The sequence below is a fragment of the Flammeovirga aprica JL-4 genome (assembly GCF_012844305.1).
GTDB classification, from domain to species: domain Bacteria; phylum Bacteroidota; class Bacteroidia; order Cytophagales; family Flammeovirgaceae; genus Flammeovirga; species Flammeovirga aprica.
In genome coordinates this window covers 115343-156115 of sequence record NZ_JABANE010000004.1, presented here as the reverse complement: position 1 = coordinate 156115, position 40773 = coordinate 115343, and the positions used below count along the sequence as shown (strand labels likewise).

At 33.9% G+C, this 40773-nt stretch carries 19 protein-coding genes (1 of these 19 running past the window's edge); 8 read left to right on the top strand and 11 right to left on the bottom strand.

The genetic code is table 11. The annotated features are described in order from the left end of the window. Positions 1 to 131 precede the first annotated feature (131 nt). Complete coding sequence (locus HHU12_RS02445) at positions 132 to 1220, bottom strand: hypothetical protein (RefSeq protein ID WP_169654657.1); 1089 nt, start codon at positions 1218 to 1220, stop codon at positions 132 to 134. Positions 1221 to 1632: 412 nt separating this feature from the next. Between HHU12_RS02445 and HHU12_RS02440 the strand changes: the two genes are divergently transcribed. Next, a complete protein-coding gene (locus tag HHU12_RS02440; protein WP_169654655.1) occupies positions 1633 to 4056 on the top strand; it encodes a TonB-dependent receptor in 2424 nt (807 codons plus the stop codon). A 159-nt stretch (positions 4057 to 4215) separates the two neighbouring features. Here the strand turns inward: HHU12_RS02440 and HHU12_RS02435 are convergent, their stop codons facing one another. Then, entirely contained in the window at positions 4216 to 5598 is a 1383-nt protein-coding gene (locus HHU12_RS02435) for a sulfatase family protein (RefSeq protein ID WP_169654653.1), read from the bottom strand. Positions 5599 to 5639: 41 nt separating this feature from the next. Further along, a complete protein-coding gene (locus HHU12_RS02430; protein WP_169654651.1) occupies positions 5640 to 6596 on the bottom strand; it encodes an ROK family protein in 957 nt (318 codons plus the stop codon). A 725-nt stretch (positions 6597 to 7321) separates the two neighbouring features. Here HHU12_RS02430 and HHU12_RS02425 point away from each other — a divergent pair. Beyond that, the gene (locus HHU12_RS02425; RefSeq protein ID WP_169654649.1) at positions 7322 to 8038 is read left to right on the top strand and encodes a LytR/AlgR family response regulator transcription factor; all 717 of its coding nucleotides are present in this window, start codon (positions 7322 to 7324) and stop codon (positions 8036 to 8038) included. Positions 8039 to 8166: 128 nt separating this feature from the next. Here the strand turns inward: HHU12_RS02425 and HHU12_RS02420 are convergent, their stop codons facing one another. The 6 genes from HHU12_RS02420 to HHU12_RS02395 form a co-directional block, all read right to left on the bottom strand. Further along, positions 8167 to 9837 (bottom strand): sulfatase family protein, encoded by a 1671-nt coding sequence (locus HHU12_RS02420; protein WP_169654647.1) that lies wholly within the window; start codon positions 9835 to 9837, stop codon positions 8167 to 8169. Positions 9838 to 9942: 105 nt separating this feature from the next. Further along, positions 9943 to 13374 carry a hypothetical protein gene (locus tag HHU12_RS02415; protein ID WP_169654645.1) on the bottom strand — a complete coding sequence of 1144 codons (3432 nt, stop codon included), beginning with the start codon at positions 13372 to 13374 and terminating at the stop codon, positions 9943 to 9945. A gap of 895 nt (positions 13375 to 14269) precedes the next feature. After that, positions 14270 to 16849, bottom strand: a complete 2580-nt coding sequence (locus HHU12_RS02410) for a hypothetical protein (RefSeq protein WP_169654643.1) — start codon at positions 16847 to 16849, stop codon at positions 14270 to 14272. A 13-nt stretch (positions 16850 to 16862) separates the two neighbouring features. Then, positions 16863 to 20138 (bottom strand): chondroitinase family polysaccharide lyase, encoded by a 3276-nt coding sequence (locus HHU12_RS02405; protein ID WP_169654640.1) that lies wholly within the window; start codon positions 20136 to 20138, stop codon positions 16863 to 16865. Between the two features lie 436 nt (positions 20139 to 20574). Continuing rightward, entirely contained in the window at positions 20575 to 21351 is a 777-nt protein-coding gene (nagB, locus tag HHU12_RS02400) for a glucosamine-6-phosphate deaminase (protein ID WP_169654638.1), read from the bottom strand. Positions 21352 to 21545: 194 nt separating this feature from the next. Then, a complete protein-coding gene (locus tag HHU12_RS02395) occupies positions 21546 to 22778 on the bottom strand; it encodes a glycoside hydrolase family 88 protein (protein ID WP_169654636.1) in 1233 nt (410 codons plus the stop codon). Positions 22779 to 23809: 1031 nt separating this feature from the next. Here HHU12_RS02395 and HHU12_RS02390 point away from each other — a divergent pair. Continuing rightward, entirely contained in the window at positions 23810 to 25333 is a 1524-nt protein-coding gene (locus HHU12_RS02390; protein ID WP_169654634.1) for a sulfatase family protein, read from the top strand. Between the two features lie 272 nt (positions 25334 to 25605). Here HHU12_RS02390 and HHU12_RS02385 read toward each other — a convergent pair whose 3' ends face one another. Continuing rightward, entirely contained in the window at positions 25606 to 28929 is a 3324-nt protein-coding gene (locus HHU12_RS02385) for a CBM96 family carbohydrate-binding protein (protein ID WP_169654632.1), read from the bottom strand. Positions 28930 to 29397: 468 nt separating this feature from the next. Beyond that, complete coding sequence (locus HHU12_RS02380) at positions 29398 to 32466, bottom strand: polysaccharide lyase family 8 super-sandwich domain-containing protein (protein ID WP_169654630.1); 3069 nt, start codon at positions 32464 to 32466, stop codon at positions 29398 to 29400. Positions 32467 to 33330: 864 nt separating this feature from the next. Here HHU12_RS02380 and HHU12_RS02375 point away from each other — a divergent pair. The 5 genes from HHU12_RS02375 to HHU12_RS02355 all read left to right on the top strand — a co-directional run. Continuing rightward, positions 33331 to 35319, top strand: coding sequence for a BspA family leucine-rich repeat surface protein (locus tag HHU12_RS02375; protein WP_169654628.1), 1989 nt, complete (start codon positions 33331 to 33333; stop codon positions 35317 to 35319). Between the two features lie 78 nt (positions 35320 to 35397). After that, entirely contained in the window at positions 35398 to 37194 is a 1797-nt protein-coding gene (locus HHU12_RS02370) for a BspA family leucine-rich repeat surface protein (protein ID WP_169654626.1), read from the top strand. Positions 37195 to 37784: 590 nt separating this feature from the next. Next, positions 37785 to 38621 carry a DUF6734 family protein gene (locus HHU12_RS02365; protein WP_169654624.1) on the top strand — a complete coding sequence of 279 codons (837 nt, stop codon included), beginning with the start codon at positions 37785 to 37787 and terminating at the stop codon, positions 38619 to 38621. Positions 38622 to 38715: 94 nt separating this feature from the next. Then, positions 38716 to 39666 (top strand): hypothetical protein, encoded by a 951-nt coding sequence (locus HHU12_RS02360; protein ID WP_169654622.1) that lies wholly within the window; start codon positions 38716 to 38718, stop codon positions 39664 to 39666. Between the two features lie 743 nt (positions 39667 to 40409). After that, positions 40410 to 40773 carry the start of a lanthionine synthetase LanC family protein gene (locus HHU12_RS02355; RefSeq protein WP_169654620.1) on the top strand. 1352 nt of this gene lie beyond the right edge of the window, so 364 of the gene's 1716 nt are visible here — the first part of the coding sequence; it begins with the start codon at positions 40410 to 40412; its stop codon lies off the right edge, out of view.

Here is a 40773-nt window from a genome sequence, read left to right as displayed (position 1 = left end):
AAGTACTTTTCCAGTTTTCAACATGTAATTTTAACTTTGAAAACGGTCAACCTATATCAGGGAATGACAGTATTGCAACGTCCTAGCGAACTACAACACAAACCACCTTAGCTCTTAACTCTTCCCCCTTCTTATTGTACGCTACTCAATTTGTCTTGCAATTTTGTAGCTTTATTAATTAAGTTCTCATCATGAGAAGTAACTTTAATTTCTGATAAGTAAAAGTGAACCTTTTTATAAACATCAGTCAAGCTTGTTTTTTCTTTTGCTCTGCTGATAAGATCTTCATCAATAGAAAGGTCTTCTTTTTTTAATGCATTTGAAATCACCGCCAAAGCAAAATAATCTGGAGCCAAATCAGGTGCTATATTCAGTTCACGATTGATTCTTTTAAGCGAGGCTTCCGTTTCTTCATAGTTTTGAATATACAGGTTATAGTAAATCCAGTAGTTATTCATTGCGATAAGATTATGCATTCTCTTTATCCCATCCTCACGAGGCATATCACCGAAAAACTCTCTGACATTTTGAAGTACACAGCTGATACCTCTTGATGGAGTACTCTGTGCTAAATATTCGCAGGCACTAAAAGTACCCATGTTTTTATTTCTGTAATTTTGTCTTAGGATGTTCATGATCACCATATTCACCTCAGTCAATAAATCATTGAGATTTACTTGATCACTTTTGATTACATTGATTACTTCTTGGTTTAGTTCAGGTGTGAATTGTACAAAATTATCACCCATAGCAGGACAGATACTTTGTACGGAAGCTTTGACCATTCCACCTACAAGATCTTCAATTTGCTTTTCTAAAGGAGTAGTTTCATCACTAATATTCATTTGCATGTACCTCGCTGCGTTTTCTACGATTACACTTTCAGAAAAGAAAGAACCATCAGCATAAATAGCTACTACATAAACGTCAAAACCCATTTTTTCAGGCATTCCACCTCTGTGTGCCATATCCCAGCTGACCATCATAAAACCTTTGCTAGAGGCAAACTGTTCCCTTTCCTCTCCATTGTATAGTTGAGTACAAAAATCTCCTTTTCTTTTTTCCAGTTCCTTGATCAGTAAAGCATTGATTTTCGTTTTTTCCTCATCTGTAAGAGGTTTTTCCTCACTTTTATCTACAATGTCTGTCACGAAAAAAGTTTGTGCATGAGTCGTTAGATTTATCGCCAGGAAGACAATAATTAATTGCAATAGTTTCATTTTAAAATTGTTTTTAATAGCTCACCATTACTGAGAAAGCAATTTTTTAGTTCGCTGTTTTATTTATTTAAAGCATTGATAAATGAGAACAATATTAGTTTTTTTTGGAAAATTATTTTTGAAGTTAATTCGTCAATAGTTGAAACATCATTATCAATACACTGTCACAAATATAGACGTATGAATCTAAAAATCAACCCTATTTGAATGATAACTGAAGAAATTTCATAGTTCAGAAGTAGATATGTTGAATTGAATTTTAAATCAAATAACACTGTATAGACTCCGTTTTGGAGTTTAAGTTGAGTAGGAGTGATATATATCACTAAAAGAGGTTGATTAACATTCCTTTAGTGGTTAATGTTATCTTATAATTTTGGCTCATTATTAAAAATAAGTCTAAATAAGAATAATGAAATCTTACTTCTCTACATACTTCTTTTCAACAATACTAACGCTATTCAGCTTGCCACTTTTTGCAGGAAATCCTATTAAAGTTAAAGGACATATTACCTGTGGCAAAGAGCATATTCCATACGTTACTATTTCAGTCAATGACGGTCAACTAGGTACTACAACAGATGAATCAGGGCATTTTATGCTGGAACTAGAAAAAGGGGAAACCTATCATCTAACTGTTTCAACGGTAGGATACAAAACAATAGAAATGGATTGGCAGGCGGATAACACGCATCAAGAATTACATATTGAAATACAAAAAGATCTTCTGGAATTAAATGAAGTGATTGTTTCTAGTAGCCGAAGAGCACAAAACAGAAATGAAACTTCATCTGTCGTCAACGTTATTGGCAAAGAGTTATTCCAAAGTGCCAATTTCAAAGTGGCAGGTGAAGGATTGAATTATATTTCTGGAGCGAGAGTGGAAACGACTTGTGGTAACTGTGGTTCTACTGAACTTCGATTGAACGGATTGGAAGGGCCATATACTCAGATTTTAATTGACAGCCGTCCTGTTTTTAATGGACTTGTAGGTGTTTATGGTTTAGAGCAGATTCCAGTCAATATGGTAGATCAGATTGAGATTGTGAGAGGTGGCGGTTCTGTTTTATTTGGAGCCAATGCCATTGGCGGTACGGTCAATATCTTGACAAAATCTCCTGAATTTAATGCTTATGAAGTGGGAAGTAACTTCTCGACAATTGATGGTGCTTCAAATGATTATAATGTGTATTTCAATACTTCTTTGATTTCCAAAAATGAAAAAACTTCTGGTTATGTTTTCGGTTCATACAGAAATAGAGATGCTTGGAATGCCAACCCTGATGATATCTATTATAAAATAGATGAAGATGGTAATCCTTTTGGTGATCCCATTAAAGATGATTTTTCAGAGGTAACAGCACTGGAAACTATCTCAGTTGGAACTAAAATTTATCATCAATTGAATACTCAAAACCAGTTTACTTTTGATGCTAAATACACACACGATACAAGAAGAGGAGGAAACAAATTGGATCTTCCCTATGAAGAAGCGGATCTAACAGAAGCAATCAAAATGCATATTGGAAGCGCAAGCCTTACACATGATTGGTTTAGTCAAGATAAAAAATGGCATTTGAATACTTATGCTATCGCTCAGTTTGTCAATAGAGACAGTTATTATGGAGCACATCAGGCTCCTGATGGTTTTGGATTAACAACAGGAAGTACCATCATTGCAGGTTCTCAAATGAATTATGATATTGGTAAAGTGGCAGGAGGAAAGACATTTTTGGTTGTGGGTGCTGAGTTTATCAATGACCGTATTAATGATAAAAAACTAGCCTACCATGACCCTGAAACTGGAAAGTGGACAAATGATGCTACAGTTTCAGATCAAAATTCAAATACTTACGCTTTATTTGCTCAGCAAGAATGGACAAACGCAAAATGGTCGTTGCTGACAGGAGTAAGAATGGATTATGTAAATATCACCGATTACCAAAATCACGAAAATGATAAGAGCGTTCCTGCCATCAACCCAAGAGTTAATCTAAAATATAAGATCTTAGACAACCTGCAGGTAAGAGGTGGTTTTGCTACGGGTTTTAGAGCTCCGCAAATGTTCTCTGAAGACCTTCATATAGAGGTGACAAGCGGACAGGGAGTGAGAACTGTGCTTGATCCCGATTTGAAATCAGAAACGTCGATTTCTTATAATTTAGCTTTAGACCTTGATCAAGAAATTGGTACTACACAGTTTTACTTCTTAGTAGAAGGTTTCCATACCACAATCAATGACCGTTTTGACAATCAATACCACTATCAAGACGATGGTACTTTGATTCTCTTTAAAAGAAACTCAACATCAAATGCTGTGGTGAAGGGATTGAACTTTGAAACGAAAATTGCTCCAAGTGAATCCTTTATGTTGCAAGCCAATTATACCCTTCAGTCTTCAATGTATGGAGAGGAAAATCAATGGGGTGATGAGGAATCAAGTACTTCAAAACATATTTTGAGAACGCCAAATCAGTACGGTTCATTGACGGCCAATTATAAAATCACAAATCAATGGGAAGCATCGCTGACGGGTGTTTATACTGGTAAAATGTTTGTTCCTTATTTGCCAGGAGGTTTTATCAATGGTGAAATGCCTGAAAATGAAGAGCTAATAGAAACTGAACAGTTTGTGGATATGGGGATTAAAGTCGCTTATACTACAAAGTTGTCTAAAAACTCAAATATTCAGATCGGTGCAGGGGTGAAGAATATTTTCAATCAAATGCAATCTAATTTTGCCAGCGGTATAGATAAGGATGCCGGTTTTGTTTATGGACCGTACACGCCAAGAACATTTTATATCGATGTTAGAATTGGGAATTTATTGAATTAAAACTTAATAGAAAGAAGGATCAGGTTTGACACTGATCCTTCAGGCTTATAGTAAAGTAGCACACAATAAAATTCATAAATTATCTTTCGACATTATCTTTGATAATTTCAGTTCTTCTGATTATTCTCTATTAACATATTTTGTTCTCATGTAATTTCTCTATTCTACAACATAAGCGTTACGCTTTGAGCTTCTTAATGCTTTTCCGAATTTTACAATTGCTTTTTGCATTTCTTTTACCTTTTCAGGATATTTTTCAGCAAGGTTATTTCTTTCTCCCACATCTTTTTCTAAATCAAAAAGTGCAAGGTCAATAAAATAATCATCATGATTTTGAATGCCTCTAAGACCATCATTACCCACCACTTCCACATGACGGTATTTATGAGGAATGTGTAATTTCCATTTCCCCATTCTTACTGCTTGCACTTCATTCCCAAGGGTATAGAAAAGAGCATCGTGAGGTGATTTCGCTCCTTTTTCATTCTTCAATAGAGGCAAAATACTCTTTCCATCCAGTGGTTGCATTGGCCCTTTAGTATTACTCATTTCCAATACCGTAGGCAAAATATCCAAAGCACTGATAATCTCTTCAGACTTATTTCCGGCAGGGATTGTACCAGGCATTCTAACAATAAATGGAGAACGCATACCACCTTCAAAAGTCGTCTTTTTACCCTCTCTGAAATTCATGGAGTTTCCTGCATGATTACCGTAGGCTAGCCATGGTCCGTTGTCTGTAAAATACATCACAATGGTATTCTCATCAATCTTATATTTCTTTAATGTCTCCAAGATTTTCCCTACCGAAGCATCGATTTCCATCACAGCATCTCCATAAGGTCCGTATTCTGATTTCCCTTTAAATTGATCTGAAGAACCCACCGGAACGTGAGGCATATTATACGCCACATACAAAAAGAAAGGTTGGTCTTTTTTTCTATCAATAAAGTCAATCGCTTTGTCTGTCACCATTTGCGTCAGCTGATTTACAGACGGATTGTAATCTACAATTTCTTGATTGTTGAAAATCGGCAGGGGAGGTTGAACCTTTTCCGCATCGGGATTAAAAGGCCACATATCATGAGAGTAAGGCGTACCATAATACTCTTTAAAACCGTGAGCATTCGGGCTATGTTCAGGATAGTTACCTTGATGCCATTTCCCAAACAATGCCGTCTCATAGCCATTCTGTTTTAATAAAGTCGCTATCGTTTGTTCTTTAGGATTCAGTCCTCTTTTGTCTTGAGGATGAATGTTGTCTTCCATGCCTATTCTAGAAGGGTGATTTCCTGTTAAGAAACCTGCTCTTGAAGGACCGCAAGAAGGTGCCGCTACATAAAAGTCGGTAAATAGAATACCTTCTGAAGCCATTTTGTCCAACTGTGGCGTTTTGATTTTTGTAGAACCATAACACCCTAAGTCTGAGTAGCCCATATCATCAGAAAGCAAAACAATAATATTTGGTTTTTGACTGTTTTGAGCTTGTAAGTTCAGACTAAAAAATAAAAGTATTACTGAAAAAAATATTTTGTTATTCATGTCATTGATCGTTAAAAAAATTAGCGTTTAAGTAAGAAAATTTAGACACTCACTACATCACTTTTTAAGTTTTTAAAAGCCGTATAACCAGCACCTAAACATCCCGCCGCGTTGCCTAAACTAGCTGTACACACTTCCACATTTTCAGCACAAATAGGATAAGTCAATTGTGCCACCTGCTCTTGAATTCCTTCCAGATAAAATGATCCCGCTTGAGAAATGCCACCACCAATAATGATTTTTTTAGGGTTCATAATATGAATAAGAGAAGCGATCCCCATCCCAATGTATTCAAAATGACGTTGTACAACAGCAATAGCATCTTCATCACCTGATAGGAAGTCTTCCGCTATTTTTTTACCATCAATTGATAAAGTCGGCTTTCTATTTTTCCTCAATAAATATTTATAATCATCTACCAAAGCAGAAGTAGAAGCAAAGTCTTCCCAATACCCTTTTATATTTTCATTGGAAGTAAACTTATTGGCATTCAAATACATCATACCCAGCTCACCACCAGCAAAAAAGGAGCCTCTTAACATTGTGTTCTGTACAATGATTGCTCCTCCAATTCCAGTTCCAATAGTAAGATAAACCGCATCTTTCACTTCCTTTCCAGCACCAAAACCGTGTTCCCCCCAAGCCATCATATTGGCATCATTATCCACAAAAACAGGAAGATTGAAAACCGCTTCTAAGTTATCTTTCAAAGGAATATTTTTCCAATTCTTTAAATTTTCAGCACCACCTAACACTATGCCTTTATCAGTATCTACAATACCCGGTGTACCTACACCAATTCCTATTACTTCATTTTCATCCTCTTTGGCAGAAGACAAACATACCTCTATTGCTTTTTGAATATTTGATAAGATCTGTTGTGCAGAAACATGCGCTTGAGAAGGTAAAAGTCCATTTTTAATGATTTCTCCCTCTTCATTAATCAATGCATATTTAATATGTGTACCTCCAAGATCAATACCTATTGTAGTTTTCATGTTGATTTTTTAAATGTTCGAAATAAAATTGGTAAGAGCATGTTGGGACGCTAAACTATATTCCAACATGCTCAATTACCTTTTTAAAATAGAGTTTGATAACTCCGTAATGAACCGATTTTAAGCTATTGATTTAATAAGTAGTCACTTTGAATTGAAAGTATTCAATTCTCTATTCAGCTCGATAGTCACAATCACTTTAACTTCATATTAAATATTCTGTGTCACCATTTTGTCCGTGTTAATTAAGTACTTGGAATAAAATATTCATTTCCTTTTTTCCTAGTACTTAATGTAAACATCAAGGTATTATCGGTAAAAAAGAAATTTGTAGGAAACACACCTATTACCACATGACAAACAGCAATTATTAGAGGGAAGAAAGGGGGGAGGTAAGAATGAAGAATTAAGAATGAAGGTGGTTCGTATGTGGTTTTTTGTAAACCACCCAAAAATATTTTTAAGAATCATAACAAAGTCCATCACTCTTCTTTCTTAACTCTTAATTCTTAACTCAAAAATTATTGTCTTTTGATGGTTAAAATTCAGATGAAAATTGTTATATTTCAGTATCTATTCAAAAAGGGAAATTGTTATTTTTTACTCCACTTATTTTTTAGAATAAGAGTGTTTTTTCCCTAGAAAATGAATTATTACTACATACTAGACCTTGGAAACAGAGGTTGGTGAATTAACAAATTCTTTTAAAGCAATTTTTTAGATCTATGATGAAAATACGTTGTTTAATAGTGGACGATGAGATATTAGCACAAAATATCTTAGAAGAATTTATTGGTAGAATTGATGACCTTGAACTTATTGGCAAATGCAATAATGGGATAGAGGCATTGAACTTTTTAAATCAAAATGAAGTTGATCTCGTTTTCTTGGATATTCAAATGCCATTGATGACAGGAACAGCACTTTTAGAAGCTTTGAAAAGTGCCCCGAAAACAATTTTCACCACTGCTTATAGTAACTTTGCTTTGGAAGGCTTTGAGCTGGATGCTATAGATTATCTATTAAAACCATTTGCTTTCGAACGTTTTGTAAAAGCAGTAGAAAAATTCAAAAGACTTCGTCAAGAACCGGTTGTTCAGCCTTCAACTTCCTCTCAAAATGACAAAGAAGATTTTCTTTATTTAAAGGAAAATAAAGTGATAATCAAAACTTTCTTGAAGGACATTATTTTTGTAGAAAGTGCGAAAAACTACGTTAAAGTGATCACAAAGGAACGTGAGATTGTAGTGTATACAACCATTACGGCAATGATGGAGAAACTCAACTTCAAAAATTTCAAACGTATTCACCGATCATTTATCATCAATACAGATTTTATTAAAACATTTACAGCCGCTTATATCGAATTGGATGAATATAAAATCCCGATAGGAAGAAACTACAAGCAGGAAGTAATGGATGAATTTGGTATTACTTTATAGATAGCTTAATAATTTAGGTAAAGAGAAAGTCCAAGTTTTCATCAAAACTTGGACTTTTTGCAATACAATTGGATTTATCACTTCATCATTAACCCACGACTTAAGTCGTAGGTTAATGATGGTGTTTACTAATGATGGTTGACTCCTGTAAAGTATTCTTTTTCCTTTTCCATAGGATCTTCATCCTGATACTGAGACTGTACATTATTTAAAGTAGTCACCAACTCCGCTAGTATAGCAGAATATTCAGGGTTTTGGGCTACATTTTGCATCTCATTTGGATCATTTTTCAAATCATATAATTCCCATTCGTCCACATCATTATAGAAGTGAATAAGTTTATAATCTTTAGTTCTGATGCCATAATGTCTCTTTACAGAATGCCAAGACGGATATTCATAATAATGGTAGTAAGTAGCAGTTCTCCAATCCGTAGGGATTTTTCCTTTATTGGACAAAACAGGAAGCAAAGATTCCCCTTGCATTTCATTGGGAACATTGACTCCACATAAATCTAAAATGGTAGGAGCAAAATCAAGGTTCATACTTAATGCATCTGTTTGACTTCCCTTTTCAATCATTTTAGGGTATCTGATCACCAAAGGCATTTTGTAAGAACTTTCATACATAAAACGCTTATCAAAATAGCCATTTTCACCTAAATGAAAACCTTGATCTGAAGTATATACAATGATGGTATTGTCCAATTCACCAATCTCTTCCAAATACTTCATCATTTTACCAATATTTTCATCCACAGCATTTACTGTTCTAAGGTAATCACGGATATAGTTTTGATATTTCCAGCTGATCAATGCTTTTCCTTCTAATTTTAATTCCTTAAACTCTTTCAGGCGTTTGTCATACGTTTTGTGCCAAGCGTCTTTTTGAGCATCATTCATACGGTTCCAAACCGCATAAAATTTAGCAAGGTCTTGATCTCTTTTATTCGCACCTGCTATATCAGATTGTTTGGCATTGTAATCTTTTTTAGAGGGTTTATTTTTAGCACCAAAAGCCTCCAATTCCTCACGACTTGCCAATTTGAAATCCCATGCATCCCACATGTGTTCACCAATCCTCATTTCCTGTTCCTTGGCTGCTGTACCTCTTCCTTCATAATTGTCAAAAAGTGTTTTTGGCTCTGGGAAAACTGTATCCTCATATAAGTTTAAAAAACGCTCAGCAGGCATCCAATTTCTGTGAGGGGCCTTGAACTGATAGATCAATGCAAAAGGTTTATCTTCTTCTCTTTGCCCGATCCATTCCATCGCTTTTCGAGTAATTACATCCGTCACGTATTCACCTTCATAAATCACATTACCTTCTTTTTCAATAAACTCAGGGCTGTAGTAATGCCCTTGTCCTGGTAAGACACTGTAATAATCAAAACCCTCAGGAGTAGATCCTAAATGCCATTTTCCAACCACAGCAGTTTGATAACCATTCGCTTTTAATACCTTAGGGTAAGTCAATTGAGTACTGTCAAAATCTTTTCCATTGTCAGTCACTCCATTGATATGAGAGAGCTTTCCTGTGAGTGCTACCGCTCTTGAAGGACCACAAATTGCGTTGGTAACATAACAGTGATTAAATCGCATTCCTTCCTCCATTAATTTATCGATGTTGGGGGTTGAACCCAATACGCCATCGTATCCAGAAATGGCTTGAGGCGTGTGGTCATCCGCCATCATAAAGATGATATTGGGACGTTTCTTAGTTACTTTTTTCTTTGGAGAATTACAGGAACAAACACTGATCGCTGTAGTAATAAGAAGAAGCTGAAGTAGTCGGTGCATAGATAATTTCATTCGTTTTCAATTGTAAGTAGGAGTAACTCATCATAAGGCCACGACTTAAGTTGTGGCCTTATGATGAGTTCTTCTTGTACTCAGGTTTAATTATTATTTTACGATGATCGTTAGAGAGTGCTTATGCGTGATATTTTTGCCATCTCCATCCAATAATCGTAAGTAAAGTTTATAAGTACCAGCAGGTAATGTGCTTGCATCAAAAGTATAAGCAGTACACTCTGCCAATGTGCCTGTGACATTACCGCCAGGAAGGTCGCCATCATAGAACCAATCTCTAAAGGCAGTCCAGTTAAATTCCGTTCCTTGCTTTTTAGTTAATCCTAAACCTTTCAATATTTTTCCTTGATCACTTGTAGGATTTAAAGCATCTTCCGCAGGAGCCTTGTCAATTTTAGTTTCCGCAAAAGTTTCACCATCAAGCGTGCCTTCATACGTGAAGTATCTTAGTTGGTAATTCACATGATTAGGCTCTCTTGGACCCCATTCTTTTGCCGCTTCAGTAGTTACAATTCCATCAGAAGCACTTACAACCAAAGGACTCGGTGTTTCAGCGTAGAAAATATTAAAACCATCTTCTACAACTACCGCGGTGTATTTAAAAGAAACCATAGCTGTTTCGTAACTTGCTTTTACATCAAAAATGTACGTTCCTTTTGCTACATTATTTTGAGTGAAAACACCTGAATTAGCATCAATAGAGAAGCCTGCGTCAATAGCATTTTGCGGTAAAGAGAAAGTTGCTTTTCCTACAAAATAATCATGGACAGTTGGAGCATCACTTGTGAAACTTCCATCACCTTCTGAAATGATTTTATATCCTTCTGCCGGTAAATTATAGCTCAATGTCAATTCAGGAGCTAGAACTTCTACTGAAAGCGATGCAGTAGTGTTACCTGCTGCGTTTTCTACCTTTATAGTAATGGTTTTTGTTTCACCAATTGCAAGCGTATGATTCTCTTTTAAAGTTACCGCTCCAGTAGTTTCATTGATTGTGAAATCACTTTCATTGTATTCTACTAATGTGTAAGTCAATGGAGCACTTCCGTCTGTAGTTGGAGCAGGAATTGTTAATCCTTTTCCTTCTGCCACTTGGAATGAAGTTTCAGCATAAGTCAATGTAGTTGGAGCAATTTGTACAACTTTTACAGTAAGATCCGTTGCAAACTCACCTGCTTCATTGCTTACTTTTACAGTAACTGTATGCACTTGATCCGCTTCAGTGATGGCTAAAGTATGTTCGTTTTTCAATGTTACAATACCTTCTTCAGAGATGCTGAAATTACCCTCCATATCATCGACAAGTCTATACATCAAAGTAGGGCTTCCATTGGCAGTTGGAGTAGAAGTTACAAAACCATCTTTACCGTATACCACTTCAAAAGCCTGTTTCTCATACGATAACTCAGTAGGGGCAATAATTGCATTTACTTTTACAGTGATATCCGTGGTGAATTCTCCCGCATCATTACTTACTTTTACAGTTATAGTATGTGGTTGATCTTCAGTTGTAACTGCTAAAGTATGTTGCTCTTTTAAAGTCACAATGCCTTCTTCAGAAATACCGAAATTCCCCTCCATATCATCCACCAATTCGAAGCTTAGCGGATCACTACCATTTGCTGTAGGAGCCGAAGTTGTAAATCCTTCTTTACCACTTGTTACTTCAAATGCTTGAACTTCATAAGAAAGTGCTGAAGGAGCGAGTTGATTTACTTTGATCGTAATATCAGTAGTAAATTCTCCTGCGTTGTTACTCACTTTTACTGTTAATATATGAGGCTGATCTTCAACGGTGATGTCTAAAGTATGTTCCTCTTTTAAGGTTACAATTCCTTCATCAGAAATACTAAAATTACCATCCATATCATCTACTAATTCAAAGCTTAAAGGATCAGTTCCGTTCGCTGTTGGAGCAGAAGTAGTAAATCCTTCTTTCCCGTAAGTGACTTCAAATGCTTGTACTTCATAAGAAAGTGCAGTCGGTGGAATTTGATTGACTTTGATAGTGATATCAGTAGTAAATTCACCAGCCTTGTTGCTTACTTTTACCGTTAAAATATGCGGTTGGTCTTCAGTTGTAACCGCTAAAGTATGTTCCTCTTTTAATGTTACCACACCTTGCTCCGTAATGCTGAAGTTCCCCTCCATATCATTCACTAATTCAAAACTTAAAGGAGCAGTTCCGTTGGCAGTTGGAGCCGAAGTAGTGAATCCTTCTTTCCCAAAAGTGACCTCAAACTCTTGTACTTCATAAGTAAGTGCAGTTGGTGGAACTTGATTTACTTTGATGCTGATCGTCGTCTTAAATTCACCAGCATCATTGCTCACTTTTACTGTCAAAGTATGCGGTTGATCCTCTTCAGTGATAGCTAAAGTATGTTCATTTTTTAGAGTAACAATCCCTTCTTCAGAAATACTGAAATTCCCATTTAGATCATCTACCAATTCAAATTTCAAAGGACCGCTTCCATCTGTGGTAGGTACAGAAGTGATGAATCCCTCTTTCCCACTTGTTACTTCAAATGCTTGAACTTCATAAGAAAGAGCAGTAGGAGCCACTTGTTTTACAGTAACGGTGATAGTCGTCGTAAATGTCCCTGCATTATTACTTACTTTTACCATCAGTGAATGTGATTGATCTTCAGCTGTCACTGCTAAAGTGTGTTGATCTTTTAGTGTAACTACACCTTGCTCAGAAATGCTGAAGTTTCCGTCCATATCATCCACCAATTCAAATTTTAAAGGATCGCTACCGTTAGTTGTAGGAGCCGAAGTAGTAAATCCTTCTTTCCCGCTAGTGACTTCAAATGCTTGTACTTCATACGAAAGTGAAGTCGGTGGAATTTGATTGACTTTGATGCTGATATCCGTTGTAAATTCACCCGCCTTATTACTTACTTTTACTGTAAGAATATGCGGTTTCTCTTCTTCTGTAACAGCAAGCGTATGCTCTTCTTTTAGTGTCACAATACCCTCTTCAGAAATAGAGAAATTACCGTCAAAATTATCCACTAATGCGTACATTAAAGTATCGCTTCCATTAGCAGTAGGTAACGAAGTCACAAACCCTTCTTGACCGACAGTGACTTCATATGCTTGAGTTTCATATGAAAATTCCGTTGGAGGAATAATAGGGATCTCCTTGATCTCCACTGTAATTGTATCTCTTAGAGAGCCAAACTCATTATAAGCTTCAATGATGACTTCTTGAGTAGATGCTTCATAGGAGTGCATTTCAATTAATGAAACCACACCAAGTTCATCTACAGAATAACCGTCTTCTTGATTGATAATTCTAAATTGTATTGGTGGGTCACCATCCACTTCTGGCTCATTGGTAGAGAAACCTTCCTCTTCAAAAATCGAAAATTGATTTGGTTCATAATTAAAAACCGAAGGGACCTTTTCGTCTAAAATATCCTTGACATCGTCTTTTTCGACGTCACATGAAAATATTAAACCGAATAGTGAAGTGAGTACTATAAGTTTACATATAGCAGAAGAATAATAATTCTTTTTCATGTTGCTTTATTTTTGATTCACTAAAATTCAGGGCGAAGTATAGGGTACTTTGCTCTTGTGTTTGTTTAAAAAATTTATCCTTGTGGGTAGTGTAAATGTGTTTATTGTTTCCGTTGTATAAGTGATATCAGGAACATCTACCCCCATTGTTTTAAAAAAAATCAATGCTTAAAAATTGATTTTCGATGAATAGATTTTTACACCTCAGATAATGTATATTCTTGATGGAATACAGGGTACGTTGAAATGGTAAATGCAGGACTGACGTCAGGTGTCCTATGGATGTAACCCTTTCAAAATCTGATCAAGCTGTTACACATTTAAAATCGGAAGTTTTGGATTTTATTTTTCAGCCTACTCTGCGTTAGAATATCATCACGTAGCTTTAGCTATGCTCTTTTATTCTGCCTTGATTAGACTAAAAAATAAGAATTCAACTTATCCCAATTTTAAATGTGTAACAGCTTAATCCAAATTTAAATAAAGTTTTGCCTACATTTTTTGGGTGAAATTCTATAAAGGACGAGAGGTAATTTTGAAGGGATAAAAAACGGTTTTTGGAGGTTGGAAAAATAGAGGGGAGTGGTGAGTTTATGGGATAAAATTTAGCTTTTGTATTCACAGATTTGATTTTTGCTTCAAGACAAAAGTAATTGAGTGTTTCGTGCACCATAGTTAAAACTATGGGCAGGTGATACAGGAACCTATCCAAGACTAAATCTTGAAGGTTGATAACGGAGGCAACACTTTAGTGTTGTCGGAGACAATATCAACAGCCCATGACTTCAGTCATGGTGCACGGTATTTGGGTTTCATTTCTATTAAACTTATATAAAAAAGCCCTGCACAGCATCTACCAACTGTACAGGGCATCCAATAAACCACTCAAAACTAACTACTCAATTATAATTGTAAGAGCATGTTTGTGAGTGATATTTTTACCATTGCTGTCCAACAAACGTAAGTAAAGTTTGTAAGTGCCAGCAGGTAAAGAACTTGCATCAAATGTATAAGAAGAACATTCAGCTAAAGTGCCTGTGACGTTGCCTCCAGGGAGATCGCCTTCATAGAACCAGTTTCTAAATGCGGTCCATTCAAATTCAGTTCCTTGTTTCTTTGTTAAACCTAACCCTGCTAATATTTTACCTTGATCTGTAGTTGGGTTTAAAGGATCTTCATTGGCTGGCGTTCTATCAATTTTTGTTTCAGCAAATGTTTCACCGTTCAGCGTTCCTTCATAAGTGAAATACCTCAATTGATAATTCACATGATCAGGTTCTCTATCTCCCCATTCTTTTGCAGATTCTGTGGTAATAATACCATCTGATGCACTTACTACCAATGGTGAGGCTGTTTCAGAATAGAAGATATTGAAACCATCTTCAACGATCACCGCAGTGTATTCGAAGGTAGCAGTAGCACTTTCATACGTTGCTGTTACGTCAAAGATATATGTGCCTTTGGTAACATCTGTTTGTGTGAATTCTCCAGTAGTTGCATTGATAGAGAATCCTGCATCTAGGGCATTTTGTGGTAAAGAGAAAGTGGCTTTTCCTTTATAATAATCGTCCATTGTTGGTGTTGCACTTGTAAAGCTTCCGTCACCTTCTGAGATGATTTGATACCCTTCTGCCGGAAGAGAGTAACTGATTTTTAACTCAGGAGATAACACTTCAACAGATAGCGTTGCTGTGGTGTTGCCTGCAGTGTTTTCTACTTTTACAGTGATGGATTGTGTAGTGCCAATACCGAGTGTGTGATTTTCTTTTAAAGTAATCGCACCTGTGGAGGTATTGATCGTAAAATCATCTCCAGTATAATCCATTAAAGAGTAAGTCAATGGAGCACTGCCGTCTGTAGTTGGAGCATCAATAACCAGACCTTCACCTTCTGCTACTTTGAATGAAGTTGCTGCATAAGTCAATGTAGTTGGTGCTTCTTGTACAACTTTTACGGTAATGTCAGTTGTAAACTCACCTTCCTCATTGGTTACTTTCACAGTAAGCGTGTGCACTTGATCTGCTTCAGTATGTGCAAGTGTGTGAGTATCTTTTAGCGTAACCACACCATTTTCTGCAATAGAGAAATTCCCTTCAAAGTCATCTGCTAAACTGTATACCAATGGAGCACTTCCGTTTGTGATCGGCGTTGAAGTAACAAAACCGTCTTTTCCGCTTTTCACTTCATATGCTTGTTGTTCATAACTTAATGTGGTTGGCGCTGCAACTTCAAAGACTGCTATTGTAATGTCTGTAGATGTTTCACCATTGGTATTACTCACTTTTACGGTGATAGTATGCGGTTGATTTTCTGCTGTTACTGTCAAAGTATGTGCGTCTTTTAAAGTGACAATTCCTTCTTCAGAAATAGAGAAGTTTCCATCCATATTATCTGCTAAACTGTAAACAAGTGGAGCACTGCCATCCGTGGTTGGAACTGAAGTTGTAAATCCGCTTTTACCTTGTCCTACATCAAAAGCCTGAGCTTCATAAGAAAGGGAAGTTGGCGCAATTTGAACAACCGTGACCGTAAGATTTGTCGTTGTTTCACCAGCATCATTACTTACTTTTACAGTGATTGTGTGAACCGCGTCACCCTCAGTAAGTGCAAGTGTGTGTTCATCTTTTAAGGTGATAATTCCTTCTTCGGAGATAGTGAAGTTGCTCTCCATATCATCCACTAGACTATACGTTAATGGAGTACCGCCAGTAACTGTAGGGGCTGAAGTTACAAAGCCTTCTTTACCAAATACCACTTCAAATGTTTGTGTCTCATAAGAAAGGTCAGAAGGAGGGACTTGATTTACTTTGATAGTAATATCAGTCGTAAATTCACCTGCAGTATTACTTACTTTTACAGTAAGTGTATGCAATTGATCTTCCGCTGTGATTGCTAAAGTATGTTCGTCTTTTAGCGTTACAATTCCTTCTTCAGAAATAGAGAAATTACCCTCAAAATCGTTGACTAAGGTGTATTTTAATGTATCACTTCCATTGGCTGTAGGAGCTGAAGTTACAAAACCATCTTGACCAACTAATACCTCAAAAGCTTGTACTTCATACGAGAGTTCCGTTGGAGGGATAATTGGAATTTCATTGATTTGAACAATGATCGTATCTCTCAACGAACCGTAATTATTATAAGCTTCCACGATGATTTCTTGTGTAGAAGCTTCTTGAGTGTGCATTTCAATCAATGACACCACACCCAATTCATCTATTGCATAGCCATCCTCTTGATCCAAAATTCTAAAAAGAATGGGAGGTTCACCATCCACTTCAGGTTCTTGAGAAGTAAAACCTTCTTCTTCAAAAATGGTGAATTCATTCGGGTTATATTGAAAAACTTGAGGAGCTTTTTCGGTTAATATTTCTTGCACGTCATCTTTATCGACATCGCAAGAAAATGTTAATCCTAGCAGAGAAGTGAGTAGTATAAGTTGATATATTGTAGAAAAATAATAATTCTTTTTCATGTTGTTTTATTTTTTATTTCACAAAAATTTTGAACACAGCGTAAGACGCTTTGCCATTACTAATGTTTAAAAAATACATCCCTTTTGGCAGGGTACTTATGTTTATTGTTTCTGTTTTAATCTGATGAACATTCCATTGAGAAGTGAGTACATTCTGACCCATAGCATTAAAAAGTTCAACCTCTAAAAATTTGTCTTCGATGAATAGATTTTCATAACTCAAATGAAGTACATCTGTAACAGGATTTGGGTACACTTTAAAAGGTGAATTATTTGGAAGATCGATGGCATTTACAACATCGGGGTTTTCCAAAACCAAATCAATTTCTCTCCCTCCTTTGGAATTAAAACGAATGTAAGTATTTCCATTTCTGTTAGACAAACTGCTGACACTTTCATGTTCTTCAGATAGTTTCCATTTACCATTTAAAACTACCTCAAAATCAAAGTATCGGCCTTCATCAAATACCGTCTCAGGACTGACGTCACGTGTCCCGTTTAGTTTAATTCTCCCAAAATCAGGTTGAGTTAAAGATAAAAAAAGTTCTGCTCCTTTTTGCTGGCTCATCACCAATAAAGGATGGGAAACGGATCTTACATGACCAAAAGCAGTTTCTACAGGTTTGAAAAAATGGAATCCATACACGTCCTCTTCCGTTTGACGGACGATATGGGCAAATTCATTCTGTTGGAGTATTTCATAAGGCAAAGATAAACTTAAATTTTGCAATTCCTCAACTGATTTTTGAACAAGAACTGCATATTCATATTGACCGTTTTTAGTATTGTTACCGTGGTCCAGCCATGCCACCGCATAGTTACCAAAGGTGTCTTTTGTATCTTGATGATTTCTTGAGGTCTGATACTGCCTTCTGATTTCTATTTTCTGTCCCTTCGGGAAAACATAACCATTACCCATGGCATCTCTTAACCAGTAATTTTGAGAAGTGGTTTTTGATTTTTCATAATTCATGGAAGTGGTAGCCTCCGTGGAGTTATCAAAAATAGGCTGATCAGATGGAGAAGAAAGGTAATTTTGAAAGAGAATCGTCTCTGTCTTATTGGAAGATGGAGATTTGATATTTGAACCCAAGCAAACAAAGAAATCTTCAAAAAAGAAAACTGATTTTTTCGCTTCAAAACCAATTTCATAGGTAGGGTCTGCTAGATCCAAACCAAAACTACCGAAGTCATCCGAAAGGCTTGTTCCACCTAAAAATGTACGGTCTGAGAAACTTCTATGCTCAGAAGAAATACCACTAAACCTTAAATCCTCCATCGATTGTCGAATGACTGTTGTGCCTGGGAACCTGTTCCAATCCCATCCATCAGAAAGTTGGAAACCACTTTTCTCTGCATCAATTTCATCCTCTCCAGAAGCCAGAATTTGTAAAGCACCATAACCACCATATCGTCCATAAACGTTGTCATCACCCGCTTCAAAATCATAAATATATTGGCTAAACCCTTTGGCACTCACCATCCAATTGTCCTTACGGAAAAATACACTTCCACCATAGGGCTTCACAAAAACACCTTGAGGATCTTCTTCTTCCACTGCAGTTCCTTCAGAAGCATCCAACATCATATCAATAGCTCCAACGGTATTGAAAAAGGTGATTCCTGTAGATGTACTATTAAAAGTACTTGCTACCAATTCATTTTCAGGTCGCCATAATCTTTTAAATACACCTTCCATTTCCTGATCTCCCGTAAGGGCCATCATGGCATAAGCAGGAAGTATGCTAGGGATAATATGAGGGTTGAAAATTCTACCATTGATTCCTTGAGGAGTAGAAAACTTATTGGCCATAATTCTCTGTGTCAATAAAGCTTGTTTTAAGTTTTCTACAGAAGAATCTGCCAATTCAAACTCGGTGTTATGTAACAGATAGTGAATGAGAGAAGCTAAATGAAAACCATTGGGAGCATAAGCGTTGGCGTAAATTCCTCTATGATGATACCCCGTATAATCCTCTTTGATAATACCGGCCCATCCTGGCTGAATAGTTAAACAGTCGTTGTACCACTCCACCAAATAACGCATATAGTGGGCCTTCTCTGGAGAGTCTTCCATGGCTAAAACATAGAAAAGGCGGAAGATAAAATTGGTACGCATATCATCAGCCGTACTCTCAAATCTTTCCTGATCAAATACCTGATTGAAAACGGTGTACCATCGGATCGTTGCCATCTCTCTAGTCAGACGCCCCGTCGCTTTCAATTCCTCTTTCAATAGCATAAAAGCGTGTATATATCCAGACGACCTGTTGGTTTCATGGTCCAATGTTTCAATACCACTTCCCACAGCCCAACCTTGGTCGTACATATAATCAAACAGCAAGAAAGCTTTCTCAAGACTTTGTTCATTTCCATTGATTTTGTAATCCAATGCTAAAGGCGTAAATACCCTTTGTGCTACATCTTCATTGAATTTCGGTTTGTAAGGAGAACGGCTTGAGAAAAGAGGAACTCCCGTAATACGTCCATCTTCATGACGGACAATATTATAATCCTCAAAGTTCTCAATTCCTTTTTTGATAAAACTTTGAAATGCTCCTTCTCTTTGTTGATGTGCTTTGTTATTACTGTATTTCTCACTTCCGAATAACCAATAGTTGTACCTTTCTAAAATGGTTTCAAAACTTTTCTTTTCTTCTTCAGTAATGTCAGAGGCAGTGGGCGGTGACGGTTCTCGTTCATACCAGCTGTAAGTATCCCAAACTCCATCATTTTTTGGAAGCTGAATTTGAAAGTCAGACATTCTATTCCATGGAACATCCAAGGCGAAATCCATCATATCAAAATAAAGAGTACCTTCTTGATTGGGAGCCAAGATTTCCATAGAAGCTATATTTCCTCTAGAAGTTTTATACCCTAAATCATCTCGGAATCGGATCCAATTCCCTCTCCATCCTTTAAAATTAATACTGTACTGGAAGGTGAAAAGGACTTCGTCTTTACTGTTTTTAAAGTGAAACTCAATAGTATCTTCGAGAGCTGTTTCGTTATATACCCAAAAGCGAATTCCTCCGTTACTTTGGATACCAGCTTCTGTCAATTGAGGATCATTGACGATCAATTTGTTAGTGTTGTTTTCAAAATCCCATTTCAAGGATTGCTCACCATGTTTGTAATGACCTTTGGAAACAGAAATTTGTCCTAGGCTATTTGTTTTCCAAAAACCCGGCGGACTTTTCTCTTCAAAAGATTCAAATACAACATCTTCCGCCAATGAAAATGTGATGCTCGAAAGGCAGAATAAAAGTGTAAATAAAATTTTTCTCATTAAAGTAGTTGAATTATGCAGTTGCACATTTGAAATTGGGAGGAGTTGGATTATTATTTTTTAGTCTCATCAAGGCAGAATAGAAGAGCGTAGCCTTAGCTAAGTGATGATATTCTAACGCCGAGTAGGCTAAAAGAGAAAATCCAAAACTTCCGATTTTAATTGTACAATTGCTTATGTAATTAAAAAAACACTCCAACCCTAATCATTCATTTCATCTTGTGGTTGGTAGTTAATAGGAATGGAATGTTGAGTTGGGTGTGTGTTGTTTATTGCTTCTTTTTGTACGTAGACCCATAGTTGAAATGATGGGTTTTTGGGAAGCTATCCCATGTTTTGTGTTAAGTGCTAAATAGAATAATTGGGCTCAAAATGTGGTTCGATGGACATTGCATTAAAACCTCCAACGAACCACAACCGGACCATTTTCTATATTCTACAATGCCGTAGAAGCTTCTCGATCCAAATACACTGCTACATTTTGGTGCAATTGCAAATAAGTAGCAGGCACTTGATCCGTCACAATGCCATTAATCATTTCATTGACGATAGAGGCTTTACCTTCACCCCACGCCATCATGATTATTTTCTTTGATTTGAGGATCGATCCCACGCCCATCGTTATCGCTTCAGTTGGCACATTATCAATGCCACCAAATCCCTTGGCCGCATCTTTTCGAGTCAAAGGATCTAAAGTGACTATTCTAGTGAGGGTATTCCAATCAGAATCAGGCTCATTAAAACCGATATGCCCTGTACGGCCGATCCCTAGAAGTTGTAAATCAATACCACCCGCTTCGCTGATTTTCTTTTCATAAGAAGCACAATAATCATTTACCTCTTCCTTTGAAATAGTACCATCAGGGATATTGACATTTTCCATTTCTATATCAATATGATTGAAAAGGTTTTCCTTCATAAAGTGTACATAACTATGTTCCGATTGAGGGGACATAGGGTAGTACTCATCCAAATTGAAAGTAATGACATTTTTAAAGCTCAAACCTTCCTCTTTGTGCAGTCTTATTAATTCAGCATAAAGTTGAAGAGGTGTAGAGCCAGTGGCAAGGCCCAAAACGGTTTTTTCACCTTTACTGTTTTTTGTTTTGATGAGTTGAGCAATAGCGCTGGCTGCTTCTTTTGAGGCAGTTTCTTTGTCTACGAAAACTCGTACATCTAGTTTTTCGGAAATTTTATCCGCGATTAAGTTCATAATTAAAGTATTTGAAGAGCGTCGGTTATAAGTACTGTGACAAAAGTTTTGTGACTTTTGTCAGGGATGAGGTAAGAATGAAGAGGGAAGAGATGTGGTTCGTAAAGTGGTTTTATGATGATTTTTGAACCATAACACGAACCATTTTTCTTACCTCTTTCTTCTTTCCTAGTACTTAATTATAAGAGAAGTACTTATGAAGATTGATTATTCAACTCATAAAGGACAGGAAATGGCTTATTTTCAGTAATCGAAAGGTATCTAAGAATCGCTTCCAGATAATAGTAATCAGCATAACTTAAAGTGTTGTCGACTTCAGAATTTCTACGGAAATTACCTGTAGCATGCTTGAGGATAAAATGTCCATTTTCACCTGCTTTCGCTAAATATTCAGGAGTGGAAAGATTCCTTAAAATTTCTTCAGCAATTTTGAAATATTCCTCACCATTTTCAGAATAAAGGCTCAATTCCAATAAAGCAGAAGCATTAAGTGCTGCCGCAGAAGCATCTCTAGCCGTAGGAGTTTCAGGAGCTCTGTAATCCCAATACGGAATGCGGTCTTTAGGAAGGTTGGGGTTGTTGATAATGAATGAAGCTATTTTTTCAGCATGCTTTAAGTAAGCGGTGTCTTTGGTGGCTCTATAAGACATTGTATAACCATAAAGTCCCCAACCTTGTCCTCTACTCCAAGCTGACGTTTCATTATATCCGTTATTAAACGTCATCTTAATTCTTTTTCCCGTTTTCTTATCATAGTCTACAACATGTGGACAGCTGTAATCTTCACGGTAATGATTAACTAATGTTTTATCGGCGTGTGAGACGGAGATATTGTGAAACTTGTTATTCTTTGATAATCGAGAAGCCGCATAAAGCATCTCCAAGTTCATCATATTATCTATAATCACAGGGCAATCAAAACCTTTATCCATTGTTTGAATCAAGGCATCGTCCCATGAACGGATTAAACCCAAAGTTGAATTGAAGCGAGAGCCTAATGACTCTGAGGCAGTGATAATTACCTCTTTATAATGAGGATCTTTTTTCAATCTATACCCATTTCCGAAACTACAGAAAATACGGAATCCCACATCATGATCGTGTCTGTTATTTTTCTGATCCTCAAGAAGGTCAGTTACTTGTGTAGCCAATTCTGCCCATTTCTCCTCACCGGTATACTCATACATATACCAAAGTGATCCTGCATAAAAACCACTTGTCCAGTCTTCAATAGGCACCAATCCTCTCTCTTTTGAACGGGGCATTTTACCCGTCTGAAGTACTTCCGTTTTCATATTATCCAAGTGCAAAGCTGCAACACTCATCGCATTGACCAACCATTTTGGCCTTTTCTCTTGCTCTGCTTTGGCTTGGCATCCAGCAAAAACGAATATACTTATAGCGTATACAAGTACAATAAATCTCATTGTCTAAAAAATTTGAAGTTCTAATCATCAATAAGCTAAAGCAGTCACTTGCTTTATTGATTTTGTTTTATCTGAGTACTTGGATAAAAGAAAACGGACATTTTATCTTATTTTTTTATCCTACTCTTCGTTAGATTTTTATCTCGTAGCTACGGCTATGCTCTGCAAATCTGCCTTGATTAGAATAAAAAAATAGCAACCTAAAATTGTCCCTTTTCTTCTTTCCAAGTACTAAAGTGGCCTGTTCATAAAATAAAACTGTCTGATTTTGGATTTATGACTGTCGATTTTTGAATTTTAAACGATTCAAATGAAAAGAATCAGTATAGAAAACATCTCATTATTTTTTATCTGAAATGCTTAAAAATCGATAATCAAAAACTGATTATGAATAAACCTTGATTCAATCTAGCAGGATGTATTTTTACCAACAATTTTTTTATACAGACTGCAATTACCAATGGTCTAAGGGAGGTTACCAAGGACAAAGGAAAGATGTAAAATGTATGTTGAAAGGAGTTGTATGTAATGTGATCTTTGATTGTCCGTTTCCATTTTATTTTTAAACTTTAAAAAAATGAAAAATAATATATGCTGATTATCAATTGTGCTATTGTTTAAAATGTTACATATTTTAAAGCATTGATAATCAGATGTTAGAGTTTCTTGTTAGAAGAGGGTTATTCTTGGTAGAACGAAATAAAAATGAGAATTTGAAGTGAGATTTTGGTAAGTCAATTTTTGTTTAATGATAATTTTCATCTACTTTTGTGATGTAAGAATATCCCAATTTCATTTTTTCGGGGATCAAAAAACTACTTATTATCTAGGGCCAAGTTCATAAAAAATAAACTGTCTGATTTTGGATTTATGACTGCCGGCATTTGGCTTTTTTGCCTTTCAAATTAAAAGATTCATTCATAGAAAGCATCGCTATATACGAGTTGCGTCTGTATGCTTATATCTAAAAAATCACTATCCAAATTCTTTACGAAAAACCCTATTTTTTAAATTAAACAATAAGTAGTGTTATGAGAAATTCATATGTAAACTTTTGTAAGTTTTTATCAATTGCTTTTGCTTTATTCTTATTCATAGGTTGTGCTGAAACTAAACAACAAGAAAAGAAAACGATCACAAAGCGCCCTAATTTTTTAATCCTAATGTCAGACAATCAGTATGTAAAAGACTTAGGTTGTTATGGCAATAAACAACTCAACACGCCTGCCATCAATAAAATTGCAAAGGAAGGAGTGAAGTTTGAAAATGCCTTTTGTGCATCACCATCATGTTCGCCTGCAAGAGCAGCAATGCTTACGGGGCAGGAAATCTGGAGACTTGGTGCGGCGGCAAATCTTTGGGGTGATTTCCCAAGAGATTTACCGGTTTATTCGGAAATGCTGGATGAGGCAGGTTATTTAGTAGGTATTGAAGGAAAGGGCTGGGGTCCTGGAAAAGCAGAGAAATCAGGTTGGGAAATTAACCCTGGTGGAGAACGCTATTCTTCTTTTGAGGAATTTTACAACGAAAGAGAAAAAGGACAACCATGGATGTACTGGGTAAGTAGTCGTAATCCACACCGTCCATTTAAAAGAAACGGATGGAAGAAATCGGGTGTGAAACTAGAAGATATTGAAGTGCCTCCTTACTTGCCAGACACAGAAGAGGTAAGGAAAGATATTGCTGCTTATTATGATGAAATTCAAGGTTTTGATGAGGAAGTGGCTTCTTATATGTCATTAATTGGTGAAATGGGACAAGCGGAAAATACAATCGTGATTGTTTGTAGTGATAACGGCTGGCAGATGCCAAGAGGCTTAGCGAACCTTTATGAATTTGGAACAAAAGTGCCTTTGATTATACATTGGCCAGAGCATTTTAAGGGTGGAAGAGAAATTGAAGATTTTGTTACACTCAATGATTTTGCTCCAACTTTCTTAGAGCTTGCGGGACTGCCAATTCCTGAGGAAATGACCGCTAAAAGTTTGGTGAATATCTTACAATCAGAGCAATCAGGAATGATTGAAGATAGAGATTTTGTGGTAACGGCTAGAGAGAGACATGCTTTTGTTCGTAAAGGTGGTTTAGGCTACCCAGGTAGAGCCATTCAAACCAAAGATTTCCTTTACATCAAAAACTTTGAGCCTTCAAGATGGCCTGCAGGTGATCCACCACTTTTTGGCGATGTAGACGCACACATGTTACAGTATGAGTGTGGTACAAAACTTTATATGTTGGAGCATCAAAATGATCCTGAGGTAAAACCAATGTTTGATTTAGCGTTCGGAAAACGCCCTTCAGAGGAATTATTTGATTTAAGAAAAGACCCTAATCAAATGGTCAACCTTGCCAACGATCCTGCTTATGCACAAGCATTGGATAGCATGAGAACAAAACTGACTGACTACCTAACTGAAACAAAAGACCCTAGGGTAATCGGTGGTCAGGTAGCGTTTGATGAGTATGAGTATTATATGGATGCTGATAAAAAACCTAAACCAGGTTATAAAGCGATTGAAGCATTAGGTTTGGACGAAGAATATAATTATTTATAAGCCTAAAACTTCTTTCCTCTTTTCGCCTCATTATATTACATAGTGAGGCGTTTTTTGTACTTGGAAGAATAACAAGCTATAACCAAAGTTGAGGCTTTCTTACCCCGTTAGAATTAGAATTTAATTGTATAAAAGTGCTGAGTAATTTTTAATTAAACTCAGCACTTCCTTAAGGGTTACATAACGATAACTTTCGACATACAGAACTTTTGTAAGTTATTTAAACTCTTGTTTTTCGTCATCTAAGAATATTAGAATTACTTTATTGCATGTTATTGAATTAATATTCTTTTAGAAGCTACTGAGTTGCCACTCTTCACTTTTAGAATATAGATGCCTTTGGGAAACCTGTTTAAATATGCCATTGATACTTTTATATCCCTTTCATTGCTTTTAAGAGATTTGAGAGAAATAAGTTTTCCTTTAGTATTGAAAATTGAAATTTGTAACTTATCACTCTTTAAGTTGTGAATACATAATACTGAATTACTGGAAATAGGGTTATTCAAAATTTTGATTGAGAACTCATCAGTACCCGAAAAGTTGTTGACTTGTATTGGCCCATAAACAGCAGACTTCCCATCTAAGTCGAATTGTAAGAGACGATAATAAAGGTTTCCTTCAAAATTTTTTGATGAATCATAATCTCTAAATTCATAGTTTGTTCTTATATGTGAAGTACCTTGCCCTTTCACATTTCCTAAAATAGTCCAGTTTTTATTGTTTTCAGAGACTTGAATTTGAAAATAATCAGAATTTAGTTCAGATGCTGTGATCCATTTTAAGGTATTGAAAGTTAGATGTTTTTCTACAGAAAAGTCAATTAATTCCACAGGAAGAGGGTCATCATGATCTATGAGTATACTTAGTAGAGGTGGGTTTTGTAATAATCTACTTTGAATTTTCACTTCATTTTGAGAGACTTTAGAATCTTCTAACCAAAATGAAACAATCGAGTCCTGGGATTGAATTTTTTTATTGATAAAAGAAGTAATGTCGATAGTATTGTACTGGTTGAGGTCATTAATTGTTTGTGTATTTATTAAGTTAGTTTTCTTTGGGTTTGTTTCCCATGTCACAGATTCTTCAAACCAATCATTGCTCTTTACTGAGTATGTAGATAGATCAATTTCAGAATTTAAAGCGCTTGTAAATAAACATAACTTTGCATCTTTAATTTGAGGAGCACTCATTAAAAGGCTGATATCAAATTTCAATAACATAACACAATTCTGATTTTTTTTTCCTAAAATCGCATTATTGTCCCAGTTGCCATTTAAACACAATGTATCCTCACGAATTGTAGCATCATCTACTGCCGTAAAATCAATGGTATTATTATCTTCAGAGTGAAAAAACGATAAAATAAGTGTGTCTGATAATATTTCATCTTTATAGATCCCATTTACTATTAGTGTATCGTTTCCACTATCTTTTGGTAAATACTTTAATGAATAAGGACTAGTTGATACATCACCAATTAAAGTACTTCCATGATGAAAACTAACTTTTTGCAAATTGCCATATGGATCTGAAGCACCGGCGGAAAGTGTTACAGAATCGCCTAAGAATAGTGATGATAGATGAGAAGGAGAAATAAAAGAGACTCTTTGAGAAAATACATCATCTCTATCTTCTGAAGGTTCTATTTTTTCAATAATGTCTGCTCCTCCAATATCAGAAGTTATAATCTCTAGGCGAGGAGGGTTTGTTTTTGTTCTGCTGTCAAATTTTACGCGTGATTCCGAAAATTCACTATCTTCAATCCAAACACTAACTAGTTTATCTGCATTTGAATGCTTTCCCTTTATATATTTTGTAATATCAAATTCAAAATATTTTCCTACTGAATTTATCGTTGTTTCTGCTACTTTTGCACCTTTTGATGGTTTACTATTCCATGTAATTGAGCTCTCCTTCCAAGAATCTCCATAGGCTTCAAATAATGATAAATTGACATTGTCTTCTAATGAGTTAGTATAAAGCTTTAGTTTAGCAGACCTTATTTCTGGTTTGTTAATTATATCTTTAATATTAAACTTGAACAAACCTATAACTGTAACATTTTCTTTGCCTCGAATTTCTACATTGGTCCAATTTCCATTTAAATCAGGTTGGTTTTCATTTATTGTAGCATCATCAGTAGCTGTAAGTGTAGTTGTATTAAAAGATGCGCCTATTGTAATTCCAAGGGTATCTCTTTCTGATTTTTTATTTTCCATATTGGTTGATTGGGCACTAATAATAAATGCACCCGTTTTAGTAGAAGTCCAATCTATACTATATGGCCTAGTAGTATCAATACCAATAGAGGTATTATCAACAAAGAATTCAACTTTTGATATATAATCATCTTCATCATTTGCATCAGCAGTTATAGTAATTGTGTGAGGTGTATCATAATTGGTAAGGTGAGAGGGAGATGTTATTTCCACTTCTGGTACTTTAGATCCCACTTGAATGGAATGGATTGAAGATGTTGTATAATGATTATCCTCGTCTACTGTTATTGCTTTAATATCGTATGCCCCATCTTCAGGCGTCCAATGTAAATTATAAGGAGCATCTTTATCAATCCCAATTGAAATATCATTCGCAAAAAACTCTACAAACTTTATTTTTCCCTCGGAACCAATTTTATTTCCGGCAGGGTCAGCTGCAGTGGCATTGAGACAGACTAATGCTTTAGTTGGGAAATTTTCTGAGTTCAATGGGCTTGTAAGTGTAATCTTAGGAAGATGCGCTTGATCTTTTGCCCAAACATCAACAGGAACTGAGATCTTATCAGTAATATTTACAGCATCGAAATATATAATTCTTTCATCTCTTATCTCTGTATACATGCCAAATTTTGTATATCCGTTCTCATTTTTATACAAGTTTGGTCCGTTATAGGTAAATACTAATTCACCATTTAACCAAATCTTGAAAACTCCATTATTGCCCTGAGAGTGTTTGACATAATATTTTAGATCATTCCATTCATCAGGTTTTGCATAACCTATTAAATCTCCTTCACTTTGTTCACTTTCCCAGTGTCGATTACTTTTAACGGTAAGTTTATAATCTCCCATATTGCTAAGCTTAACCTGCATATTAGGTTGTCCTCCGCCATATTGTTTCCATTGGGTTATAATGGTAGAATATTTAGTCTCTTCATCCCACATAGTCTTAGGAGGGAAAAAACTTAAAGAATAATACCTTTCCTCATTGGGAGAAAATCCAATATTAGGATTAGAGTTAGATAATTCAGCTCTGTACGCATAATCATGATTTGGGTAATTACTTCCATCTGCATGAAATTTAAGCACATAATTTCCTTCTCTAGCCCATGAAGGAGCATATAATGCTGTGATAGAGTGAAGTTCATTGGCAATAAATCTTCCATCACTGTTTTCAACCTCACTATTGTTATTTTTAGAATAGCTCTCAGTAAGAGGTATAGGAAGCCCACTATCAACCGTTCCTGTTTCTGCTCCCACATTGAGGTTGAGGTTTTGAGAAAAAGTGGAAATCGAGATAGTATAGAGCATAAAATTAAGCAGGAATAATTTTAAATAATTATTCTTTTTTTCAAGGAAGTTTGTATGTGACATTGGCTTAAATTTTTGAGTTTCTCTTAGTAGTCACCTTCCCCCATTCATTAAGAAATAAAAAATTGAGTACATAAAAGGTAGAAGAAACTTTAAAGAGAAGTCAGTTTAGTTTTTGATTGAAAAATAGTTTTGTTAATAACTACCCTTTGGACTTAAAAAAAAGAAAATGCCACCACTGCTTTGTATTTTTTTTGAGTTTATTGATGTTACACTTGTATAGTGTTATATGGATGAAGTGACATATAGTCTATAAGAGCGGTTATGTATAAAAATTCAACATAAATTCAAAGAGAAGATATATTAAGTTCTCTAGAAATCACCGAAATGAAATCTAGAGATACTCAAAGAATATGGTCTGCTATCGTTTAATATTATCTTGTGAAGATTTAAATAAAGTACAGACTCATAGAACATAATTAAAACGTCAATACTTCTCTTTTCCAGAATAATTAGAAGTATTTTAAGTTTTTAATTTACAAGAATAATTTTCTTCACGATTCTTAATTCATTTTCAGTCACTAAACTTAGGTAATATATACCCCTTTTGAGGTCATTTAATATGATACCATCATTTATAAAATTACCATTTTCAATTAGTTTTCCATTTAGGTTATAAACGGCATATTTCTTAATTTTTGATTTTGATAAGATATTGAATATTCCATTTGATGGATTTGGATAAATTACTATTTCATCATCATTTACTTTATTAATTGAGCTTGTAATAGATTGATGATTGGTTTTGAAGTAACTCTTCATCATGGGCCTACCTATTTCAGTCATTATATCACTTGATGTAAATTTAATTGTTGTACTTTCTCCATGACAGTTCGCATGCTCCCCTTCTAGAGTTCTGTTAAGAAAAAGATTAATATCATTTTCATTATCATGTTGATTAGCATCAGTAGTGATAATTTGAACAATGTTATCATCCATCTCTTTTAGCATGATTAAGGAAGGTTGATCTACTCCGATCTTTAAATCTTCCCCAGAAAAATAATTTTTAATGTCAATCGTATCTGCCTTAAAAAACACAAATTGAGTTCTTTTTAATTCTTTATGCTGAACGACAATAGCACTTGAATCGTTTTTTACAATGCTGATATCATCAGTTTTATTTAGGAGTTTTTGATATCTATCATCTACATCATTTACTGAACAATTTGGAATCATCAAATAATGGTAACTGTCATTATTGGGTTCTATACCATGTTCTATCTGTATTACAAAAACTTTTACTTTAGTTTCTTGATCAATTCGATCAATCCTCGTTTCAGAAATAAGATTGACTTGTACTCCTGTGATTGAATCCGGGAAGACAATATAACCTACACTATCATGATGTACCCAAAAAGGTGTTTTTACGCATGTGATTTTTTTTGTAGTATTTGCATCAAGTATTTCACCTCTACTATTTTCAATATGGTATTCGATTGCTGTTCTTTGTTCTGTTTGATTGATTGTGGTTATAATTGCCTTCTGATTACCGTTTTTGGTTCTCCTAATGCTATTCGCACAGGCTAATACTTCATTTTCAAAAAAGAAATATCCTTTTTTGGCTGTATTAAACTCATAATCAACTTCCTCCCGATCTCTTGCCATTACATAAGCTCCAAACCCATACTCTCCATCAGAGTTGACTCCTACAAAAGTATTCTGTCCAGTCACTGCTGAATTGGCCAGACCTGTAGATTTAACTATGATCTCATCTTGTATTTCAACAGTTGTACCTGGTACTTGTTGACCGTCAAAAACATTATTTATATTAAAATATTCATCACCTCTTCTTTGAATTTGAAAAGCACCATCACCAAAAAAGACGTATGAATTGACAATGTTTTTTTTATGTACTTCTTTTTGTTCTGGAGGTGTAGAATGAAAAGAAACCATTTTAACAGAACTAAAATAATCTTTTCTTTGATGAGCGATATAATCAGAATTCCAATAGGGTGTGTTTGATCTATATCCAGTTTGTTTATAAATAGAATTCATATAAAAATCTTGTAGCTCATCCTTCCTGAAAATTTCAATGCTATCATTCACAGAATTAAAAATATTTTCTGTGAGAGTCTTTATTTTTCGCTGTTCATTATACAGATTGCCATCTAAACCAGCACCGATGGTAAAATCAAATCGTCCCTTATAAACCAAAGGCTTAAAATAATCGAGAATGTAATCAGCTGTTTCATTTGGAGCTGATTTATTGTAACTAAAGTCTGTATTTTTGAAAAAAGGGATAAAACTAATTTTGCTATTAATCCAACTATATCCATATGATGTGGGAACAAAAGTGGCCGTGGCTCTGTATTTATACTTTTCGTTTGGATTATTTTGAGTATGATGAACTATACTACCATCTGGATATATTCCTGGGAAACCATATTCCTCCGGGAAACGCGCCATTTTTTGCATAATAGTAATATAATCTTGATATCCATTTTTAGGATAAAACCCTGGAATTCTTTGATCCACTGTATCATATAGAAGATCCCTATCAGTAATTGCCCTATTATAATCATTAGTTAACAACAGACGCACTAATAAAGACCTTTCGCGATGAGCAATATTAGCTGTATTTAAGATAGGTCTAAGATTCATTCTTTCACCCCATAATACATCCCCTATATTAATTAAAGCATCAAGCACTTGCTGGGCTTTTTTATGTTGGAAACTGTCATACGGAAGTTCCAAGTCTTTTAAGATATAATCCTTATATAAGTGTAGTCCGATTCCAATAATCGGATCCGATATTCGCCAAACATGAGAATCGATTGTATTAGGTTCATTCTCATGAATGATATCATTAATAGAATCTGTAAAAATTATGGTATTGTATAATCTATCAACCAGACTTCTTTTATCATATAAACTACTATTTGGATCTAATAGCGACAATGTAGCATCGGCTAATAATAATACTTGTTCTTGGAGATCTAAATACTTAACCTTATCGGTAATGGCATAATCAAATGCTCTGATTTGTCCATTACTTCTTAAAGTTGAGAATATTGCTTCTGCTTCTTTATCAGTTTTTTGCCTTCCAAAATCTTTCATTTTAATCAATTTGAGGCCAAAATGATTCCAAAACCTTGTAGCTGTCAATTCATCTACAACTTTTATTTCGTATTTCTCAGATTTTTTAGAGCCATCTTCGAACGTCCCTTGCACAGTAATAAAATAAGAAGATTTATCATGTTGCTTTTTGTTACATAATATTTTCCCAAAGGATTTTCCGAAACTATTAACATAATTATGAATTCTAAAAAGGTTATCCTCATCTCCTTCAACTATTTTGAAATTTACTTTAGCATACGAATTGTAATCTAGTTGAACTTGCCCTATGACAGTATCTCCTTTCACTTCAAATAAACAATACTCATTAGGCTTAAGAACATCAACAGGGCCAGGGGGATAAACATAACCTTCTATAGAAACAGGGTTAGGGAACTTTCTGGTAGGTTCTGATGTAATTTGCCCCGAAGTAAAAATAAAGGGCATGAAAAGCAGACTGATTAATAAAAATACTTTTAGGTACATTGTTTTGTTTAATTTAGTTTTTAAATAGAAAATTATGGGTTAATAACTATTGATTAATTGATATTAGAGTTTCCTTTATGAAGACTTTTCTAGTTACGCTAGAGTTTAAAATAGTTGTATTTTATCAGCATTTTGAGTTAGAATAATCTCCTATGAGAAACTGTTATTAATGTCAAAGTTATTAGCAATAGTTAGTTTTATTATTTAGACTCTTTATTTAGAATTGATCACCATTCCTTAATAAACAAATAACATTTATTATCGATTAGATGTTTTGTACTTTGATTATTAGAGTTAAATGGTTTTACAAAAAAAAGAAGGATGAATTACCCCCCCTTTTGTCAAAACCCTTATTTCTTTTGAGAGACTAAACATTTGATTAAGCGAGTACTAGTTGGGTTATTTAACCATTACAGAAGTACAATAAGTTCTAATATTTACATGCCATATTAGTTGATTCATCTGTAATGTTTATTGTATAATATATTTTAAATTCAATATAGTACCTATTTTTTTAAAGATTTAAGAAGATATCTTATTGAGTAAAGTATGAGTCATAAATGGTTGATTCAGAGTGTTTCTAAGTCAGAATAAATCTCCAGCTTAACAATTCAAGAAATTATTTTATCAAAAGGTACTTAACTATATAATACGGAAAAATGTTGTAAATCTAAGTTCTATTATTGTAATCAAAAATGAGTACTGTGAAACTAACAGTAAGCCACAAACAAATGGTATTTACTTTTATTAACCATACTAAGTGGTTATTTTTTAAAAAAAAAGAATCAAATACATGAAATGAATTTAACACCTAAAAATTAACTTATGGGTAAAATACTATTTTGTATTTCGATTTTATTAACAATGAGCTTTTCTACGTATGCAAAGCTCATTAATTATGATCAGGACACAAGTAAATATTTCATCTTTGTATTAGATGAAGGAAGCGAATCAACAACTTCCTTTTACGCTAGTACAAACTCTTCCTTTGAAATTGACTGGAAAAACAACAATGAATGGATGGAAATTACTACTGATGGTATACAACGAATCTCTTTTAAGTTTGAGACTAAACCCGATACTATAAAAATTAGAGGAGAAATGAACATATTCAAAGCTCCACAAGATATCAAAGATGTCATTCAGTGGGGTGATGTTGGTTTTACTTCACTTGATGATGCATTCAAAAAATGCTACAAGCTTAAAAAGTTCAGTGCCAATGATACACCAAACCTATCTAAGGTAGTTTCCATGAATAGAACTTTTGCGAGATGTGAAAAATTCAACGGCGACTTAAGTCAATGGGATGTATCTAATGTTACTTCTATGGTTCTTACATTTTATCATGCAGAAAATTTTAATGGCGATTTAAGTCAATGGGATGTTTCAAAGGTAGAGGACATGAGATTTATGTTTTGTGGAGCCAATCGTTTCATTTCAGATATTAGTAATTGGGATGTATCTAAGGTAAAAAATATGAGAAAAATGTTTTATGAAGCTTTCAATTTTAATGCTGATATAAGCAATTGGAATACTGAGTCTTTAGAAAATATGAATTCTATGTTTTACAATGCCAGAGCATTTAACAGGGACCTAAGTAATTGGGATATTTCTAATGTTTATAAAATGTATGAAGCATTTATTAATACAAGAATATCTAATGAGACCTATGATAAATTACTTCACAGCTGGGCAAGTCAAGATGTTCAAGATTCTGTGTATTTTGGTATTTCTAGCAACTATTGTGATGCAGCAGACGAAAGAAGAGCTTTGGTATATGACCACAATTGGTATATTGATGATCATGGACCATGCGATGATTATAACTTTATTTTTCAGGTGAAAGGGAAACCCGGAAGAACTATATCATTCGAAGCTCAAAGTGTAAATACATTTTATGTTGACTGGGAAAACAACAATGAATGGGAAGAGGTAATTTCAGATAGTGCACAAATAAAAGTAAGTCATTATTTTGAAGGAGAGCCAAGTATAATTAAGATAAAAGGCGACCTTAATAAATTTGTAGCTCCAAAGAATATCATTGATGTTTTACAATGGGGAGACGTTGCTTTTACAACACTAAATAACATGTTTCACTTCTGTAAATCCATTGAAGGGTTTACTGCTACCGATACTCCAAACCTTTCTAGAGTAACAACTATGCAATATGCTTTTGCAAGTGCCTATAATTTTAACGGTGATATTAGTACATGGGATGTCTCTGAAGTGACGTCAATGCGATCAGCTTTTGCTTATACTAGAATGTTTAATAATGATATCAGTAGTTGGGATGTTTCAAATGTAAAAAATATGAAGCAACTATTTTATAATGCCATATCATTCAATCAAAATATTGAACAATGGAACGTTTCTAATGTGAATAATATGGTGGATATGCTCGAAGGAACAAACCAATTCAGTTCTGAAAACTATGACAATCTCTTAGATAGCTGGAGTAAACTAGAAAACGGACTTCAAGAGGATGTTAAATTTGATGTTTCTTCAACCTATTGCCAAAGTGCTGATCAAAGACAAAAAATTATTGATGATTATGGTTGGATCATTACTGATGGAGGAAGTAATTGTCCAACAAATTATAGTTCATCATACCGCAATAGCAAAAATGGCTTAATTAAAGATGAACTGAACCTTAATTCAGGACTTTATGAAGGAGATGTTTACTGGTCTCTTTATGACTTCAATGGGAATATTTTAAGCAATGGTCATACCTTTTTACAAAAAGGAGAAAAACTTAAGTGGTGGGATTTCGAAATGAATTCTAAAAAGGCAGGTATCCTAAAAGTTTATGATAAAAATAAACATGTAAGTATCATGAAATTTATTAAGCAATAAAAACTAAACTATTCACTGTTGAAGAAAATTTTTTCTCTTCTTCAACAGTGAATTAGCTGAAAATCAAAAACTATCAAAATGAAGAAGATTATATTTTTTACGGTTATACCCTTGCTTCTCATAAGCTTGGTAACTTTTTCTAAAGCAAACAGTGATGAGTTCATTATTAAAGTTGAAACAAATCCCAACAATCCTACAGATGTATTATTTATGGGAAGCAGTAATAGTAATGAAGATTTTTATGTAGACTGGGGAGATGGAAACGGACTAGTGACTATTAAACATAAACAGCTGAATCAAGTTCAAAAGACATTAGCTCCCGGTCATTCTGGCATAATTAAAATCAGTGGAAATCTTTCCGAATTCAGAGCTCCAACATCTATTGTTGATGTCATTCAATGGGGTAACATGCCATTCACTACATTAAATAGAATATTCCAACAATGTCACAAAATAGCAGGTTTTTCTGCCTCTGATAAACCAAACTTGACAAATGTAATTTCAATGGATTATGCATTTGCCGGAGCTAGCATATTTAAACAGGATCTTAATGAATGGAATGTCTCCAATGTTCAATCTATGAGAGCTACATTCTATAACACAAAGAAATTTGAAGGTAATATAAAAAGTTGGGATGTCTCATCAGTCACAAACATGAAAAATATGTTTATTAATTCTGCCATTTCAAAAGCAAATTATGATGAACTATTGTTTGAATGGAGCAAACTAGATTTGCAAGATAATGTACGATTAGATGTCTCTCAATACTATTGTTCTAGTGTTACTGGAAAAAATAAAATAATAGAAGATCATCAATGGGTTATAAATGATTTAGGCCAATGTGCAAATAATGAATTCATATTTGTAGTTGATGGTAGTAATAATATTGTAAACTTTTCTGCATATACAGATGCATTTTTTGAAGTTGATTGGGAAGGAAATGGAGTATGGGAACGTTTTTCAAAAAACACTGGTTTAGAAATAATATCACATACTTATGACTCAAAACCAGATACTATTAGAATAAGAGGTAGAATGAATAAATTTCTGGCTCCTAATAACATAACTGATGTTGTGCAATGGGGAGACGTTAAATTTAGTTCATTGGCTAAAATGTTCCAGAATTGTAATAAACTAAAGAATTTTACAGCGAATGATGCTCCCAACCTCTCAAATGTTATAAGTTTAGAGTATACGTTTGCAGGGTGTAAGTTTTTTGAAGGAAATAAAAACTTAGCTAAATGGGACGTATCGAATATAACTTCTATGAGATCGACCTTTGCAAATACTAAAAATTTTAATGGTTCAGGAGTGAAGAATTGGGATGTGTCTTCGGTAAAAAATATGAAATTTTTATTTTATAATTCCCATGATTTTAATGTAGATATTAGCAATTGGGATGTCTCATCAGCAAAATATATGTCGGGAATGTTTCAAGGTACACCATTTTCAGTTGAAAACTATGACAAGATTTTAGAAAGTTGGAGTCAATTAGAACTTCAAGATAACGTTACTTTGAGTACGAGCACTTCATATTGTAAAAGTGAGGATGAAAGAGAAAAAATCATTGATACTTACAATTGGACAATTGAGGATAATGACCAAAAATGTGATAATCCTTTTGACTCATCACATTCAAGTCCTAACGGTGTAATTGTTGATGAAATCGATTTGTTTTCTGGAAACTTTGAAGGAGATCTTGATTGGGAGTTATACGACTTCAGTGGAAACTTAATCAATAGTGGTTTTAGTTCTATCAATCAAGGAGAAATGATTGAATGGTGGAAGTTTCAATTAACCACTAATAAGGCTTGTATTCTGAAATTAATTGATGAGAAAGGTAATATTACAACTTTAAAATTTGTGTTAGAATAAGATTTAATATCCACTCAAAAAAGTAATATACACACGATATACTATCAATTTAGATTTTATTTACTAGAGAAATTACCTGTATTAATAAAATATTCTTTAATCTGGACCTTTTACTTAATAGTAAGTTAAGTAAATAATAGACAGGATGTCTTACTATTCCTTTAGATCTAAATAAGGAGTTTAAGAGAGAGGTTAACTAGTTGAAAGTAATGGGATGTATACTTGAAGATATATAGTAAACCCCGAAAAAGAGAAATTTACCTTTTTCCGGGGTTTAAGCTTGCATAAATTTGAGTAGCGACACAAAAATCTAACAAAAAACAACTTCTAAAATTGTATGCAATTTGAAATTTTCAAGTAAGAGTAAAATATTAAAAATTCAAGAATACTCAATTGTTATTCCTATTGTTGTATTAACATTTATTCGTTAATGCTATTATAATTGAATGGTGGTAAAATCGACTGGTTGGAGTCTAAAGGATATAAACTACAATGCTTTAAAATCATTATTTATAATTTACCTCAATTTATTGAGAAAGGATTGCGTTGTATAAGGGTTGTAATCATTATATCAAAAATGTAAAATTTTAATGATAGGCATTCAAAGCTTTTGGACAAAACCATATTCAAATAATAAAGATCATAACTTATCATGGAATGATAGGAAATATTTTTACATCAGCTGGATTTTAAGTAACCATTTGATTAATCAAAAATTTAGTTCTACTGAGCTAGTAACTGATACTTTGGGTAAACATTTATTGATTGATATTTTAAAACTAAAATATAATAAAGTATCTACTGATTTAGATATAATACCTTACGATACTAAATATTGGACTTTTGGTAAGATAGTTACCTTTAGTAAGCAAAATAAACCGTTCATCCATATAGACTACGATGCTTTTTTATTTAAAGAAAATAATTTTTCGTTTAAAGAGGATATTTGTGTTCAAAATATTGAAACAGATGTAGATACATATTATAATGCGCATAAATCTCTTTATAATAGTTCACTTGAAGAAAACATTGCCTACAATACTGGCATAGTAGGTGGAGAAGATTTAAAATCTTATTATCAACTATTTGAATACATGGAAGTTATTTATGATAGTTTCTTAAAAAACACAACCTATAATTCTGACAATATTTATACCGATATAGCAATATATGTAGAACAATATGGCTTATTTAAGGTAGCGAAAGAGAGAAATAAAAGGGTGTCTTGTTTATTAAAAGACCTAACTTGTATTTCACAATACTCAGAGGTTTCCAGCTTTAATAATAAATGGGATTTTACCCATGTGTTAGGATATTATAATAAAAAAAGGACAGAACAGTACAAATATTTTGAAAAGCTTGTTCAAAAATATTGTCCTAAATTATATTTTAATTTAATCGATATGTTGGAAAGGGGAGTGTTATAATACTTAAGCTATATGTTTTTCAATTAGTTAAATTTTGAGTTATATGTTTTATTCAGGTGGTATAAAATCCATAATTTTACTGATAAATAAAATTATGGATGAGAATGCTAATAATGGAAATCTCATTTCTTCAGAAGTAAATAATATTGTTAATTATTGGGATTTTATTAAAAATAACAATTACATCAATTTATCCTATGAAGAAGGTGTTACAGGGTTTCTTCTATCAGTATATAAACTTAATAGAGTTTATAGAAGTGAAAAACTATCAAATATTATTGATGAAATGATAGCTTTTTTGTTAAAAAGAATGTATTTCATTAATGAAAAAACAGTCATATTTAGAAATGATTATACGGTAAATAATGGTTGTTTTAAGTTTGATAATGAGAAAATTACAATGCAAAGTCCCAGTATATTAAATGCATTATCTGAAATTATTAATCTTAGTTTTTGTACTCCAAAAAAGTATAAATTAAATCAATTTCTTTTATCTGAAAATAAGTTTTGGGAAATGTACCTAAGAATTCATTTTCCAATATCACATAAAGATATTAATCACAAAATGTTGTGGAAAAAGAACACTTATGACCCAGTATTTCTTCTAGAAAAGAAAATATACAATAAACAAATATATGAATTGCCTAATGATAGAATAAGAAATCAACATCTATTAATATCAGATCAAGATATTTGGGGAAAACTAATACAACTGAATAAGAGTGCAGATATATATACAACAAATTTCTCATATCTTCTTATTGATGATTATTTAGAATTTGAAATGGATGAGTTGGAACTTCAAGAGTTTGATCATTTGATATTTTTTAGAGGTACTGAGGTGAATTGTTTGCCTCTTAATGGAGCAATGTCATTTATATACAAACTAAACGAATCTGAAATGAGTGTTAAGGATTTGTACATTATATTCAATAAGGAAAAGGATATTGAAAAAGATGATTTCTTAAAAACATTATTAGCAAATTTATTAGCTGATAATATTATATCAGAAGTTTCCCAAGTAAATGAAAAAAACTATTGTTGAAAATAATAAATCTACAGCATCAATAATAAGTTTCTTATTCAGTGAGAACGTATATATAACAAGGTATTTGTCTTCCATATATAACATAAAAAATGGGTTATATAAATGAGTAATTTATTATAGAATGGAGCATTAGTACTATTTAATTTATGATAAGTAATAATTATTGAAAAAAATATATGAATATTATAAGAAAATATATGATTATAAGTATTATGTATGTTAATTAAAAGAATAAATATTTATATTTAAATAGTAAGAAAAAACAATTAGAAATAGCTCTCTTACCTAAATTTCAACAAACGTTAATAAACATTTTCACCGAAACTTTAATACTTATTACATCAAAAACCAGTTAAGGTTATTAGTAATTTAAACTTTGGAAGTTTATTAATTCTAAGATATAAAACTAATTTAAACTCTTTAATTTAAACTAAAATGCCTATGTATATCATAAACCAAAACTAAAGTCACCACCCAAAAAAATATTAATCAAGTATTTAATATAAGGGCAATTTTCTTTGTGTAGATTATACTTATAAAAAGACACTAAAAGTTAACCAATTTTAAAACGGATATGTTTCCCCTAAATTTCATCTATCCAACAATTGTAATCATTGTAAGGTAATCCTTGTAATGTATGGATTTCATGTTCTTTATATCTGTAAATTATCAGTCTATCTATTTGATAATTAAGGTTAGAATTGTATGCCCTATTTGTTAGACTACCTATTTAATGAGAAATGATTAACGATAAAAATAAAATTTATCTTGAAAAGTGTGTTCATACATTTATCAAGAATGTGTATGATTATGTTGCTATTGAGGCAATCTATGATAGGACAAAAAATGGTATAAAATGGAGTACAATCAGTAAGGTTTACTCTGAAAACGTTTATGAGAGAAAAATATCTTATTCATTATTGAATGGGATAGGTGGAATAATAGTATTTTTAATTGAGTACTATGAGTTTACAAATAGGAAAGATGAAAAATGTTTGGAACTAATTGAATTGGGGATAGCATCATTGATTGACAACTATTCAAAAGAAACCAAAATAGGTTTTTATAACGGAAAAGGAGGTTACCTATTTATTTTATTATTAA

Coding starts and splice junctions, on each gene's coding strand:
- HHU12_RS02445 (WP_169654657.1), bottom strand. CDS start 1,220: ATGAAACTATTGCAATTAATTATTGTCTTCCTGGCGATAAATCTAACG.
- HHU12_RS02440 (WP_169654655.1), top strand. CDS start 1,633: ATGAAATCTTACTTCTCTACATACTTCTTTTCAACAATACTAACGCTA.
- HHU12_RS02435 (WP_169654653.1), bottom strand. CDS start 5,598: ATGAATAACAAAATATTTTTTTCAGTAATACTTTTATTTTTTAGTCTG.
- HHU12_RS02430 (WP_169654651.1), bottom strand. CDS start 6,596: ATGAAAACTACAATAGGTATTGATCTTGGAGGTACACATATTAAATAT.
- HHU12_RS02425 (WP_169654649.1), top strand. CDS start 7,322: ATGATGAAAATACGTTGTTTAATAGTGGACGATGAGATATTAGCACAA.
- HHU12_RS02420 (WP_169654647.1), bottom strand. CDS start 9,837: ATGCACCGACTACTTCAGCTTCTTCTTATTACTACAGCGATCAGTGTT.
- HHU12_RS02415 (WP_169654645.1), bottom strand. CDS start 13,374: ATGAAAAAGAATTATTATTCTTCTGCTATATGTAAACTTATAGTACTC.
- HHU12_RS02410 (WP_169654643.1), bottom strand. CDS start 16,849: ATGAAAAAGAATTATTATTTTTCTACAATATATCAACTTATACTACTC.
- HHU12_RS02405 (WP_169654640.1), bottom strand. CDS start 20,138: ATGAGAAAAATTTTATTTACACTTTTATTCTGCCTTTCGAGCATCACA.
- nagB (WP_169654638.1), bottom strand. CDS start 21,351: ATGAACTTAATCGCGGATAAAATTTCCGAAAAACTAGATGTACGAGTT.
- HHU12_RS02395 (WP_169654636.1), bottom strand. CDS start 22,778: ATGAGATTTATTGTACTTGTATACGCTATAAGTATATTCGTTTTTGCT.
- HHU12_RS02390 (WP_169654634.1), top strand. CDS start 23,810: ATGAGAAATTCATATGTAAACTTTTGTAAGTTTTTATCAATTGCTTTT.
- HHU12_RS02385 (WP_169654632.1), bottom strand. CDS start 28,929: ATGTCACATACAAACTTCCTTGAAAAAAAGAATAATTATTTAAAATTA.
- HHU12_RS02380 (WP_169654630.1), bottom strand. CDS start 32,466: ATGTACCTAAAAGTATTTTTATTAATCAGTCTGCTTTTCATGCCCTTT.
- HHU12_RS02375 (WP_169654628.1), top strand. CDS start 33,331: ATGAGCTTTTCTACGTATGCAAAGCTCATTAATTATGATCAGGACACA.
- HHU12_RS02370 (WP_169654626.1), top strand. CDS start 35,398: ATGAAGAAGATTATATTTTTTACGGTTATACCCTTGCTTCTCATAAGC.
- HHU12_RS02365 (WP_169654624.1), top strand. CDS start 37,785: ATGATAGGCATTCAAAGCTTTTGGACAAAACCATATTCAAATAATAAA.
- HHU12_RS02360 (WP_169654622.1), top strand. CDS start 38,716: ATGGATGAGAATGCTAATAATGGAAATCTCATTTCTTCAGAAGTAAAT.